Origin of the sequence: Streptomyces sp. NPDC059743 (assembly GCF_042732975.1) — a bacterium.
In the GTDB taxonomy this organism is placed as follows: domain Bacteria; phylum Actinomycetota; class Actinomycetes; order Streptomycetales; family Streptomycetaceae; genus Streptomyces.
Genome location: NZ_JBHWGS010000026.1, coordinates 1 through 56,938 on the forward strand (window position 1 = coordinate 1; position 56,938 = coordinate 56,938).

The window sequence follows — 56,938 nt, forward strand, 5'->3', positions numbered from 1 at the left end:
GGTTGATAGGCCGGATATGGAAGCCAGGTGACTGGTGGAGTTGACCGGTACTAATAGGCCGAGGGCTTGTCCTCAGTTGCTCGCGTCCACTGTGTTAGTTCTGAGACAATGAACAGCCGTGACAACACCCGGTTGAAGCACTGTTTCGTAGTGTTTCGGTGGTCATGGCATGAGGGAAACGCCCGGTTACATTCCGAACCCGGAAGCTAAGCCTCACAGCGCCGATGGTACTGCAGGGGGGACCCTGTGGGAGAGTAGGACGCCGCCGAACAATCTTTGACGGGAATGCCCTGCACCAGGATTTATTCTGGTGCAGGGCATTTCTGCGTTCCAGGACGTTTTGGGATCTGTATCCGATGTCCGGTTGTTACCCCCTTGCACTGTGCCGCCGGCGCTGAGGGTAAGGTCAGGAGGCATCGTTGGCACGTTCCACACAGGAGGCCCCCGGGTGGAGGTCCAGGAGACTCGCGTTCAGACGGACCGGGTGCTCACCATCCCCAACATCCTCAGCATGGCCCGCCTCGTCGGCGTCCCTCTCTTCCTGTGGCTGATCCTCCGCCCCGAGTTCGGAGGGCCGAACAGCGACGGCTGGGCATTGCTGGTGCTGATGCTGAGCGGTGTCAGCGACTATCTCGACGGCAAGCTCGCCCGTCGCTGGAACCAGATCAGCAGTCTGGGCAGGCTCCTGGACCCTGCCGCGGACCGGCTGTACATCCTTTCCACCCTGGTCGGTCTCACCTGGCGGGAGATCCTGCCGCTGTGGCTCACCGCGGCTCTTGTGGCCCGTGAGCTGATGCTTCTGGTGATGGTGGGAATCCTTCGCCGCCACGGCTATCCGCCCCCGCAGGTGAACTTCCTGGGGAAGGCGGCTACCTTCAACTTGATGTACGCCTTCCCGCTCCTGCTCCTCAGTGACGGAAGTGGTTGGCTTGCGTCACTCGCCGAAGTTTTCGGATGGGCGTTCGCAGGATGGGGTACGACGCTCTATTGGTGGGCAGGGATCCTGTATGTGGTCCAGGTCCGTCGGCTCGTCAAGGCGGACACCGCGGCCGATTAGCTCGTCGATGTGAGCCGTGCAGTGTCGCCGGCCCACGCCTGACGTTGGGGGCCGCTGTCCGGACGGGTGAAGTCGGCGAGACCGTCTCTTCAAGGAGGACGCTTCCGACATGAAGGCCGTCGTGATGGCTGGTGGCGAAGGAACTCGACTTCGCCCCATGACCTCGAGTATGCCCAAACCGCTCCTGCCGGTGGTGAATCGGCCCATCATGGAGCATGTACTGCGGTTGCTCAAGCGCCATGGGCTCAGCGAGACCGTCGTAACCGTGCAATTCCTTGCCTCCCTCGTCAAGAACTATTTCGGCGACGGTGAAGAGCTCGGTATGGAGCTCACCTACGCCAACGAGGAGAAGCCGCTCGGCACCGCGGGGAGCGTCAAGAACGCCGAAGAAGCGCTGAAGGACGATGCCTTCCTCGTCATTTCCGGCGACGCCCTCACCGACTTCGATCTGACCGACCTCATCGCCTTCCACAAGGAGAAGGGCGCACTGGTGACGGTGTGTCTGACCCGGGTGCCGAATCCTCTGGAATTCGGCATCACGATCGTGGACGAGGAAGGAAAGGTCGAGCGCTTCCTGGAGAAGCCCACCTGGGGCCAGGTCTTCTCGGACACCGTCAATACCGGTATCTATGTGATGGAGCCCGAGGTCTTCGACTATGTCGAGGCCGATGTCTCCGTGGACTGGTCCGGCGATGTCTTCCCTCAGCTCATGAAGGAAGGCAAAAAGGTCTACGGCTATATCGCCGAGGGCTACTGGGAGGACGTCGGCACGCACGAGAGCTATGTGAAGGCCCAGGCCGATGTGCTGGAAGGCAAGGTCGACGTCGATATCGACGGCTTCGAGATCTCGCCGGGCGTCTGGGTCGCCGAGGGCGCCGAGGTCCATCCCGACGCCGTTCTGCGAGGCCCGCTGTACATCGGTGACTACGCCAAGGTCGAGGCCGACGCGGAGATCCGCGAACACACCGTCGTCGGATCCAATGTGGTGGTGAAGACCGGTGCGTTCCTGCACAGAGCCGTCGTCCATGACAACGTCTATATCGGCCAGCACAGCAATCTGCGCGGCTGTGTGGTCGGCAGGAACACCGACATCATGCGGGCGGCCCGGGTCGAGGACGGCGCGGTCATCGGCGACGAGTGTCTGGTCGGCGAGGAATCGATCATCCAGGGCAATGTGCGGGTCTATCCGTTCAAGACCATCGAGGCCGGTGCGTTCGTCAACACCTCGGTGATCTGGGAGTCCCGGGGACAGGCGCATCTCTTCGGTGCCCGCGGTGTTTCCGGCATCCTGAACGTCGAGATCACGCCGGAGGTGGTGGTGCGGCTGGCGGGCGCGTACGCCACCACCCTCAAGAAGGGCTCCACCGTCACCACCGCACGTGACCACTCCCGTGGTGCCCGTGCGCTCAAGCGGGCCGTGATCTCCTCGCTCCAGTCCAGTGCCATCGAGGTACGGGACCTGGAGAACGTACCGCTGCCCGTCGCCCGCCAGCAGACGGCCCGTGGCAGTGCCGGCGGTATCATGATCCGTACCTCGCCAGGTGTGCCGGACTCCGTGGACATCATGTTCTTCGACGAGCGGGGCGCGGATCTCTCCCAGGCCGGCCAGCGCAAGCTGGACCGGGTGTACGCGCGCCAGGAGTACCGCCGTGCCTTCCCGGGCGAGATCGGGGATCTGCACTTCCCGGCCAGCGTCTTCGACTCGTACACCGGCTCGCTGCTGCGCAATGTCGATACGACAGGTATCTCCGAGGCGGCGCTCAAGGTCGTTGTGGACGCGTCCAACGGCAGCGCTGGGCTTGTTCTGCCCAGTCTGCTGGGCCGGCTCGGTGTCGACGCGCTGACCATCAATCCCGGCCTTGACGAGTCCAGGCCCACGGAGACGGTCGAATCCCGCCGGTCCGGACTGGTCAGACTCGGTGAGATCGTCGCCTCGGCGCGCGCCGCGTTCGGAGTACGGTTCGATCCCGTGGGCGAGCGGGTGTCGCTGGTGGACGAGCGCGGGCGGATCATCGAGGACGACCGGGCCCTGCTGGTGCTGCTCGATCTGGTCGCGGCCGAGCGGCGCAGCGGGCGGGTGGCGCTGCCGGTGACGACCACACGTATCGCTGAGCAGGTCGCCGCGTACCACGGCACTCAGGTGGCGTGGACGACGACCTCTCCGGACGATCTGACCCGGGTGGGCCGCGAGGAGTCCACGATCTTCGGCGGCGACGGCCGTGGCGCCTTCATCGTGCCGGAGTTCAGCAGCGTCCTCGACGGCACGGCGGCGTTTGTACGACTGATCGGTCTGGTGGCCCGTACACAGCTCACTCTCAGCCAGATCGACGCCCGTATCCCTCGTGCTCATGTGCTGCGTCGTGATCTGGCCACACCGTGGGCGGTCAAGGGACTGGTGATGCGCAGTGTTGTGGAGGCGGCCGGGGACCGGCAGGTGGACACGACCGACGGTGTACGGGTGGTGGAGGCCGACGGCCGCTGGGTGATGGTCCTGCCTGATCCGGCCGAGGCCATCACCCATCTGTGGGCGGAAGGCCCTGACGACGCCTCGGCCCAGGCACTGCTCGACGAATGGTCGGCCGTGGTCGACGGAGCCGGTCACTAGCTCCGGAGCTCCGGAGCTCACCAGGGATTCCGGATCTCACAGGGACGAATTGCCGGATGAGACCGGTGTGCCGGACCTCTCCCACGAGGCCGTCCGGCACACCGGTGGGGCCATTCGGCGGTAGCGGCTGCGACGTGCGACGATGTGCGGCATGCCGCAGCAGCCACCCATTCGGAGCACCACTTCTCCGCCACCTCGCCCCGATGCGTCGATGTCGCTGCTGAACAATGTGATGGACCACAGCCTCGATGAGGGATACGCGGAGGCGGCGGCCCGCAGGGATGCCGCGGAGGGCGGTCTGCCGAACACGCTCCGGGCGAAGCTCTGGCTCGCCGCGGGACTGGTGCTGGCCTCTCTGGTGGTCACGGTGGGCGCGGCCCAGGCGCGGATCTCGGCGCCGGTGGTGGCCAAGGAGCGCGAGGAGCTGATCGACCGTATCGACGCGGAGACCGCGACGGCCGACGAGCTGGAGAGTTCGGTCGAGACGCTCCGCGCCGAGGTGGTGGCGCGCCAGCGCGCCGCCCTGCGGGCGCACGGCGGCGACACCGGTGAGACGGCGGCCCTGCTGGCCGGTGCGACGCCGGTGTCGGGCCCCGGGGTGAAGCTCGTGGTCGACGACGCCCAGGAGTCGGGCTCGGACGGCGGCGGGCCACGAGGGAGCAGCGGTTTCTCCGACACGGGCCGGGTACGCGACCGGGACATGCAGAGGGTCGTCAACGGCCTGTGGGAATCGGGTGCGGAAGCGATCGCCATCAACGACCAGCGGCTCACGGCGCTGTCCGCGATCCGGGCCGCCGGTGACGCCGTACTGGTCGACAACAGGCCACTGGTGCCGCCGTACACGGTGCTCGCGGTGGGGGACGGGAAGAAGCTGAGCACCGCGTTCCAGGACAGTGCCGATGGTCAGTATCTGCATTCTTTGCAGCAGAACTTCGACATCCGCACCAGCATTTCCGAGCAGGAAGAGGTGCGTCTTCCTGCCGCGCCGAGCCTGATCGTACGTACAGCAGAGCCGGAGGCCGCCGACGCCGGGAAGGGCGACGGGCAGGGCACGGCAGACACCGGGAAGGGCACATCGTGATCGCCGTACTGGGCCTCGTCGTGGGAGTCGTGGTCGGACTGTTGGTCCGGCCCGAGGTGCCGGCGGTGGTCGAGCCCTATCTGCCGATCGCCGTCGTCGCGGCCCTGGACGCGGTCTTCGGCGGTCTGCGGGCCATGCTCGACGGGATCTTCGTGGACAAGGTGTTCGTGGTCTCCTTCCTGTCGAACGTGGTGGTGGCCGCGCTCATCGTCTTCCTCGGCGACAAGCTGGGCGTGGGCGCGCAGTTGTCCACGGGTGTGGTCGTGGTGTTCGGTATTCGGATCTTCTCCAACGCTGCCGCGATCCGCCGGCATGTCTTCCGGGCGTGAGGCCGATGAGCGGCGTGGAGACACCGAAGAACGAAGAAGGTACGGCGGCCGGTACGGCCGGTACGGGGCTCCTGCCGGCGGACGGGCCCCAACAGCTCACCGGGCGCCAGCGGTTGGCGGCGGGCCTGTGGCCGCCGCGGGTCACGAGGGCCCAACTCGTCGTCGCCCTCCTGCTGTTCGTGCTCGGACTCGGACTCGCCATTCAGGTCAGGTCGAACAACGACGACAGCGCGCTGCGCGGCGCCCGCCAGGAGGACCTGGTGCGCATCCTGGACGAGCTGGACGACCGTACCCAGCGGCTGGAGGACGAGAAGCAGCGGCTGGACGACCAGCGCACCGAGCTGGAGAACAGCTCGGACCAGGCCGAGGAGGCCCGTAAGCAGACGCTGGAGAAGGAGCAGCAGCTCGGCATCCTGGCCGGCACGGCCGCCGCCCAGGGGCCCGGGATCACGCTGACGATCAGCGATCCGAGCGGCACGGTCGAGCCGGACATGCTGCTCGACGCGATCCAGGAGCTGCGGGCGGCCGGCGCGGAGGCCATCCAGGTGGACGGTGTGCGCGTGGTCGCGGATACATACTTCTCGGGTACGGGTGGTGACGTCCAGGTGGACGGCCGGCCGGTCACGGCCCCGTACGAGTTCAAGGTCATCGGCAAGCCGCAGGATCTGGAGCCCGCCCTCAACATTCCCGGCGGCGTGGTCCAGACCCTGGAGAAGGAGCAGGCCACGGCCACGGTGACACGGGCTGAGAAGATCGTTGTGGACGCCTTGCGACCGGCGAAGCGGCCTGACTACGCTCGGTCGTCGTCGGGGTGACCCGATGGTGCATGGCGGCTGTCGGACGCGGGCATGAGCTTGCGGGGGGTCGGCGCACGATCAGCGTGGTGTGTGGTGGAAACTGTCCGGTGGATACGGACGTTGTCAAGATGTCCGGGTCGGCAGGTGTGTTCATTCAGGGTTCGTCCTGCCCCACGGGCGGGTCTGTTTCGGTCAAGGGGAATCGCCCGTGAAGTTGTTTGGGAAGTTGTTCGGCAAGAGCGCACGCGAGGACGGCGGCGGTTCGGCCCGCCATCGCGCGTCGCGCCATGGTCAGAGCGAGGAGCAGAGCGGCGAGCGCCCGCTCTTCCGCGACCAGGTGGGCGGCGAGCCCACCGGCGCGTCGTCTGTTGACCCCGCAGGTCCCGGCCGCATAGGTTTCGGGCAATCATCTGCCCCGGCGGGGCAGTCGCGGCAGGAGGGTCCCACGATGGCGGGCTTGCCGGTCTGTACGAGGTGCGGACACCAGAACGCGGAATCGAGCCGGTTCTGCTCCAATTGCGGTGCGCCGCTGCGGGGCGGAGTGCCCGCCGAGCGCGCCTCTGAAACGACGTCCACGATCTCCATCTCGGGTCTTGAGGCGTACGACTCGGAAGTCACCGGCCAGACCTCGCTCCCGTCGCTCACCCCTGAGGCGCAGGCGGCCGTCGACGCGCTGCCGCTGGGTTCGGCGCTCCTGGTGGTGCGCCGCGGTCCGAATTCGGGCAGCCGCTTCCTGCTGGACAGTGAGCTGACGACGGCCGGCCGTCATCCGCAGAGCGACATCTTCCTTGACGACGTGACCGTGTCACGCCGCCATGTGGAGTTCCGCAGAGGTGCGGACGGCCGCTTCACCGTCTCGGACGTGGGCAGCCTGAACGGTACGTACGTCAATCGTGAGCGGATCGATTCGGTCCTGCTGGCGAACGGCGACGAAGTCCAGATCGGCAAGTACCGGCTGGTCTTCTACGCGAGCCAGCGGGGCGTGTGACCCGCGTGTGACCCTCAGGGAAGGTCCATGCCGCGAACACCGACGGGCGGTGCCGGACACGGCACCGCCCCCACGGGCGACCCGCTGGTGAGTATCGGCGTGGTGCTCAGCCGGCTCCGGGAGGAATTTCCCGAGGTCTCCATCTCCAAGATCCGTTTTCTGGAGGCGGAAGGGCTGGTCGAGCCGCGCAGAACTCCCTCCGGCTACCGGAAGTTCAGTCCCGAGGACGTCGAGCGGCTGGCTCGGATCCTGCGGATGCAGCGGGACCACTATCTTCCGCTGAAGGTCATCCGGGAGCAGCTGGACGCCCGTGGCCGTGGCGAGTACGGAGGCGCTCCCGGGCCGCAGCGGCAGCCGTCGGCGGACCTTTTCGGCGAGCCGGAGCCCGAGCGGCCGACGGCGGCCAGGATCGGCCGTGAGGAGCTGCTGGCCGCCGCGGAGGTGGGCGAGAGCAGGCTTGAGGAGTGGGAGGCGTACGGCCTCATCACTCCGATGCCGGACGGCGCGTACGACGCCGAGTCGGTCACCGTCGCGAGACTTGTCTCGGATCTGGGGAGATTCGGTCTGGAGCCGAGGCATCTTCGGGCCATGAAAGCAGCCGCCGAGCGTGAGGCGGGACTGGTCGAGCAGGTGGTGCCGCTGCGCAGGCACCGTAATCCGCAGACCAGAGCCCATGCCGAGGCCACCACGAAGGAGCTGGCGGCGCTCTCGGTCCGGCTGCACGCGGCCCTGGTCCGGACGGCTCTCGGGGTCCGGCAGCACTGATCGCGAGGGAGCCCGACTACCCAAACCTGCCGGGCACGTCCTAGGGTTACTGTGTGAACGAGCTCGACGTTGTGGGTGTCCGGGTGGAAATGCCCTCCAACCAACCGATCGTGCTCCTGCGTGAAGTGGGAGGCGACCGGTACCTCCCCATTTGGATCGGACCTGGGGAGGCGACCGCCATTGCCTTCGCCCAGCAGGGCATGGCTCCGGCGAGACCGCTGACCCACGATCTCTTCAAGGATGTCCTTGAGGCGGTGGGCCAGGAGCTGACCGAGGTCCGGATCACGGACCTGCGTGAAGGCGTCTTCTACGCGGAGCTGGTCTTCGCCAGCGGTGTCGAGGTGAGCGCCAGGCCGTCCGACGCCATAGCGCTGGCGCTGCGCACGGGTACGCCTATCTACGGCAGTGACGGGGTGCTGGACGACGCCGGTATCGCCATCCCGGACGAGCAGGAGGACGAGGTGGAGAAGTTCCGCGAGTTCCTCGACCAGATCTCGCCGGAGGATTTCGGAACCAACAGTCAGTAGTGGCCGCCGGTGAGCGCCGCGCCGGGCTCCGTCAGCACATTCGGTCAGCCTTTCCCCGAAACAGGGCACGGGAAACCACTCTCAGGGTGATTATCACTCGGCGTGGCGAGTGTGGCGATCGTTGACGCACCCCGGGTGACTGCCTACCTTCGACAAGGCAGGTCTAGGACGGAGGGGTCGGCGTGAGAAGCAGCGGCGACAGTACGGCGGCGGGCGGTCCGTATCCGCTTCACGGCAGTGCGGCCGACCCCGGTGCGGAGACGGTCGGATACCGCGGCCCGACCGCGTGCGCGGCGGCCGGAATCACCTACCGCCAGTTGGACTACTGGGCCCGTACGGGGCTGGTCGAGCCCAGTGTGCGGCCGGCATACGGATCGGGCACACAGCGGCTGTACAGCTTCCGCGATGTGGTCGTCCTGAAGATCGTGAAGCGGTTCCTGGACACCGGTGTCGCCCTGCAGAACATCAGGGCGGCCGTCCAGCACCTCCGGAACCGCGGTTTCCAGGATCTGGACCGGATGACGCTCATGAGCGACGGCGCGACCGTCCATGAGTGCTCCTCGCCCGACGAGGTCGTGCGGCTGCTCCAGGGCGGCCAGGGCGTCTTCGGGATCGCCGTCGGCGTGGTGTGGCGGGATGTCCAGGCCGCGCTGTCGCAGCTCCACGGCGAGCGGATCGACACCGGCGAGACGCTGATCGGTCACAACCCGGCGGACGAGCTGGCGCGTCGGCGCCGGGACAGGGCCGTCTGACGTCGACCGGGGCCGTCCGAGGTCGAGGCCGGAAGCCGGTCCGAGGCCGGAATCTCCGGCCGATTGTCAGTGGTGTGAGGCAGCATCGGTGGTGTGAGATCCGCGCCGACGATCCTGCATCTGGACATGGATGCCTTCTTCGCCGCCGCCGAGCAGGCGGCGAAGCCGAGTCTGCGCGGAAAACCGGTGGTGGTGGGCGGTCTGGGCCCGCGCGGAGTGGTCTCGACCGCTTCGTACGAGGCACGGCGGTTCGGAGTGCATTCGGCGATGCCGATGGCCCAGGCGAGACGGCTGGCGCCGAACGCGGCGTATCTGGTGCCGCGGTTCTCGCTCTACCGCACGGTCAGCGAGCAGGTCATGGAGCTGCTGGGCCGGCTCTCGCCGCTGGTGGAGCCGCTGAGCCTGGACGAGGCCTTCGTGGATCTGGAGGCCGGCGGATCGGCTCATGACACGGCCTCGGCGCTCGCGGCCGGTGAGCGGCTGCGCGGGGACATCAGGGCGGTCACCGGGCTCACCGGCTCGGTGGGGCTCGCCGGATCCAAGATGCTGGCGAAGATCGGCTCGGAGCAGGCCAAGCCCGACGGACTGGTCCTCATCGAGCCCGGTACGGAGCGCGAGTTGCTCGGGCCGATGCCGGTGCGGACGCTGCCCGGAGTAGGGCCCGCGACCGGCGAGCATCTGCGCCGGGCCGGGATGACCACCGTCGCGGAGCTGGCCGAGGCGGGCGAGGACGAGCTCGTACGGCTGCTGGGGAAGGCGCACGGCGCCTCGCTGTACCGGATGGCGCTCGGGCACGACGACCGGCCGGTGGTGTCGGAGCGCGAGACCAAGTCCGTGTCGGTCGAGGACACCTTCGACGTCGATCTGCACGACCGGGTACGGGTGCGTGTGGAGGTGGAGCGGCTCGCGGACCGGTGTGTGCAGCGGCTGCGGGCGGCCGGGCACTCCGGGCGGACGGTCGTGCTCAAGGTCCGGCGGTACGACTTCTCGACGCTGACCCGTTCGGAGACGCTGCGCGGGCCCACGGACGATCCCGGCGTGGTGCGGGAGGCCGCGGGACGGCTGCTGGAGTCGGTGGACACGACGGGCGGAGTGCGGCTGCTGGGTGTGGGCGTGACGGGCCTCGCGGACTTCACGCAGGAGGATCTCTTCGCGCAGGCCGCGGCGGCCGAGCAGCCCGCCGCGGCTATACCCCCTGCCACGTCCGCCGCCACGTCCGCCGCGTCGGATGAGCCGGCAGAGGCCGCGCCCTCACCGCCGGTGAAGGACGGGAGCGCCTCGGCCCGGGAGCCGGAGGCGCCGGCCGAGCGGCGCTTTCCGGCCGGACATGATGTGCGCCATGCCGAGTACGGCGCGGGCTGGGTGCAGGGCAGTGGGCTGCGGCGCGTGACCGTACGGTTCGAGGAGCCGGGATCCGCGCCGGGACGGGTGAGGACGTTCTGGACCGACGATCCCGAGCTGGTGCTCTCCGAGCCACTGCCTCTGGTGCCGCTGCCCGTGGTGCCGGAGCCGCCGGATTCCGCTCAGTCGTCCTGGCCCGCCAGCCGGCCGAAGTCGCGTTCGGAGTCCCGGTCGGACAGGGAGGCGGGCCGCTCCGGTGGCTCCGGATCCGGCTCGGGCAGGGCGAGGCCGTAGTGGTGGTAGAGCTGGAGCTCCTGCTCCGGGGAGAGATGGCGGCCGACACCGAAGTCGGGCGCGTCCTTGATCAGCGCGCGCTCGAAGGGCACCTGGAGCGCGTCGTTCACCAGTGTGCTGGGCGCCAGCGGGACGAAGGCGTCACGGCTGAAGAGCCCGGTGCGGACCGCCGCCCACTCCGGTACGCCGGTGGCATCGTCCAGATACACCTCGTCCACCGTGCCGAGCCTGTGGCCATTGCGGTCGAACGCCTTGCGGCCTATCAGACTGCGCGGATCGATATCGGTCTCCACGGTCCCTCCAACTGGTCGCACCTGCTCGTAACACTACAAAAGTGCAGAAACTGGGCGTCGGCCACTCGAAAGTCGTACGGAAGGCCTCGCTGGTAGTCTGGCCGTGGCTGCTGACCCCGTGCGGGAGAGTCCTCCGGAGAACCGCCGGAGGCGCCGAAGGAGCAAATCCTCCCCGGAATCTCTCAGGCCCCCGTACCGCGCGGACGAGGTCACTCTGGAAAGCAGGGCGGGCGTCGGACGGCATCCGCTCTCACCGACGGTGAAAGCCGGTGCGCCGCAGGCGGGCCGGTGAAGCTCTCAGGTTGAGATGACAGAGGGGGAGGCCGTCCGGGCACCCGCGTCCTGGTGCCCCTCGTAGGTCGTGTCGGACCAGGAGGCCTCCCGATGACCGCCCACCGCATTCCGCTCGCGCAGCTTGAGCGAGGAACCCCCTTCGAACAGCGCCACATAGGGCCCGACGCCGGCGCGCAGGCGAAGATGCTGGCGCAGGTCGGCTACGGCTCGCTCGACGAGCTGACCGCCGCCGCGGTGCCCGACGCGATCAAGAGCGCGGAGGCCCTCGACCTTCCCGGCGCGCGCACCGAGGCCGAGGTCCTCGCCGAACTGCGCACGCTCGCCTCGCGCAACGACGTGGTGGCCCCGATGATCGGGCTCGGCTACTACGGCACGTTCACACCGCCGGTGATCCTGCGCAATGTGATGGAGAACCCGGCCTGGTACACCGCGTACACGCCGTACCAGCCGGAGATCTCCCAGGGACGTCTGGAGGCGCTGCTGAACTTCCAGACCGTCGTCGCCGATCTGACCGGTCTGCCGACCTCCGGCGCCTCCCTGCTGGACGAGGGCACGGCGGCGGCCGAGGCGATGGCGCTCGCCCGCCGTGTCGGCAAGGTCAAGGGCGGTGTCTTCCTGGTGGACGCCGACGCCCTGCCGCAGACCGTCGCCGTGATCCGGACCCGCGCCGAGCCGACCGGCGTCGAGGTCGTGGTCGCCGATCTGAGCGAGGGCATCCCGGCCGAGGTCGCCGAGCGCGGTGTCTTCGGTGTGCTGCTCCAGTACCCGGGCGCCTCCGGTGCCGTACGGGACATCAGGTCCGTGGTCGAGCAGGCGCACGGGCTCGGCGCGATCGTCACCGTGGCCGCCGATCTGCTCGCGCTCACCCTGCTCACCTCGCCCGGTGAGCTGGGCGCGGACATCGCGGTCGGTACCACCCAGCGGTTCGGTGTTCCGATGGGCTTCGGCGGACCGCACGCCGGATTCATGGCCGTACGCGAGAAGTTCGCGCGCAGCCTGCCGGGCCGGCTCGTCGGAGTCTCGGTGGACGCCGACGGGAACAAGGCGTACCGGCTGGCGCTCCAGACCCGTGAGCAGCACATCCGCCGTGAGAAGGCCACCAGCAATATCTGCACCGCCCAGGTGCTGCTCGCCGTCATGGCGGGCATGTACGCGGTCTACCACGGCCCGGAAGGGCTGCGCGGCATCGCCCGACGCACCCACCGGTACGCGACGCTCCTCGCCGAGGGCCTGCGCGCGGGCGGCGTCGAGATCGTGCACGGCGCGTACTTCGACACTCTCACCGCCCGTGTGCCCGGCCGGGCCGCCGAGGTGGTCGCCGCCGCCCGCGAGGACGGTGTCAACCTCCATCTCGTCGACGCCGACCACATCTCCCTGGCCTGCGACGAGACCACCGGCCGCACCCAACTGACCGCCGTATGGACCGCGTTCGGTGTCGAGGGCGACCTCGACGCGCTGGACGCGACGACGGACGACGCCCTGCCCGGGACGCTGCTGCGCAGCGACGACTATCTGACGCATCCCGTCTTCCACCAGTACCGCTCGGAGACGGCGATGCTGCGCTATCTGCGCAGGCTCGCCGACCGCGACTACGCGCTGGACCGCGGCATGATCCCGCTCGGCTCCTGCACCATGAAGCTGAACGCGACCACCGAGATGGAGCCGGTCACCTGGCCCGAGTTCGGCGCGCTGCATCCCTTCGCGCCCGCCGAGCAGGCCCAGGGCTATCTGACGCTGATCAGGGAGCTGGAGGAGCGGCTCGCCGAGGTCACCGGCTACGACGCGGTGTCCCTCCAGCCCAACGCCGGTTCGCAGGGCGAGCTGGCCGGGCTGCTGGCCGTACGGGCCTACCACCGGGCCAACGGCGACACACAGCGCACCGTCTGTCTGATCCCGTCCTCCGCGCACGGCACCAACGCCGCGAGCGCGGTGATGGCCGGGATGAAGGTCGTCGTCGTCAAGACCCGTGAGGACGGCGACGTCGACGTCGAGGATCTGCGTGCCAAGATCGCCCAGCACGGACCGGAACTGGCCGTTCTGATGGTCACCTACCCGTCCACGCACGGTGTGTTCGAGGAGCACATCGGCGACATCTGCGCGGCCGTGCACGACGCGGGCGGCCAGGTGTATGTGGACGGCGCGAACCTCAACGCGCTGGTGGGACTGGCCAAGCCGGGCAGGTTCGGCTCCGACGTCTCCCATCTCAATCTGCACAAGACCTTCTGCATCCCGCACGGCGGCGGCGGTCCCGGCGTCGGTCCCGTGGGCGTACGGGCGCATCTCGCGCCGTATCTGCCCAACCACCCGCTCCAGCCCGCGGCCGGGCCCGCCACGGGCGTCGGGCCGGTCTCCGCGGCTCCCTGGGGCTCGGCCGGCATTCTGCCGATCTCCTGGGCGTATGTACGGCTGATGGGCGGCGAGGGACTCAAGCGCGCGACGCAGGTCGCCGTGCTGGCCGCCAACTACATCGCCAAGCGGCTGGAGCCCCACTACCCGGTGCTCTACACCGGTCCCAACGGGCTGGTGGCCCATGAGTGCATCATCGATCTGCGTCCGCTCTCCAAGACCACCGGTGTCAGCGTCGACGACATCGCGAAGCGGCTGATCGACTACGGCTTCCACGCGCCGACGATGTCCTTCCCGGTGGCGGGCACGCTGATGATCGAGCCCACCGAGAGCGAGGACCTGACCGAGGTCGACCGCTTCTGCGAGGCGATGATCGCGATTCGCCGGGAGATCGAGAAGGTCGCGTCGGGCGAGTGGTCCGCGGACGACAATCCGCTGCGCAACGCGCCGCACACGGCGGCGGCGCTGGGCGGTGAGTGGGAGCACCCGTACAGCCGTGACGAGGCGGTCTTCCCGGCCGGTGTCTCCGCCGCGGACAAGTACTGGCCGCCGGTCCGCCGTATCGACGGCGCGTACGGCGACCGCAATCTGGTCTGCTCCTGCCCGCCGGTGGACGCGTACGACCACTGACGGTCATACGGTCGTACGCACTGACGGCCCTGCGGCCGTACGTCGGTCGGGTCATGTCATACGTCGGGGCCGGTGCGGAGGAGGTTCTCCGGGCCGGCCCCACACATCGCGGCGGCCCGAGGCCGCCCGGCGGCATCAGGCCGCCGTCACTACCTGTTCGGTCCGCAGCGGGCGGTGCGGTGCGATGATCTGCCCGTCCGGCAACAGCTCACCGGTGTCCTCGAAGAGCAGGACGCCATTGCACAGCAGACTCCAGCCCTGCTCCGGGTGGTGTGCCATCAGTCGTGCGGCGTCGCGGGCGGCGGAGTCGGCTGTCGGGCAGGCTGGTTGGTGCTGGCACATGGGCGAGTTCTTTCGCTGTGTCGTGGTGAGTGTCCTGCGGCTCGATGTGGTCATGGCCGCCCCCCGTATCTGTTTGGTCCAGTCCTAGTGTTGCCCTACAGATGGCAATCCGCAGGGATTTCGCGGCAGCTCTTCCTTCTGCTTAAGGACGTGTCACCCGGCCGGACGGTTCAGTTCAACTGGACTGTCCTTTCGGGTGGTTCAGGGTGACCTGAGATGACTACTCCGCATGGGCAAAAGAGTGCCCCGCGACCGAAGGGCCGCGGGGCACAAAGGAAGGCGTGGAGAGGAAGGCGCGGAGAACGTACGGAAAGTCCGCTGAAACGCCGAAGGCGCTTCAGGCCGGAGTGCGCAGCAATGGAGCGGGAGCGAGTCGTAGTCCGATCATCGGCAGCAACTCCGCCACCCGGTGCGGACGGTGGGCGGCGATGCCCGGCGGAGCCGGTGCGAGAGGGACCAGGATGTCGGTCGGCGCGGGCGCGCCGGTGGAGGCGTCCGCCTCCGTGTCGCCGTGCAGCCAGAGCGTGAGCATGTACAGCTCGGGGACCGACAGCAGCCTCGGTTGGTAGGCGGTCCCCAGTGTCTCCGCCTGGCGGAGCGCACGCTCCGTGGCGGTGATGTACGGGCCTTCGAAGAAGCGCGAGAAGGCCCAGCCGTCCGCGGTGAGCATGGTGTCGGCGGCGGCCACGGCGCGGTCGCCGCTGTGGATCAGGAACCGCCAGCCCGCCAGTCTGGTCTGCGGTGTGCGGCCCTCGGCGGTGCCGTTGCGGCTTGCCGGGGCGACATGACTGAGCACATGGACGGGAAGCGGCAGTTCGGGGCTCAGCGGTCCCTGGACGGACTGGAGAGCGGGAGTGCGGGCATCGCGCACGGCGGTAGGGGAACCGAGTGCCGCGAGAACGCTGCGCAGCGCGGGCGCGGGAGCCGGGGGAACATGCAGCGGCATGGTGGGTTGCCTCTCACTTCTGGAGACAGGGTGATGCGTGAGGTGGAGCGCGGGCGGGTGCGGACGTCACTGTCAGCAATCAGGTCAGAGGTCGGCACATGGTCGGGACGTGACCGGACACCGGCTCTCTGCCTGGTGAGCGAAGTTTATACGACGCGTGTTCACAGCATGTTTCTGCTAGCTCTCACGGATATTGCGGACAAGACATATTCCGGTCCATCTTCCTGCGGACTTTCTGTTGATAAACAGTGAAGGCAGGCGTCTGGCCTGGGATTATTCACCCGGCGGGGTCGGCCGAAACTCGCCACCGTTTTCCGTGGCCCATCGGACGGTGCAAACGGAACCCCACCGCCATGCCATAGGAATGTGCCGAACGACACTTGTGGGCACTCTACCGGTCGCCGGGCGCGCGTGGGGCGTTACGGATCACCCAGTCTGGGCATTATCGATCGTGACGCGAGCGGCCGACGCCGCGGGCTGCCCACTCGAGGAGGGACGCTTCGATGGGGGAGAAGGTCGACCCGGACGGCTCCGACCTGTCCGATCGGCGGAAATACCGCAGGAAGCTCCAGCAGTGCCTGGCGGTGCTGGGGCGGCTCCTGGCGGAGGAGAGGTTCGACCGGCCCAAGAATCTCATGGGCCTTGAGATCGAGCTGAATCTGGCGGGCTCCGACGGGATGCCCCGGATGATGAATGCGGAGGTGCTCTCCCGTATCGCGAGTCATGATTTCCAGACCGAACTCGGAATGTTCAATCTGGAAGTAAATGTAGCGCCGCACCGGCTCTCAGGAAGAGTTCTCGATCAGCTTGCCGAGGAACTGCGCGCCGGTCTCGGATATGCCCACCGGAAAGCGAGCGAAGTCGACGCGGGCATCGTGATGATCGGTATTCTTCCGACTCTCGGCCGGCATGATGTGGTCTCCGCGAATCTCTCGGACGTCCACCGCTACACCTTGCTCAACGATCAGATGGTGGCGGCCCGGGGCGAGGATTTCACCCTGGACATCGAGGGCGTCGAGCGGCTCACATGCACCTCGTCCTCCATCGCTCCCGAAGCCGCCTGTACCTCCGTGCAGTTGCATCTCCAGGTCACGCCCGACCGGTTCGCCGATGTGTGGAACGCGGCGCAGGCGATGGCGTCCGTGCAGGTGGCACTGGGTGCCAACGCACCGTTCCTGTTCGGCAGGGAGCTGTGGCGGGAGTCCAGACCGCCGCTGTTCGAGCAGGCCACCGACACCCGGCCGCCGGAGCTGAAGGCACAGGGAGTGCGGCCCAGGACCTGGTTCGGCGAGCGCTGGATCGAGTCCGCGTACGACCTGTTCGAGGAGAATCTGCGCTACTTCCCGCCTCTGCTGCCGATCTGCGACGACGAGGACCCGCTGCGGGTCCTCGACGAGGGCGGTGTGCCGGAGCTCCAGGAACTGGCGCTGCACAACGGCACGGTCTACCGCTGGAACCGTCCGGTGTACGAAGTCGCCGGCGGCGCACCGCATCTGCGCGTGGAGAACCGGGTGCTGCCGGCCGGTCCCACCGTCACCGATGTGATCGCCAACGCCGCCTTCTACTACGGACTGGTGCGCGCGCTCGCCGAGGACGCCCGGCCGGTGTGGAGCAGACTGCCCTTCACCGAGGCCGCCGCGAACTTCGACGCCGCCTGCCGCCATGGCATCGACGCCGAGCTGCGCTGGCCGCGCCCGGGACGGGCGGCCGGGATCACCACCGTGCCGGTGGTCAAGCTCGTACGCGACGAACTGCTGCCGCTCGCCGCGGCGGGGCTCGACGCGTGGCAGATCGAGCCCGCGGACCGGGACTTCTATCTCGGCGTCATCGAAGGGCGGTGCAACCGGCGGATGAACGGCGCCTCGTGGCAGGTGGAGACCTTCCATCAGGCGCTGGAGTCCGGGCTGGAGCGGGACGCCGCGCTCGCGGCCACCACCCGCCGCTACGCCGAGCTGATGCATCTGGGAGAGCCGGTGCACACCTGGACGGTAGGGCTGCCGGCACCGTCCGTCAGGAGACCGGGATGAGGCCGGGCGGGACGGGGACGGGACGGGCCGACGGCCGGGCGGCGCGTGGGACGGTCGCCGGGTGGGCCGGGCGGGCCGGGCTCAGGACTCGTGGAGGTGGCCGACCGCCATGATCGCCCGCAGGATCACGGCCCGGATGTCGGCGGGGTCGCTCACCTCGTACCCCGCCCCCTCCGCGGCCCTGGCGATCTCGTCGACCTCACGCCGGTCCGCGTCCGGTCCCACGGCGATCGCGATCAGCGGCACCGGGCGTCCTGGATCCACGAGTTCCTTGAGCCGCTTGATCAGTTCGCCGCGGGAGATGCCGTCGTCGTCCCGGTTCGAGCCGTCGGTGAGCAGGACCACCGCGTTGAACTTGCCCTGTACATAGCCCGCCTGGGCCTCCTTGTAGGCGGCCAGGGCCGTGTCGTACAGCCCGGTGTCACCGTCCGGGATGGGCTTGAGCGCGGTGATGGCGGCGGACAGTCGCTTACGGTGCGTGCCGCCCTTCACCGGCGCGCCGAGCCGGAGCGTCTCCGTCAGCTTGCGGTAGTCCTTGGCGCCGTCCAGCCGTGTGCTGAACTCCCACAGGCCGATCTCGTCCTCGGGCGTGAAGGTGGCGAGCGCTTCGAGCAGCGAGGCCTTGGTGACCTCCATCCTGCTCTGTCCCTTCCGTCCCGGCACGGGCGCCGTCATCGAGGCCGAGGCGTCCACGACCGTCGTCAGCCGGGCGCTCTGCACCGTCACCGTCCACAGGCCGAGGGCCTGCTGGACCGCCTCCGACGACGGCGGAGCGATGTCGCTCTCCGCGAACGGCTGCGGAGAGCGTCCGCCCGCCGTACGGACCAGCTCGGCCGGCACCGGAGAGTCCGGCGCGCCCGCCGCCCGGAAGCCGTGCTGCTCCAGCGTTCGGTACGAGGGCTTCTCGCCGAGCAGCAGCATGAACCGCATGGCGGCGCGGCTCTGGTCGGTGGTGAGCCTGGTCACGTCGACGAGGTTGTACGGATAGTCCAGCGCGGGCGCGCCGTCGGTCGGATAGAAGAGGCTCAGATTCGCCGAGCCGTCGCCCGCCGAGTTATGGGCGTAGGCGGCCTGTTCGGAGAGCAGGACCGCCTCGTTGGGGCGCGGGCTGTTCTTCCCGGTGCCCGCCCCGGTGCCCGCCGAGCTGTCGTCGGCCGCGAGCGTCCGGAGCACCTGGGCGTCGGTGTCGGAGACGCGCCGGGTGAGGAGTTTGGCCGTGGCGGCGGTCCGGGTGTCGCTCTTCGGCGCCTCCTGCCGCGAGGACTCGGAGATGCTGCTGAGCGCGAGCAGACCGGTGGCGCTGCGCGCCGGATCCGCCGCACCGAGGAGCAGCCGGTCCGTCTCGGTCGCCATCGCGGCGAGACCGGCCCAGGTGTAGGTCTTCCGGGGCCAGCCCAGCGCCGCGGCGGACGCGGGCGCCGCGGCCAGGGCCACCGGCGAGAGGGCCACATTGCCTGCCGGAGTCAGCGGGACGCCGCTGCCCGCGGTCGTGGCGCGGTCCACCCAGACATCGGAGTCGGGCACCCATATCTGGAAGTCGGGAGCGGCGGAGCCGGTGGTGCCGGCCGCGAGCATGTCCGCCACCTTGTAGTTCTCGCGGGCTTCGACCCGTACGTCGAGACAGCGGCCGTCCGAGGTCACCTGGTTCCGGCGGGCGCGGTCGGCGACGGCGCGCAGGGCCGGAGCGATGTCGGGCGAGGCCACCAGGTCCACCCGGACCGGAGCGCGCTCACAGGGACCGGTGAAGGAGAGCAGTCCGCTGCCCACCGCGATCCCGGCTCCCGCCGTCACGGCGAGGACGAGCGAGACGGCGATGGCGATGCGGCGGCGGCGCGGCGAACCGGCCCTGCCCACGCGCCTCACGGGCTTGTGGGGCAAGCTGTGACGTCCCATGGTCCCCGGCCTGTCGTACGCGATCTTCGTACCTGCATTCGAGACCCTAGCGGCACCGCGCGCGGCATGGGACGGGAATGGCATGGGACGGGACACACACTTGGAGGCGGGCGTGCAGGCGGAGGCGGGACGGGTGGCCGGTTCTTTTCCGGAGGAGGCCATCTCACGGAGGACCCTGCGGTCCGAGACGGTGCTCGTGCTGGCCCTGTCGCTGGGCGCGAGCGGTGTGTCCGCGCTCATCAGCTTCGTCGGCTCGCTGACAAAGCCGGGAGCGCTCAGCGACCAGGCGGCCTCGCTCAACTCGTCGGCGGCGCCCGGGCGGCCCTGGCTCGATCTCGCCTGGCAGCTCTTCGGGATCACCACCGCCCTGGTGCCGGTCGCGCTCGTCGCGCATCTGCTGATCAGGGAGGGCAGCGGGCTGCGCGCCATCGGCTTCGACGGCCGGCGGCCCTGGTCGGATCTGGGCCGGGGCACGCTGGTGGCGGCCGGTATCGGCAGCGCCGGGCTGGCGTTCTATCTGGTGGTGCAGGCCGTCGGCTTCAATCTGACGGTGGTGCCGGAGTCGCTGCCGGACGTGTGGTGGAAGTTCCCGGTCCTGATTCTCTCGGCGGTGCAGAACTCCGTACTGGAGGAGGTCATCGTCGTCGGATATCTGCTGCGCAGACTCGGACAGCTCGGCTGGACTCCGATGGCGGCGCTGGTGGCGAGCTCGGTGCTGCGCGGCTCGTACCACCTGTACCAGGGCATCGGCGGCTTCGTGGGCAACATGGTGATGGGCGTGGTGTTCGTACTGCTCTACCGGCGGTGGGGACGGGTCGGACCGCTGGTGGCGGCGCACGCGCTGCTCGATATCGGCGCGTTCGTCGGGTACGCGCTGCTGGCGGGGAAGGTGGACTGGCTGCCTACGGTGTAGGGAGCAGTTCGCCGTCGATGACGGTCACCGCCCGGCCCGTGAGCAGTGTCCGGTCGCCGCGTGACGACGTACGGACGAGTCCGGTACGGGCGGAGGCCTGGAGGCCGGTCAGCTCCGTACGGCCCAGCCGCGCGGACCAGAACGGCGCGAGCGCGGTGTGCGCGCTGCCGGTCACCGGATCCTCGTCGATCCCGACGCCTGGGAAGAAACCCCGGGAGACGAAGTCGTAGCCGCGGCCCGGATCCTCGGCGGCGGCCGTGACGATGATGCCGCGCCGGGAGGAACCGACGAGCGCGGCGAAGTCCGGGACGAGGGAGCGTACGGTCCGCTCGTCGGCCAGCTCGACCAGCAGATCGCCGACCTGCTCGGAGGTGTCGTGCACCGAGACCGGCCAGGCGCCGAGCGCGTCCGCGACCTCCTCCGGGATCTCCACGGGAGTCAGTGACGAGGTCGGGAAGTCGAGAGTGAAGGCGCCGTCCTCGTCCGCCGTGGCACCGAGCACGCCGGAGCGTGTCGCGAACCGTACGGCGCTCTTCGCGCGCCCGGTGGAGCGCAGCACATGGGCGGTGGCCAGCGTGGCATGGCCGCACATGTCCACCTCGGTGGCCGGTGTGAACCAGCGCAGCGCCCAGTCGGCGTCGCCGCCGGGCGGCAGCGGGTGGGCGTAGGCCGTCTCCGAGAGGTTCACCTCGGCGGCCACCCGCTGGAGCCAGCCGTCGTCGGGAAAGCCGTCGGAGTCCAGGACCACCACTCCGGCTGGATTGCCCGCGAAAGGGCGGTCGGTGAAGGCGTCGACGATTCGAATCCGCATCCTCCGAGCCTATGCGGGCGGCGGGACCGGCGTGGACACCGGCGTGAACGTGAGCGCGGACATGGTCGGGTTGGATGCTTGTCGATCGATGTGTTCCGATATATCGTTGACGCATCGCGACAGATCAACGATGAGAGGAGCGTAGCGATGCGTTCACATGGACATGAGCACGGTCATCACGGGCCGGGATCCGGTCACTGTGGGCCCGGTCACCAGGGTCACGGCGACTTCGAGGGACGGCGCGGGGCCTTCGGGCCGTTCGGGCCGCCCTTCGGCGGTCCGTTCGGCGGTGGCGGGCGTGGTCGCGGCGGTGGCCGGGGCCGGGCGCGCCGCGGCGATGTGCGCGCCTCGATCCTGGCGCTGCTGAAGGACCGGCCGATGCACGGGTACGAGATGATCCAGGAGATCGGCGAGCGCAGCGGCGGGGCCTGGCGGCCCAGTCCCGGCTCGGTGTATCCGACACTTCAGTTGCTGGAGGACGAAGGGCTGATCATCAGCCGGAGCGAGGGCGGCAAGAAGCTGTTCACGCTCACCGAGACCGGGCGCACCGAGGCCGAATCGGGGCCCGACGCCCCGTGGGAGGAGGCCGGGCGCACCTTCGACTGGGACACGGTGAACGAGATCCGTCAGGCCGGATTCGGGCTGATGGAGGCGTTCGGACAGGTCTGGAAGACCGGTACGCCCGAGCAGCGGCAGAAGGCCCTCGGGGTCATCAACGAGTCCCGTAAGAAGCTGTACCTGATCCTCGCCGACGAGGACTGACGAGGGCTGACGAGAACTGACGTACGGTCCCCGCCGGTACGACACGGGCCCCGCGGTTTCGGCCGCGGGGCCCGAGCGCGTATCCGTTCCCGGACGTCAGACCCGGTCGGCCCGGCCGAGCCGCCAGAACACCGCCGAGTCGAACCAGTCCGACGCCCGTGGATACGGTCCCTCGTCATGGCAGTGGAACGCCGCCCAGAAGATGTCTCCGCGCAGCGCGTCGGCCGGCGCGTACACGCGGTAGACGTACTGCCGCCCGTCCACGGCGAGCAGGGCGACCATCCAGTACAACGAGACTCTCCTCCCGGCCGCCGCAGGTGATGGCGCCGTCCGTACGTGTCGGACGCGAGGGCGCTCCATGGCGGTTGCGCACGGGCGGGGGACGGCAGGCGGAGGACGGCGATGCGCGGAAAGCAAGGCGGCGCGAGCCCCTGAGGGATAGGGGTGGCAATCTCCTACGTAAGGAGGAGAACCCGGCCGGACGCGCCCACCTTCGGTGGGACGCGGAAATGCTCCCCGCCGGGGATGTCAGGCGCAGACGGGACTGATGGGGTGGGAGGGTGCAAAGCCCTCCTCCGCGGGTGCCGGAACAGACCGCACCGACCCGAGCCGACAACGCGCCGGCGCGTGCCGGTGCCGAGCGGAGACGTGCCGCGGCCGAGGCCCGGCTCACGACGGAACTGGTCTCCGTGCTCTCGGGCGCGCGCCGCAGGGCGCTGCGCGACGGTGACGCGCAGATCGACACGGCCCATCTGCTGCACTCGCTGCTGGAGACGGACCCGGAGGTGCGGTCGGCGTTCGACAGCGGTGACCAGTTCGACGGCGGTGACCATGTGGGCGGTCAGGCGGGTGACCAGGTGGTCAAAGTGCTCGGCTATCTCGTCCAGCGCAGTATCGGCTACGGACTGCGCTGGCAGCGGACGGTGGAGGACTCGGGCGCCATGCCCGTGGTGCGGGAGCGTGCCATGAGCGGCTGGTCGCCGGGGGCCGTCACCGCCATGCGGCGCGCGCTGGAACGCGCCGCGCGGCACGGCGAACCGCGCGCCCGCGGGCTCGATCTGCTCGCCGCGCTCGTCTCGGACCGGGAGTGCCGGGCGGTCGATGTGCTCGTACGGGCCGGTGTGGACGCGGAGGCGCTGGCCGAGCGGCTGTCCCGGGCGCACGGGCAGGGTGCGGGGCCGGGCTGAGCGCTGAGAACTGAGTGCTGCGAACCGGGCGCTGAGAGCTGAGCGCTGAGCGCGACGGTGGTGGCTGCGCCGGCCGCTGTGTCTCGACAGGTGTCACAAGGGTGTTACTCCTGACGTCACCTGTCATGATGTCGCCATGCACGCGTCTCAGGGGAGGAGCGTCGGCCTGGGCATCGCCCTGGCGTCGGCGTTCGCGTTCGGCGGTTCAGGTGTCGCGGCCAAGCCGCTCATCGAAGCGGGGCTCGATCCGCTCCATGTGGTCTGGCTACGGGTGACCGGCGCCGCGGTGGTCATGCTGCCGCTGGCCTGGCGCCACCGCGCCCTGCTGCTGCGCAGGCCCGCGCTGCTCGCCGGCTTCGGCCTGTTCGCGGTGGCCGGCGTACAGGCCTTCTACTTCGCGTCGATCTCCCGTATCCCCGTCGGCGTCGCGCTGCTGATCGAGTACTTCGGCCCGGTGCTCGTGCTGCTCTGGGTACGTTTCGTCCAGCGGCGGCATGTCACCCGCGCCGCCGCCGTGGGCGTGGTGCTCGCGGTGGGCGGACTCGCCTGTGTGGTCGAGGTCTGGGCCGGGCTGAGTTTCGATCCGGTCGGAGTGCTGCTCGGGCTCGGCGCCGCCTGCTGCCAGGCGTTCTACTTCATCCTGGCCGACCAGGGCACCGGTGGTGAGGACGCGCCGGATCCGCTGGGTGTGATCGCGTACGGGCTGCTCGTCGGCGCGGTCGTACTGACCGTCGTCGCCCGTCCCTGGAACATGGACTGGTCCCTGCTCGGCGGGAGTGCCGACATGGGCGGCTCCGAGGTCTCCGCCGGACTGCTGCTGGGCTGGATCGTTCTGATCGCGACCGTGCTCGCCTATGTGACCGGCGTGGTCTCGGTGCGCAAGCTCTCCCCGCAGGTGGCGGGCGTGGTCGCCTGTCTGGAGGCCGTCGTCGCGACCGTACTGGCCTGGGTGCTGCTGCGGGAGCATCTCTCGGCGCCGCAGATCGTCGGTGGCGCCGTCGTGCTCGTCGGCGCCTTTATCGCGCAGTCGACGACTCCGACGGCGTCGGCTCCGCCGTCAGGGCCGGTGGCGGGCGGACCTGGTGGCGGGCGGGCGACGGAACCGTCCACGGGCGGGACGCGGTTGTCCGCCGAGCGCACCACACCGTAGGCTGCCGATCATGCATTCGACCGTACTGCCGCCTCCCGCCGCTTAGCGCGGGCGGCCATCCGCCGACGAAGACCGGGCTCGGGTTCGGCTGTCCGTTGGACAGCACTGACTCCCGTGCGGTTCGTCGCTGCCCGCGTGACGGAGCTGAGCGACCATCCACCCGTTCTTCACACGGAGACGTCACGTGTCGATGCCTTCTTCCGCTTCTTCTTCCGCGCCCGCTTCCGCTATGCCTGCCGGGTCCGGCATGCCCGTCGGGCGGGGCCTGTTCTTTCTGATCATCGCCGGGATCGCCTGGGGGACCGCGGGAGCCGCCGGCTCGCTGGTCTACCGGATCAGCGATCTCGGTCCTCTCGCGCTCTCCTTCTGGCGCTGTGTCGGCGGGCTCGTCCTGCTGCTCGGCGCGCTCGCGCTGCGGCGGCGCCGTGAGCCCGTGCCCGCCGCTGAGCCTCGGCGCCGGCGGCTGCTCCGTACCGTCGCCACCGGCATCGGTCTGACCGTCTTCCAGAGCGCCTACTTCGCCGCCGTCGAGGCGACAGGGCTCGCGGTCGGCACGGTGGTCACCCTCGGCGCGGGACCTGTCCTCATCGCGCTCGGCGCGCGCTTCACGATGGGCGAGCGGCTGGGCGGCGGCGGTCTGGTCGCGGTGACCGGCGCGCCGGCCGGTCTCGGAGTGCTCGTACTGGGCGGCGGGAGCGGCACCGTACGTCCCGTCGGAGTGGCGCTGGCGATCCTGTCGGCGGCCGGATACGCGGCGATCACTCTGCTCACCCGGAGGCTGGGACGGGACGGCGGCGGAGCCGACGCCATGGCCACCACCGCCTGGGCCTTCGCCATCGGCGCGGTCCTGCTGCTGCCGCTCGCCGTGGGCGAAGGGCTGGTGCCGCACACCGCGGAACCGGCGCGCGTGATCTGGCTGCTCGTGTACGTCGCGGCCGTGCCCACGGCGCTCGCCTACGCGCTCTACTTCGCGGGCGCGGCGGTGGTGCGTGCCGCGACCGTCTCCGTGATCATGCTGCTGGAGCCGGTGAGCGCGGCGGTCATCGCGGTCGGGCTGCTCGGCGAGCGGCTGACCGTCGCCACCGTCGTGGGCACACTCCTGCTGCTCGCGGCGGTGGCCGGGCTCGCGCTGGCGGAGGCCAGGAGTGCGGCGGTCCGGCGCAGGGCCGCGGCGGCACTGGTCTGACACCGGGCGACGGCGGAGGCGCGGATCTCATGGATCTCATGTCCGTGATCCTGTCCGTGATCCGCGCCTCCGTCGCGTGGTGAGGGCGCCTCATGCCTGCGGGAGAGCACCCCGTGCATGTGGGCGAGCGCCTCAGAGCACCGAGAGATAGTCGGGCAGCGCGACGGCCGGGTCGAGATCGTCGGCCGGTACCGGCGTTCCGTAGCCGCGCGCCAGAGGCACCACGCCGGCCCAGTGCGGCAGTCCGACATCCTCGGCGTCGTCGTTGGGCCCGCCGGTACGGACCTTGGCGGAGACCTCGTCCAGATCGAGGCGGATCACGGCGGTCGCGGCCAGTTCACGGTCGTTGGCCGGGCGTGAGTCGTACGAGCGGCCGGGCACCACATGGTCGACGATCGCGTCGAGGGCGGTGCGCCGCTCCTCGGCGTCGGTCACCTGGCGGGCGATGCCATGGACCACCACGGAGCGGTAGTTGATCGAGTGGTGGAAGGCGGAGCGGGCCAGGACCAGACCGTCGACATGGGTCACCGTCAGACAGACCGCCAGCCCGGGAGCCTCTGTACCGTCGGCGCCGTCGGCGCCGGGAGCCTCCGTACCGTCGGCGGCTGCTCCGGCCTGTTCGCTCGCTGATCGCGGCCCGCCCGCCATGCGCAGTGGGCGTGAGCCGGCCGAGCCATGGACGTACAGCCGCTCGCCCACCCGGCCGTAGAGCGTCGGAAGAACCACCGGCGCTCCATCGCGCACAAAACCGAGATGGCAGATATACGCCTCGTCCAGGATGGCGTGTACCAGCTCACGGTCGTACGCCGCCCGCTCCCTGGCGCGGGTGGGGACGGTCCGTGCGGTGGGCCGGTAGGCGGCGGTGGCGCTCGGTGGCGCGGTCTCCGGCATTGCGTCCTCCATTGCACTAGTGCATAGTGTTCTTTGTGCTAGGAGAGTATCGGATTACAGGTCGGGGCGCGGCGGAGATTTCCGCGAGCGTGGAGCGCGCGGTCGGTGCGGGTGAGCTGGCGCCTGGCCAACTGCTGCCTCCGATGCGGGAGTTGGCGACACGGCTCGGCGTCAACCCGAACACCGTCGCGGCGGCCTACCGCACTCTGCGCGAGCGCGGAGTGATCGAGACGGCCGGGCGCAGAGGCAGCCGGGTGCGACCGCGCCCGGCCAGTACGGCCCGTGGCTCGATCCGCGTCGACGCGCCTCCCGGCGTACGGGATGTGTCGGAGGGCAATCCCGATCCGGCTCTGCTGCCCGCGCTGGACGACGCTCTCGCCGCCGCCGCGCGCCACAACGCGCGAGAGCCCGGGATGTACGGACAGCCGCCCGTGGACGCGGAGTTGGCGCGCCTGGCACGTGCGGAGCTCGACGCCGACGGAGTGCCCGCCGGGCCCGTCGCCGTCACCTCCGGTTCGCTGGACGCGATCGAACGGGTGCTGGCCGCCCGGCTCCGGCCCGGTGACGCGGTCGCCGTCGAGGATCCGGGCTGGGGCAGTCTGCTGGATCTCGTACCCGCGCTCGGACTGCGGCCCGTACCGGTGGGACTCGACGACGACGGGCCGCTCCCCGCCGAGCTGGACCGGGCGCTGCGGGCCGGGGTGCGCGCGGTCGTCATCACCGGCCGTGCGCAGAATCCCACGGGCGCCGTGGTGGGCGCGGCCCGCGCGGAGGAGTTGCGCGCCCTGCTCGCCGCCCGTCCCGAGGTGCTGCTCATCGAGGACGACCACGGCCATCGCATCGTGGATGTGCCGTTGCATCCGCTCGCCGGAGCCACGGAGAGCTGGGTGCTCGTACGGTCCACCGCGAAGGCGTACGGACCCGATCTGCGGCTCGCGGTGCTGACCGGCGACGCGGAGACCGTGGACCGGGTGCTGGGCCGTCAGCAGCTCGGTCCCGGCTGGGTGAGCCGGCTCCTCCAGCGGGCCGTCGTCCAGCTCTGGACCTCGGGAGCCGTGGACGCGCGGACGGTGGCCAGGTCGTACGGGCTGCGCCGTGACGCGCTGGTCACGGCGCTGGCGGAGCGTGGCGTCGAGGCGCACGGCCGCAGCGGGATGAATGTCTGGGTGCCGGTGGCCGACGAGACCGGCGCGGTGGCGCGGCTGCTGCACGCGGGCTGGGCGGTCGCGCCCGGAGCGCGCTTCCGGATGGCCGCGCCGCCGGGCGTACGGCTGACCGTGTCGTCCCTGACGGACGAGGACATCGGTCCGGTCGCCGACGCGGTGGCGGCAGCGGCGGGACCCGCGCCCGCGCGCAGCTACGGCTGACCGGCCGCGGACTTCGGTCGGTCGACTGCGGGCGTCGACTGACCGCCTGCGGATGTCGGCTGACCGGCCGCGGGCTTCGGCCGACTGCCTGCGGGCTTCGACCGGCCGTCTGCGGACTTCGGCCGGCCATCCGCCGGCTTTCTGGCCCGGCTCTGGGTGAGTGCGGCGCCGGCGAGGATGATCAGGGCGCCGACCGGTGTGTTCCAGGTCAGCTCCTCATCGAGGAGTGTGACACCGGCCGCGGTGGCGATGACCGGGATGAAGTACGTGACCATCGTGCCGGTCGTCGGGCCGACCTCGGCGACCACTCCGTACTGGAGCAGGATCGCCAGCCCGGTGCCCAGCGCGCCGAGCACGAACACGGAGAGCAGCGGGAGCGCCGGGAACGAGGTCGGCAGTGTGGTGAACAGCGGTGTGATCAGAGCAAGTTGCAGTGTGGCGACCAGGAGCTGCGCGCCGGTCAGGGCGAGATGGGAACTGCTGCTGCCCGCCAGCGTGCGGCGTACGTAGATCCAGCCGACCGGATAGCTCAGCGAGGCGAGCAGGGCCATCGCCGTACCCGTGAAGTCCAGGCCGGAGAAGCCCTGCCAGGCGCCGAGCACGGTCAGCACACCGAGGAAACCTATGCCGAGTCCGGCGACCCGGCGGCGGGTGGGCCGGTCCTCGGAGAGGGCGACCAGGGATAGCGCCATGCCCCACAGCGGCGAGGTGGCGTTGCAGATGCCCGCGAGTGTCGAGGGAATCGTCAGCTCGGCGTAGGCGAACAGCGAGAACGGCAGGGCGTTGAGGAGGAAGGCCGCGACGGTGAGATGGGCCCAGGTGCGCCGGCCCCGGGGCAGCCGTTCGCGCTTGACGGCCATCGCGACGGCCAGCACCGCCGTACCGAAGAGCAGCCGGCCGAAGGTGACCTGGAACGGCGCGAAGCCATGGGTGCCGACCTTGATCAGCAGAAAGCTGAAGCCCCAGATGACCGCGAGCGCCGCGAACCGGACACGCCAGTCGAAGGCGAGACGGCTACGGGAAGGTGCCGGGCCCGGTGCGGTGGCCGGGGCGGAGGGAGGTCCTGGGCGAGGCGGAGTCGCGGTGCTCATACGGCCACGATGTCGTGAACCATCTCGTAGGACAAGTGAGATTATCTCGGCTGTTCTGCTTAGTATTGCTTACATGTTGAATCTGGAGCGGCTACGGACCCTGGATGCTCTCGCCCACCATGGCTCGGTGAGCGCCGCGGCCGAGGGACTGCATGTCACGACCTCGGCCGTCTCCCAGCAACTCGCCAAACTGGAGCGCGAGGTGGGCCAGCGGCTCCTGGCCAGAAACGGGCGCGGAGTGCGGCTCACCGACGCGGGACGGCTGCTCGCCGACCACGCGGCGCGCATCCTCTCGCAGGTCGAGGTGGCGCAGTCGGACATCGAGGCCCAGCGCGGCCGGGTGGTGGGCGAGGTACGGATTTCGGCCTTTCCGACGGCGGCCCGCGGGCTCCTTCCCGCGGCGATCCGCGCCCTGCACGAGAGCCATCCCGAACTGCGGGTCCGCTCGCGCGAGCTGGAGCCCGAGGCCGGGATCCGTGGAGTGGTCAGAGGCGATCTCGATCTCGGCGTGGTGCTGGACTGGAGCAACAAACGGCTGCCCGTGCCCGGCGGACTGGCCACGGCCCATCTCCTCGACGACGCCGCCGATGTGGCCATGCCCGTGGACCATCCGCTCGCGGGCCGCCCGGAAGTGGATCTGGAGGAGTTCGCGGACGACGACTGGGTGTCCTGGCCGGAGGGCGAGTTCTGCCACGACTGGCTGATGTTCACGCTCCGCTCGAAGGGCTTCGAGCCGCGGATCGCGCATCTCGCCGGGGAGTACCACACCCAGCTCGCCCTGATCGCGGCCGGACTCGGGGTCTGTGTCGCGCCGAGGCTGGGGCGCGGAACCGTCCCGGAGGGCGTCGCGGTCGTTCCCGTACGGCAGAAGATGCACCGCCATATCCATGCCGTGTGGCGGACCGACGCGGATCGCCGTCCCTCGATCAGGGCGGCCGTCGAGGCCTTGACCGAAGCGGCACGCGCGGTGGACGGCGGCTGACGGGACGGCGGCTGACGCGTTCAGTGATGGTGACGGCCGACGGGGCGCACTCCCTGCCGACGAAGAGTGAGGCCCGTCAGCCGCCGGTCCAGGTCGTGCCTGACGACGGCCCGCCGTCAGGCGAGCGTGATCGAGTCGCCGGTGACCGTGATCGACGCGGCGGGCAGCGGCTGCGTCGCGGGCCCGGACTTCACACTGCCGTCCGTCGCACTGAACTGGCTGCCGTGGCACGGGCAGTGGATGATCCCGTTGGAGACGTCCTTCACGGCACAGCCCTGGTGCGTGCACTTGGACGAGAAGGCCTTGAACTCGCCCGCCGCGGGCTGGGTGACGACCACGCCCTGGTCGGCGAAGACCATGCCGCCGCCCTCCGGGATGTCGGCGGTCTTCGCGAGGACATCACCTCCGCCGGCGCCGTCCGCGCTGTCGCCGCCCGCCGCCGGATCCCCGGCCGCAGGCGACTCCGCCGCCGAGTCCGATTCCGGCGTGCTGCCCGAATCGCCGCACGCGACGAGCGCCGGGCCCAGCCCCGCCGCTCCGGCCGCGGCGACCACGGTCCTCCGCGTCACGATCCGTGCGGACCCCTGCCATGCGGTCATATGCAGCTCCGTTTCGACGGCCGGCTCTCGGTCGGCCGGTTCACCGGAAGATACGCACGCGGATGCTGTGATGTTCAAGCACCGAGAGACCTTCTGAAAAAGTCGAGCTCACGCAGGAGCAACTCGTCCGCCACACCCTCCTTGGCGACGAGATGGCCCGTACGAGGCAGTGGCAGCACAGAGTGCGGTCGGCCTGCGGCGAGCAGGGCCGCCGAGAGACGGAGCGTATGTGCCGGGACCACATTGTCGTCAATGAGTCCATGGATGAGCAGCAGCGGACGGCTCAGTTGTTCGGCGTGCGGGCGTTTGGCGTACGGGAGCAGCGAGGAGCGCTCGTACGCGTCGGGCTGGACATCCGGATGGCCGAGATAGCGCTCTTCCCAGTACGTGTCGTACAGCCGCCGGTCGGTCGGCGGCGCGCCCGCGACGGCGGCGTGGAACACATCGGGACGGTGCAGCACGGCGCCCGCCGCCAGGTAGCCGCTGAACGACCAGCCACGGATACCGACGTGCGCCAGATCCAGGGCGTCGTACCGCTCGGCCGCCGCGTGCAGGGCGTCGATCTGGTCCGTCAGGACGGGCATCAGCCGGTCACCGACGATGGCGCGCTGCCACTCCACGCCGCGCCCGGGCGTGCCGCGCCCGTCCGTGGCCAGCACCGCGAAGCCCTGCTCGGCGAACCACTGGCACACGGCCGTGTACCAGGCACGCGCCTGCGTCACCACCTGTAGACCGGGTCCGGCGTACGGACTGAGCAGCACCGGCAGCCTGCGGCCCGAGCCCGGCTCGTACCAGGACGGCAGATGGAGCCGGGAGCGCAACTCCCTCTCGCCCAGAACCAGATGGACCGGCCGTGGTGTGACCAGCGGCTCTTCGGCGAGGACCGCGATCCGGCCGACGGGCCTGCCGTCGCGCAGTACGGTCACCCGCCGGCCGTCCGGAGTTGCGCTGTCGAGGACGAGTGTGTCGCCTCCGGCGGCGGCCGAGTGCACACCGGGCTCGTCGGTGACTCGCGTGAAGCCGCGCTCCGGTCCGTACGACCAGACATGGACCTCGGTCGGCTCCTCGCTCGCGGTGAAGTAGACCTGTTCGCCGACCGCGCCCAGCACCTCGCGGACCTGGAGTCCGGCCGGTGCGGGTACCTCGCCAATCCGGATCGAGCGGGCGTCGCCCTGTATATACGGGAGCACCGGCACGCCGGACGCGGTGTGCAGCGGCGCTCCTTCCGGGAACTCCACCCAGTGTGTGTCGGTGTGACGGGACAGCGGCTCGACGGCTCCGGTCGCCGGATCCGCGCGCAGAATCCACACCGTGCGCTGGTCCCGCGTCTGGACGCTGATCACGGGACCGACGCCTTCCCACTCCGCGCTCACCACATACTCGAAGGCGAGGTCCTGCCAGAGACCTTTCGGAGCGTCCTCCTCGGGCGCGCGCTCAGGGAGCAGGACGGGTGTGTGCCCGCCGTCCACCGTGACCACACGCAGCGAGGTCTCCGCGTTGGCCGTGCCGGCCGCCGGATAGCGGACCGAACGCGGCGGTTGAGCTGGATCGGACGGATCACTGATGTACCAGCGCGCCACCATCGAGGTGTCGACGCGGGCCACCAGCAGGGCATCGCTCGCGGGCGACCACCAGTAGCCGCGCGATCTGCCGATGGACTCCGCCGCGACATGGTCGGGCAGACCGTAGGTCACCTCGGGAGCCTCGGGAGCCTTGGGCTCGGCGAGCGGCCGGTCCTCGCCGCCGTCGGTCCGTACGACACGGAGGGCGCCACCGGTCACATAGGCGATCAGGGATCCGTCCGGCGACGGGCGCGGATCGGTCACCGGACCTGCGGTGTGGATACGCCAGGGCGTGCCACCGTCCGTCCGCACCACCCAGAGCGCGCCTCCCAGCGCGAACGCCACCACGCGCGCCTCCCGGTCGGTCGCGTATGCCACCACTCCGGCCGAGGTCACCCGGGCCCGCTCACGCCGTGTCCGTTCCTCGTCGGACAGCCGCTCGGGCCCGGGCCCGGCGAGCGTCGCCGGGTCGGCGAGGATCCGCTCCTCGCCGTTCTCGTACAGCCACAGCGGTGTACGCGGATCGGCGCCGGAGACGGACCGTACGAACAGCACGCGCTCGCCGTCGGCGGAGACGGTGAACTGGCCTGGGACACCGAGCGAGAAGCGGCGGGTACGGGCGAACTGGCGTGGGAACGCGGTGATCTCCGTGGGCTGCGTGGGCCGCGTGTTCGATGTGGGCTGCATGGCTGGCGTGGGCTCCAGGTTTCTGTAGGAGTGGGCAGGGCAGGGCGCTGTCAGTGGCCCATGGTGACCATGATCTTGCCGAACTGGGTGTTGGATTCGGACGCAGGCCCATGCTCCGAGCGGGGTTGACATTATCTTGGTGCATATACAACACTACAGATGTGAGTACTTCCTCCGTGGACGAGATCGTTGGTGACTGTCTGGCGGTGCGCGTCCGGCTGATCGGCCGGGCTCTCACGAGCCTTTACGACGGTGCTCTCAGCGGTCATGGCGTGACCATTGCCCAGGTCAACCTCTTGGCCGCTCTGGGCAAGATCGGCCTGTGCACGCCGTCAAAGCTCGGTGATGTGCTGCAACTGGAGAGGTCTACGGTCAGTCGGAATGTGAATCTGCTGTTGAACCACGGCTGGATAGAGGTCCTGTCGTCCGATGCGAAAGGAATACGGGAGATTGCGCTTACCCGCGCCGGCCAGGCCAAGATCGAGTCTGTGATGCCCGAGTGGCGGGAGGCTCAGCGGCAGGCCGCGCAGCTTCTCGGGGTGACGGGCGTGAACGCGGTCCAGGGTATTGCGAGCAGTATGGGGTATGCGCCAGGCGCCTAGACGGACAGGGTTGGCTCAAGCGCGTCTCAATGGGCATATGTTGCATATACATCTTGAAAGGGAAGAGTGTGAAAGCCTCCTTCGCGAACAAGGTGGTACTGGTCACGGGCGCTTCGCGAGGAATTGGCAGAGCTGTCGCACTCGCGTTTGCCCGAGAAGGAGCACAGCTGGTTCTTGCGGCCCGCTCGGTCGAAGCGCTTGCCCAGGTGGAGAAAGAAGTTCGCGATCTGGGTTCAGAAGTGCTGTCGGTGCCGACCGACGTGACCTCTCATGGCGCTGTGACGGCCCTGGTGGACGCCGCGATGGACCGATTCGGAAGAATCGATGTACTGGTGAACAACGCTGGGATCGGGAAGGTGGGTGGTATTGAATCGGCTGCGTTTGAAGACGATGTCCATCAAACACTGCGGGCGAGTCTTTTCGGGATGATCAACGTAACGCAACGTGTACTCCCGATACTTCGGCAACAGAGGTCGGGCACGATCGTCAACATGTCGTCCGTGATGGGGCGCAAAGCGTTTTCTCGATTCGGCTCATACGCGATCGTGATGCACGCGGTCTCTGCGTTCTCGGACAGTCTTCGCCAGGAGGTGGCCGACAGCGATATCCGGGTCTCGGTGATCCACCCGGCGCTCACCGCCACCGACCTGTTGAGGGAGGCAGAGGAAGCCGAAATGCCTCCCCCGTTCCGGCATATGACTCCGCTCTCATCAGAAGATGTCGCGCGAGCTGTGACGAAAGCCGTCCGGCGCGGGAAGCGACGTGTCGTGTTGCCGCGAACGGCAAATATGCTGCTGCTCGGCGAGGCTTTGTCACCTCGCATCGGTGACCTGATCGCCACCGCTCTCACGCAACGGCCCATCGCCAGATTGCTCGGGATGAGCAGCGGGAAGACTTATCACGAAACGATCTTGAGTAACCCAAGCCGATAAAGCAACCTTGGCGAAATCCATGGACGTGGTGAGCGACCGAAAGGTCTCAGTTCGATGATCTACGGAGAAACTGAGAGGTATGGAGATGGCCCAGGATGACAGGCTGTTCCTGATCACGGGCGCGACCGGCAAGACTGGGAGCGGTGCGATCCAACTGCTGCTGGAGCGCGGTCACCGCGTCCGGGCGATGGTGCACCGGGAGGACGAACGCTCCCACGCGCTGGCCGAGGCCGGCGCCGAGGTCGTCGTGGCCGACTTCCATGACCTGGACGGCGTGACCGCAGCCGTACAGGGCGTTGCCGGCGCCTATTTCTGCTATCCGATCCTGCCGGGCCTGGTGGAGTCGACCGTCGTCTTCGCCCAGGCGGCGACGGAGGCGGGTGTCCGGTCCGTGGTCAACATGTCGCAGATCTCCGCCCGCCGCGAGGCCGGCAGCAATGCCGCCCGGCAGCACTGGCTGTGTGAGCGCCTGCTGGACCGGACCGAGCTGGTGACCACCCATCTGCGGCCGACGTTCTTCGCCGAGTGGCTGAAGACATGGTGGGAGATGCGGGGCGGCGAAGGATTCCTCCGGCTCCCGTTCGGTGAAGGCCGGCATGCCCCGATCGCCTCGGCCGACCAGTCCCGCGTGATCGCCGCGGTGCTGGCTGCTCCCGAACCGCACGACCGCGCGGTCTACACCCTGCACGGTCCGGTCGAGCAGAACCACTACGACATCGCCAGTGCCATGGCCGGCTCGCTCGGCCACCCGGTGCACTACGAGCCGATCGGCATCGAGGAGTTCGCCTCGGCCATGCGCGGGCGCGGACTGCCCGAACACCTCGTCCAGCACCTCAGCAACGTCGCCGTCGACTACCGGAACGGCGTCTTCGCCGGCACGAACGACATCGTCAAGAAGGTCGGCGGGCGCGACCCGCTCTCGGTCGAGGAGTTCGTTGCCCACGACCGGTCGTACTTCGACACCAGCGGCCCCTACTTCGTCCCCGCCCCCTGAAGCGGCCGTCTGCCCACGCGGCCACCACAAGATCGCGGCATCGCGGACGTGTCGGACGGCGCTGCTCGCAGGTCCCGTACCGCAGCAGGGACGGGTGGCTGCCGGTGACGGTCACGATTCGTGCAGCGGCGGAGTTGATCGATAGGGTGCCAGGTCACGACCGCACTCCGTTCGATCCACGGGCCGGTCAGGGCTCTGCCGCAGTCGGTGGCACCTCCACGGCTGCCGTGCTGATCTCTGTCTGCCCGGGCCCTGGGATACGGGGGCGATCCTCACGGCGGGGCAGTCGGGCCCCGGCCGACGGGTCAGGAGGAACGAGTGGCACAGATCATCGCCGAAGTCTCACGGACGTTCAACGAGTTTCTGCTCCTGCCGAACCGGACGCGGACCGACTGCTCGGCTGCGACGGTCGACTTGCGCACGCCCCTGGTGCGGCACATCGCGGGCGAGGCGTCGGCGATCGAGCTGCAGTCCCCGTTCACGTCCGCGATCATGCAGGCCGTCAGCACACCCGATCTCGCGATCGCGCTCGCGCGAAACGGTGGTTTCAGCTTCCTGCACCACAATCAGCCGATCCAGGACCAGGCCGCGGCGGTCCGCCAGGTGAAGAACTTCAAGGCCGGATTCGTCACCAGCGATACCAACATCCGCCCCGACGACAGCCTGAGCCTCCTGGTCGATGTCATGCGCCGCACCGGTCACAGCACCGCCGCGGTCACCCACGACGGGACCGCCACCGGCCGCCTGCTCGGCCTGGTGACCTCCCGGGACTTCCATCCCCGGCGTCATGATCTGGACGGACCGGTCAGCGGCCGGATGACCGCTGTCGCCGGCCTGGCCCATGCCGGGCCCGGCATCACGCTTTCCGAAGCCAACGCGCGGCTGTGGGACGAGCGGCTGGACTGCCTCCCGGTGCTGGATGCTGAGGGTCACTTGCAGCATCTGGTGTTCCGTTCCGACTACGCGGACAACAAGCGCTTCCCGAACCAGGTCGTGGACGCCGCCAAGCGTCTGCGTGTGGGCGCGGGTATCAACACCCACGACTATCAGGATCGCGTGCCGGCCCTGCTGGAGGCAGGCGTGGACGCGTTGTGCTTCGACTCGTCCGACGGCTACAGCGACTGGCAGGCGCAGGCTCTGTCCTGGGTGAAGAAGCACTATCCGCAGATCCCGGTCGGCGGCGGCAATGTGGTCGACGGCGAGGCGTTCACCTTTCTCGCCGAGGCGGGAGCGGACTTCGTCAAGGTCGGGGTGGGCGGCGGCTCCATCTGCATCACCCGGGACCAGAAGGGCGTCGGCCGCGGCCAGGCCAGCGCTGTGCTGGACGTCGCGGCGGCCCGGGACGCCTTCCGCGAACGCACCGGCGAGTACGTGCCGGTCTGCTCCGACGGTGGGCTGGTGCACGACTACCACGTGGCCCTGGCCCTGGCGATGGGAGCCGACTTTGTCATGATGGGGCGTTACTTCGCACGCTTCGACCAGGCCGCCGGCGCGAAGCTGCCCACCCGTGACGGCTTCGTGAAGGAGTACTGGGGTGAGGGCTCGAACCGGGCCCGTAACTGGCAGCGCTACGGTCAGGGAGGCCAAGGGCTGGTCTTCGAGGAAGGCGTGGACGGTTACGTCCCCTACGCGGGCGACCTCAACGAAGGGCTCGCCCTGACCATGGCCAAGCTCAAGACCACGATGGTCTCCTGCGGCTCCACCACCCTGCCGGAGTTCCGGTCCACGGCCCGGCTGACCCTCGTCTCGGACCAGAGCTTCCAGGAAAGCCACGCCGACATCACCCTGCGGGACACCCCGGCGACGGTCTCCTGACAAGCCGCCGAGTCCCGACGAGAGGACTGCCGGTCGGAGGAGAACAGCAATGGCGGTTGCGGATTGCATGGCTCAAGAGATGGATGGCCTGGGAAGTGTTGGAAGAGGTCGCTGCGACCCGCTATGTCACGCCTTTGCGTGAGGGCGGGTCGCTTCCGGGGATCGTCGAGGCCGACGATCTCGGTACGTACGTCATGAAGTTCACCGGCGCGGGACAGGGCAGGAAGACCTTGGTCGCCGAGGTGATCTGCGGCGAACTCGGCCGCAGGCTCGGTCTGCGCGTCCCCGCGCTCGTGCGGATGCAGCTCGATCCGGTCATCGGACTCTCGGAGCCGGACCAGGAGGTGCAGGAGCTGCTGAAGGCGAGCGGTGGGCTCAACCTCGGTATGGACTATCTGCCGGGATCGCTCGGCTTCGACCCACTGGCCTATCAGGTGAGTTCCGAGGAGGCCGGGCGCGTCATCTGGTTCGACGCGGTCATCAACAATGTCGACCGCTCCTGGCGCAATCCCAACATGCTCGTCTGGCATGGTGACTTGTGGCTGATCGACCATGGCGCCACCATGATCTGGCATCACAACTGGCCCGGCGCCGAGGCCTCGGCGGCCAAGCCGTACAACGCCTCCGACCACGCGCTCGCGCCCTTCGGACCCGATCTCGCCTCCGCCGCGGCCGAGTTGGCGCCGCTGGTCACCGAGGAGCTGCTCACCGCGATCGCCGCCGACGTACCCGACGAGTGGCTGGTCGACGAGCCGGGCTTCGACTCGACCGACGCGCTGCGCCGCGCCTATGTGGAGCCGCTGCTGGCGCGCGCCGCCACCGTCCATGAACGGATCGTCCTCGACGCGCCCACCAAGAGCGGGCCCTCCCGGGCACCCGGCTGGCTGGCCGGCCGACTGGATCCCACGGCGCGCACCACGCGGCAGCCGGACAACGAGCCGGACAACGTGAAGGACAGCGGCCAGTGAGCGGCAAGTCAGTGAGTGACAAGGACGTCTACGAGTACGCGCTGCTGCGCGTGGTGCCGCGCGTGGAGCGCGGCGAGTGTTTCAACGCGGGAGTGCTCGTCTACTGCCGTGCCCAGTCCTATGTCGCGGCCAGAACCCATCTGGACGAGGCCAAGCTGACGGCCCTCGATCCGCAGGCCGATGTGGTGGGTGTACGGGCGGCCCTGCACGCGGTCGAGAGCGTCTGCCGCGGCGGTGATGTGGCGGGACAGGCCGCGGGCGACGATGCGGGCCGGCGGTTCCGCTGGCTGATCGCGCCGCGCTCGACGGTCGTACAGCCCGGTCCCGTACACACCGGGCTGACGGCGGATCCGAGGGCCGAGGCGGAGCGGCTGCTGGAACTGCTGGTCCGCTGAGCGGCCGACGCCGCCGGGCCCTGCCGCGCATACACCACGCGAGCGCCGCGGCCCGGCTGTCCGGTGTGACTTCCGTTCCTCGTCGCTCGGTCGGTCCTGTGAGCCGTTGACACCGGGTGCCATGCCTTCTAGCGTCTCGAATGCTGAAGCGACTAAGCGGTTGCTCAGTGCTTGAGAGTCGCGGATCCCTAGGGCAAGGAGAACAGAGGATGTCCACCACCGAGCAGCGCGTAGCCATCGTGACCGGGGCGGCACGTGGCATCGGCGCCGCCACCGCGCTGCGGCTGGCGGCCGAGGGCCGCGCCGTCGCCGTACTCGACCTGGACGAGGCGGCCTGCAAGGACACCGTCGAGAAGATCACCACGGCGGGTGGCACGGCGCTCGCCGTCGGCTGCGACGTCTCCGACAGCGCGCAGGTGGAGGCCGCCGTCGCGCGGGTCGCCGCCGAACTGGGCCCGCCGACGATCCTTGTCAACAACGCCGGTGTGCTCAGGGACAATCTGCTCTTCAAGATGAGCGAGTCCGACTGGGACACCGTGGTGGGCGTGCATCTCAAGGGCGCGTTCCTGATGGCCCGCGCCTGTCAGAAGTACATGGTCGACGCCGGATTCGGCCGTATCGTCAGCCTCTCCTCCAGCTCCGCGCTGGGCAACCGCGGACAGGCCAACTACGCCGCCGTCAAGGCCGGTCTCCAGGGCTTCACCAAGACTCTGGCCAAGGAGCTGGGCAAGTTCGGTGTCACCGCCAACGCCGTGGCTCCCGGCTTCATCGTCACCGAGATGACGGCCCAGACCGCCGCCCGTGTCGGGATGGGCTTCGAGGACTTCCAGGCCGCCGCCGCGAGCCAGATCCCCGTCCAGCGCGTGGGCAGGCCGGAGGATGTCGCGAACGCCATCGCCTTCTTCGCGGGCGAGGACGCGGGCTTTGTCTCGGGCCAGGTCATGTATGTGGCCGGAGGGCCGCTCAACTGAGGCCGGGAGACAGGGACATGGGGGCAAGGGCGTGGAGGCAAGGGTATGGAGCCAGGGGCATGGAGGTAGGGACATGACCGATACGACGGAGCCGGGCCGGCAGGTGGCCGACAGCGGCAAGGTCGCGCTGATCACGGGCGCGAGCCGCGGCATCGGATACGGCGTCGCCGAGGCGTTCGTCGCGCGCGGCGACCGGGTGTGCATCACCGGCCGGGGCGAGGAGGCGCTCAAGGAGGCGGTGGAGCGGCTCGGTTCGGACCGGGTGATCGGCGTCGCGGGCAAGGCGCATGACGAGGCGCACCAGGCGGTCGCGGTGGAGCGCACCATGGAGGCGTTCGGCCGCGTCGACTTCCTGGTCAACAACGCCGGTACGAATCCGGTCTTCGGCCCGATGGCCGAGCTGGATCTCAATGTGGCCCGCAAGGTGTTCGAGACGAATGTCGTCTCGGCGCTCGGCTTCGCCCAGCTCACCTGGCGCGCCTGGCAGCGCGAGAACGGCGGCGCGATCGTCAACATCGCGTCGGTCGCCGGGATCTCGGCATCGCCGTTCATCGGCGCGTACGGCATGAGCAAGGCCGCGATGGTCAATCTGACGCTCCAGCTCGCGCACGAGTTCGCACCGCTCGTCCGCGTCAACGCGATCGCGCCCGCCGTGGTCAAGACCCGGTTCGCGCAGGCGCTTTACGAGGGCAGGGAGGCCGAGGTGGCGGCGGCCTATCCGCTCGGCAGACTCGGCGTGCCCGAGGACATCGGAGGCGCCGCGGCGTTCCTCACCTCCGACCAGTCGGACTGGATCACCGGCCAGACGCTGGTGGTCGACGGCGGGATCTTCCTCAACGCGGGCGTGGGGTGAACACCGGGCGTACAAGCGCTTGATCCAGGTGAACGAGGGAGCCTACGACCTCTCCAAAAGCCCCACCGGATCACCGTACAAATCCGGCCAACGCTGCGGTATGGTCTGCCGATCCATGGCTGAACAAGGAGCGTGAAGTGTTCAACCGGACCAGTCGGCAGGCCGCTGCGGCCCTTGCGTCCATGTCCCTGCTCACGGGATGTGGCTTGTTCTCGGACGACGAAGCGGAAGCGGCACAGAAGATAACCGTCGGTACGACGAGTGAGCCGCCCACGCTCGATCCCGCGGCGTCCTGGGACAACGGCTGGGAGATGTTCCGCAATGTCTTCCAGACACTGGTCGCCTTTCCCACCGGCAGCTCGTATCCACAGCCCGACGCCGCACGGCACTGCGAGTTCGCCGACACGTCGAACCAGGTATTCCGCTGCACGCTGCGCGAGGGACTGACGTTCTCGAACGGCGACAAGCTCGACGCGGCGGCCGTCAAGCACTCCTTCGACCGGATTCTGAAGATCAATGTACAGGGCGGTCCGGCCGGTCTGCTGGAGTCCCTGGAGCGGGTCGAGACACGCGGCGACGACACCGTCGTCTTCCGGCTGAAGAAGCCGGACGCGACCTTCCCTTTCATCCTGGCCACACCCGCGATGTCCATCGTGAATCCGGCCGAGTACCCGATGGGCAAGCTGCGGCAGGACGGCAAGGTCAACGGTTCCGGACCGTACGAACTCGCCTCGTACACCGCGGGCGACCGTGCGGAGCTGACGAGGAACGAGCGGTACACGGGATTCGCCGACCGCAGGAACAACGGCGTCACGATCAAGTACTTCAAGGACTCCGGCACGCTCTTCGACGCGCTGAAGAAGCAGGACATCGACGCCATCTACCGCGGTCTCACCTCGGAGCAGGTGGTCGAACTGGAGGAGAAGAAGCCGGAGAACGAGGCTCTCCAACTGGTCGAGACGGTCGGCGCCGACATCCGCTATCTGGTGTTCAACCCCGCGGACCCGGCCGCCGGACAGCTCGCCGTACGGCAGGCGGTCGCCCAGGTCGTGGACCGCGACGCGCTGGTCGCCAAGGTCTACCAGGGCACGGCGGAGCCGCTCTACTCGATGGTCCCCAAGGGCATCGCCGGCCACGCCACCAGCTTCTTCGACCTGTACGGCGATCCCGATGTGGACAAGGCCCGGGCCGTCCTTGAGGAGCAGGGCATCGAGACTCCCGTACCGCTGACGTTCTGGTACACGACGGACCGGTACGGATCCGGCACGGCGGCGGAGTTCGGTGAGCTGAAGCTCCAGCTCGAAGCGTCGGGACTGTTCGAGATCACACTGCGCAGCAGGCCGTGGAAGCAGTTCCAGGCGGGCTATCAGAAGGGCCAGTATCCCGTCTTCGGCCGAGGCTGGTTCCCCGACTTCCCGGATCCTGACAACTTCATCGCTCCCTTTGTCGGCAAGCACAACGCGCTGAGCACGCCGTACGAGAGCCCCGAGATCACTCAGACCCTGCTGCCGCAGTCGCGCAGGATGAGCGACCGAGCGGCGGTCAACAAGCAGTTCCAGCGCGCCCAGGAGATCTTCGTGGCGGACGTACGGCTTCTGCCGCTGTGGCAGGGCAAGCTGTATGTCGCCTCCACCGACGACATCGCGGGCGGCGAGCGCGCGCTCGATCCGCAGACGGTGATGCAGATGTGGGAGCTGCACCGCAAGGCGAGCTGGTAGCGGGCAGTCGGCTGGGGCGCGGTCGGCCGGTCTTCGGGGGCAGGGGCAGGGGCCGTTGTCAGTGGCCACCGGTAGGTTCAGTGGTGCACAAGTGATCGCTTACCGGAGGTTGTTGACGTGACCGACACCGACATGCTGCCCGAGTCCTGGCGTGGTGTCCTCGGCGAAGAGCTGGACAAGCCCTATGTCAAGGAGCTGGCCGACTTCGTCGAGGAGGAGCGGGCGAAGGGGCCGGTCTATCCGCCGCGCGAGGAGGTCTTCGCCGCCCTCGACGCCACGCCGTACGACAAGGTGAAGGTCCTGATCCTGGGCCAGGATCCGTACCACGGCGCGGGCCAGGGACACGGGCTGTGCTTCTCCGTCCGGCCGGGTGTCAAGACGCCTCCCTCCCTGCGGAACATCTACAAGGAGATGAAGGAGGAGCTGGGCCACCCGATCCCGGACAACGGCTATCTGATGCCGTGGGCCCAGCAGGGCGTGCTGCTGCTCAACGCGGTGCTGACGGTCCGCGAGGGCGAGGCCAACTCCCACAAGGGCAAGGGCTGGGAGAAGGTGACGGACGCGGTGATCCGCGCGGTCGCCGAGCGGCCCGACCCGGCGGTGTTCGTCCTCTGGGGCGCCTATGCGCAGAAGAAGCTGCCGCTGATCGACCAGGAGCGCCATGTGGTGGTGAAGGGCGCGCATCCCTCGCCGCTGTCGGCGAAGAAGTTCTTCGGGTCGCGCCCGTTCACGCAGATCAACGAGGCGGTGGCCGCGCAGGGCCACGAGCCCATCGACTGGCGCATCCCCGACCTCGGCTGATCACGGCTGACCTCGGCCGACCGTGGCGTGGGCCGACAGGCTCGGGTGCGCCGCCCGAGCCTGAAGGGGATTGTCCGCCACGGGAGCTAGCGTCATGTTTGTCGGATTTATCGGACAGGCATGCGGAGGCGGTAGTGAGGGAGCGGCAGGAGGCGTCGGAGGACGCGGTCATGACCAGGATCGGGCAGGCGGCCATGCTCCTCCACGGCGGCGACCGCGAGGAGGCACGGAACCGGTTCGGTGCGCTCTGGACGGAGATCGGGGAGGCGGGAGATCCGCTCCATCGCTGCACGCTCGCGCACTACATGGCGGACACCCAGGACGATCCGGGCGATGAACTGGCCTGGGACCTCAGGGCGCTTACCGCCGCGGACGGGATGGAGGGACTGTACGGGGACGGGGGCGAGGACGGGGACGGGGGCAAGTCGGGAAGAGCGGACGGGGAACAGCCGACGCCGACCGGGAGCGGGCCGGCCGGGAGCGCGCCGGCCGTGCGGGCCTTCTATCCCGCGCTCCATCTCAATCTCGCCGTCGACTATATGAAGCTCCAGCGGCCGGACGCGGCCCGGCTCCATCTGGACCGGGCACGCGACGCGGCGGACGCGCTGGGGGAGGACGGATACGGCCATGCGGTACGGGCGGGGATCGACCGCCTGGAGCGGCGGCTCCGGGAGCGATGAGCTCCGTACCGACGGGTCCCGTACCGACGGTCAATTCCGGTAGGTCCGGGCGCAGATACGGGCCTGAGGGCTGTCCGCCGGCCAGCGGCCGTAGCTCTCGCCGAGGGCGCAGAGATCGGCGACGGTGGCCGGTGCCTCGACGGGCTCGGGGGAGCGCGGTCGCTCGGGCCGCTCGCGTCGGCGTTCCTTCCGTACCGGTGTGGGCGCCGGCCCGCTCCGGGGCCGCTCGGGGCCGGACGCCCGCTCGGGAGCGCCGGTCCGCTCGGAGTCGGAGGCGGACCGGCGGGGTTCGGGGGAGGACAGCGGGGCCGGTTCCGGGCTCCGGGCGGGGATGATCGCCTCCAGCGCCTCCTTGGCCGGAGCCTGGACGATCTGCGGTTGCGCGCCGCCCGCCCCGGGAGCCCCGCTGCTCGCTCCCGGCCGCGGTACGGATACGGGCGCCGGGCGCCCTTCCACGGACACACATCCGGAGACGGCCGTGACCGCCAGTCCCATCAGGACCATCGCTGCGCTTCTCGTTCGGTGCACGCGCGCAACTCTGCTGGTCGGGAGGGCCGTTGGGGAGTGTAAAGGGCGCGGATTGGCCCGGACGGGTGACACGCGGTCGATCTTGGCCTGATGGTGTGTGTCAGTCGCCCGTCGCGCCGTCGATCCGCTCCCGGATGAGGTCCGCGTGGCCGTTGTGCCGGGCGTACTCCTCGATCATGTGGGTGTAGATCCAGCGGAGGTTGTACGGCTCACCCGTGGTCCGGTGGCGTCGGCCGGCGCCCGGATGGTCGAGGGAGTGCGGAGCGGCCAGCTCGCGGGCGCGGGCGATCTCGGCCTGCCAGGTGGTGTAGGCCTCGTGCCAGGTATCGTCCTCGCCGGGATGGAAGTCGCCGTCCGGATCGGCGTCGCTGTAGTAGATCGGCCCGGCCTGCTCGTCGGACAGCGTTCTGCGGAACCACGCCCGCTCCACCTCGGCCATATGCCGTACGAGACCCAGCAGGCTCAGTTCCGAGGGCGCCACGGAGGCCTCCCGGAGCTGTTCCTCGGTCAGGCCCGCGCATTTCACCGCCAGTGTCTCGCGGTGATAGTCCAGCCAGCCCTCCAGCATCTCGCGTTCGCCCGCGACGGTGGAGGGCTCGGTGCGTTCAGTACGTTCGGTTGTCGTCATGGCGGTCATCCTCACGTACGGACCGGTGTCGTCGCGAAGCCTTATTCGCGCGGTCTCCTCATTCGCCCAGCATCCCGCGCAGCAGCTCCTCGAAGCCGCGCCGCAGCTCGTCCAGTGACGGTACGGCGTTGTGGTACGAGCCCACCGCGCAGGAGAACATCAGTCCCTCGCACCAGGCCACCAGCGAGAGCGCGTGCCGCTCGGGCTCGGGCGATCCGGCCGCCGTCATCATGGCGATCAGCGGCTCACGGAACTGCCGGCCGGCCGCGTCGTAATAGGCGCGCAGCTCCGGCCGCCGGGTGGCCTCCAGCGCCAGTTCGTAACGGCAGACGAGCAGTTCGGGATGGCGGGTCAGATAGCGGTGCAGGGCGAGCGCCATGAACCAGCCCCGCGCCGTCGTCATCGGCGGTGGAATCGGCGGACTGACCGCGGCCGTGGCCCTGCACCGGCGAGGCTGGGCGGTCACCGTGCTGGAGCGTGCCTCCGCGCTCACACCCGTCGGCGCGGGCATGGGCCTCACGCCCAACGCGCAGCGCACCCTGGATGTCCTCGGGCTCGGCGACGAGGTCCGCGCGCTCTCCGCCTGGCAGGGCGACGGCGGACTGCGCGCTCCCGGTGGCCGCTGGCTCTCCCGTACGAGCGGCGAGGCCGTGGCCGACCGCTTCGGCGGTCCCGTCGTCCTGGTCCACCGCGCCACCCTTGTCTCGGTGCTCGCCTCCGCGCTTCCCGAGGGCGTGGTGCGTACGGGCACGGCCGCCGCTCTCGCCGACCCGGGCGGCGACGGCCACCGGGCGCGTGTAAGCACTTCGGACGGTATGTGGGAGGCCGATCTCGTCGTCGGGGCCGATGGCGTCAACTCCGGCGTACGTCAGGTGCTCTTCCCGGGCCATCCGGGACCGCGGTATGCCGGATTCACCACCTGGCGGATGATCGTCCCGGCTCCCGGGCGGCCGTTCGCGCCGCACGAGACCTGGGGACGAGGGAGGCTGTGGGGCACCCAGCCGCTCAAGGACGGCCGTGTCTACGCGTACGCCATGGCCATGGCGCCGCCCGGCGGACACGCCTCCGACGACGAGAAGGCGGAGCTGCTGCGGCTCTTCGGGGAGTGGCATGATCCCGTACCGCGGATCATCCGGGCCGCCGAGTCGGACGCGGTCCTGCGCCATGACGTCCATGAGATGTATGAGCCGCTGCCCGCGTACCACCGTGGACGGGCCGCCCTGCTCGGTGACGCCGCCCACGCGATGCAGCCCACCGTCGGCCAGGGCGGCAACCAGGCCATCGAGGACGCCGTCGTCCTCGCCCACCACGCGCGATCGGGACATGACACGCCTGACCTCGCCGCGTACTCCGCCGACCGGCTGCCGCGTACCACCGCCATCGTCAAGCAGGCCACGCAGACCGGGCGGATGATCGCCGTCACCTCACCTGCCGCCGTCGCCGTGCGCGACACGGCGATCGCTACCCTCTCGCGGCTGGTGCCCGGCCTGCTGCTGTGGAGCTTCGCGGGCATCGCCGACTGGCGCCCTCCGGAGCGCACGTATGCTTCCGGAACAGCCCATCCGTCATAACAGCACGTCAGGCAGAGGGAGGCCCTCGTGAAGGTCGGCATCATCGGGCTCGGCGACATCGCGCAGAAGGCGTATCTGCCGGTGCTCACCACGCTGCCCGGCATCGAGCCGCATCTCCACACCCGCACTCCGGCCACCCTGGCGAGGACCGCCGAGACCTATCGCGTCCCGGCCGCGCACTGCCATCCCGATCTCGACTCGCTCCTCGCGCAGGGCCTCGGCGCCGCGTTCGTCCACGCGCCGACCGCCGTGCACGCCGAGATCGTCACCCGGCTGCTGGAGGCGGGCGTACCGACCTATGTCGACAAGCCGATCGCGTACGAACTCGCCGACACCGAGCGCGTGGTGGCCCTCGCCGAGGAGCGCCGTGTCAGCCTCGCCGTCGGCTTCAACCGCCGCTTCGCGCCCGGCTACGCCCAGTGCCTTGAGCATCCGCGCGAGCTGATCCTGTTGCAGAAGAACCGTGTCGGTCTGCCCGAGGACCCGCGCACCTTCGTCCTGGACGACTTCATCCATGTCGCCGACACCCTGCGCTTCCTGCTCCCGGGACCCGTCGAGCACACCGACGTACGGGCCCGGATACGGAACGGGCTGCTCCACCATGTCGTACTGCAACTCTCCGGCGACGGCTTCACCGCCATCGGTGTGATGAACCGGCTCAGCGGCTCCACCGAGGAGATCCTCGAAGTGTCCGGACAGGACACCAAACGGGCCGTGCACGATCTTGCGACGGTCGTGGACCACAAGGGACAGCCGAGCGTACGGCGGCGCGGCGACTGGGTCCCGGTGGCCCGCCAGCGCGGGATCGAGCAGTGCGTACTGGCCTTCCTCGACGCCGTACGGGCCGGATCGCTCCTCAGCGCACAGGATGCGCTGCGGACTCATGAGCTGTGCGAGCGGGTGGTACGAGCAGCACTGGACCAGGCCGCCTCCTGAACGAGCGCGCGCCGTCCGTGGCGCAGAGCGCGGCCAGCACGGCGAGGGCGGCATAGACCGCCCAGTCGCCGAACTCGACGTACGGAGTCGTGCCCCGGGCCAGCGGAACGTCGAACACTCCGGTGGTGCTCCGGGCCGTACCGATCCCGGCGCCCACCTGCTCGCCGTCCGGCCCGAACACCGCGCTCATGCCGGTCAGCGTGGCATGCGCCATCGGCCGGCCGGTCTCCGCGGCCCGCAGCGCCGCCAGCGACGCATGCTGCTCCGGCGCCCAGCTGCCCTGGAACGTGGAGGTCGAGGACTGCGCGACAAGGAGCTGCGCGCCGTCCCGGACCAGCCGTCTGCTCATGTCGGGGAACGCCGACTCGAAGCAGACCAGCGGCCCGAACCGCAATCCGCCTCTGCCCTCGCCCGGCAGGACCATCACCACCTGGCGGGTGCCGCGCTCGCGGTCCTCGCCCGCCGCCCTGCCCACCGAGGTGGCCCAGCCCAGCGCGGCGCGGGCCGGTATGTACTCGCCGAAGGGCACCAGCCGCATCTTGTCGTACGTATCGCCGGTCGGGCCGTTCGGACCGACCAGGACGGCGCGCTTGAATATCCCGGCCGTCCCGGCCGTGTCCGTGCTGCGCGCGTCGACATTGACGAGTATCTCGGCGCCGACCGCGCGGGAGAGCACGGCGAGCCGCGCCGCCAGATCGGGTCTGGTCGCCAGATCGGCGGAGACGCTGCTCTCTCCCCAGACCACCAGATCGAGATCCCGGCCGGCCAGGGTGCGTGTCAAGGTCTCGCCCTGCGCGAACCGGCGCTCACGGGCATCGGCCCCCTCGACCACGCCCGGCTGGACGACCGCGATCCGCGCCGTGCCGGACCGCTCGGGCTCCGGCGCCCAGGTCCACACCGAGATCACGGTGAGGGCGCACAGCACGAGGGATACGGCTCCGGTGAGGCGCGGTCGTATCTGCGGGACCGCGACCAGCACGGTGAGCGCGGTGTTCACGGCGACCACCAGCAGGCTCACCAGCCAGACACCGCCCACCGAGGCGAGCCGCAGGGCCGGCGCGACCTCCCACTGGCTGGCGCCGAGGAGGCCCCAGGGCCCGCCGAGTCCCTGCCAGGACCTGACCAGTTCGATCACCAGCCAGCCCGACGGCACCACCGCGACGGCCGCCGCGGCGCGGCCCAGGGACGGCGTCCCGCCGAGCACGGACCGCACCAGCCATCCCCAGGGCGCCCACAGCAGCCCGAGCAGCGCGGCGAGCACCACCAGGAACACATGCAGGCTCGGCGCCAGCCAGTGGTGTACGGCGATCATGAAGCCGATGCCGCCCAGCCAGCCCTCCAGGGCCGCGCGACGGCCCGTGGGAGCGGATCGTACGAGCAGCATCCACGGCACCAGTGCGATATACGCGAACCACCACAGGGACGGCTCGGGGAACGCGAGAGCGGGCAGCGAGCCCGCCACCACCGCGGCGGCGCCGCGCCACCACGGCGACGCCAGGCTCCGGCCGACCGGGCTTCGCATCCCAAGTGCCTCCTTGCCCCGCCCTTTCAGGTTGTCTTCCCCTGAGGAACAGCACCGAAGCGGGAGGAGAGCGGGAGAAAGGAGTGGAAGAACGGGAGAAGGAGGCGGGAGGAAAAGGCGGGGCCCTTGGGCGGGCCGATGTCAGCCGATGTCAGCCGATGTCAGCCGACACCGCCCGACCTCAGCCGACGTCGGCGGAGGGCGAGACGCGCCGCCACTTCTCGTGGACGGCCACCGTCCGCAGCAGCCAGCCCGTGTCGTCCCTCAGCAGCCCGAACGAGCACCGTCCGCCGCTCATCAGCTCCTCGCCCGACTCGTGCCGCCGAGGGCTGAGATAGTCCGCCCGCAGCTCGGCGAGGTCGCCCAGATACCCGTCGGAACCCTGTATACGCAGCCGTCGGTTGACGATCAGCAACTGATGCATGCTGTACGGGCGCAGCGTGCCGGCCAGCCAGTCGGCGACCTCCGCGGCCGAACCTTCGATACCGCCCGCCGCCGTGTAGTCGGCGCGGCCGTCCGGTGTGAACAGGGCCCGGTAGCTGGGCCAGTCGGCGTCGTCCACGGCCACCGCGTAATTGGTGATCACTTCATCGATGGCGAGCCGGCCCATCACGGTCGCGAGATCCACGCGCTGTGTCATCGGCTCAGTCTCCGGCAGGAAGAGCCCGGGGCCAAGTGCCGCGCACACCGGTCACCCGTCGGGCGGCTCCCTTGCTCCGGGCGGCGAAGTCTCATCGGCGGCCGAAGAAGTCGATCTCGGCGACGGCGGGACGGCGGTCCTGCCTGTCCCCGTGGACACCGTCGATCGCCAGCCGTATCCGGACGACATCGCTGCTCCGGACGTCGAACGTCTGCTGGCCCGGCTGGTCCCTGAGCGTGATACGCCGCTCGGTGAGTGTGCCGTCCGCGGCGTGCAGGGTGAGGGCCAGCGCCGCGGGCCGGGACTGGGAGAGGAACGCGTCCTCCTGGGCCGAGCGGCCGGAGAAGACGACCAGTTTCAGTATCCGGACCGGCTGCTCGAAGTCGGCTTCCAGATACTCGCCCTGCCCGGCGCCCGCCTCGGCGGGCGCCCAGAACTTGTTCGAGTACGTGTCGAACGCGGCCTGCGCCGGATGGCCCCGCTGCGCGCTGGACGCGCGGACCTGGCTGGGATGCAGCTCCTCCGGGGTGCCGGTGCGGTCCCGCGCGAAGTCGAACGCGTCGGGGACGTACGGGCGCGCGAACCAGACCGCCGCGGCCAGGATCACCAGGGTGAGCGGGACGGCGAGGCTCGGACGGCGCCACAGATGGCGCTTGGGGCGCGTCCCGGCGGTCGGCAGGGCGCGCCGTCTGCGGGCGAGGATCCGGCGCCACCACGGAGGCGGTACGTCGGGCGGCGGACCGGGATCGAGGAGCAGACCGCAGCGCAGACAGAGGACACGCTCCGGCGCGTTCTCCGTACGGCAGTTGGGACAGCGGACGGAGGCGCCACGGGAGGCGGGCGGAGGCCGGTGCGCGGGCTCGGCGGGTTCCTCTCCGGGACCGGGTACGGGCGTGTCCAGCCGGTCGCCGGGCCTGCGCGGACCGGTGGCGGGCGGCGGCGGTGAGGGCGTGGCCGGCAGGGATGACGCGCTCTGCGGGGGCTCGGCGGGCGCCGGTTCCTGTGCGGGTGATTCCGTGTCCGTCGCCCTGGGAGCGGCGGTCGGTGCCGGTGGTGTGGGCGTTGGCTGTGCGGCTGTGGGCGGCGTTGGCGTGGGCACGGGCGCCGGGCGCTCGGGACTGCTCGTACCACCGGAGCCGGACCCGGATCCGGCGCCCGCCCCGGACGTAGCTCCTGCCCCGCTCCCCGACGGTTCCCGATCGCCCCACTCCAGAAACGTTTCGCAGGACGCGCAGAACGCCGTGCCCGGCGCGTTGACGTGTCCGCACTCAGGGCATCTCATGGCCGCTCCCCGGACGGTCGCTCCCCGGACAGGCCCGGCGCTCCGGCGAGCGGCAGGATCTCCAGCTCATAGCCGATATGCGCCGGTATCTCGCCCTCGATCAGCTCCTCCAGCCCGACGCGGTCCACCGCCTCCGGCTCCGCCACCCGCAGCCGTACCGTCACCCAGGGCCGCTCCTCGCCCGGCAGCGCGGTGTTCGGCGTGGCCGACCAGCCCGAGCCGCCGCTCTCCGCGATCTCCGGCTCCACACCGGTCTGCCGGCGTACCGCCTCCGCCAGCCCGCCACGCGTACCACGCCGGCTGTGCCGTGCCACCGCGCCCGTCACCGCCGCCCGCCGCCGCTCGACCGGCTCGTCCCGGTGCGGCTCCGCCGCCACCCACTGGGCGACCCAGTCGAGCAGATCCTCCGGCGCGCTGCGCGGATCGAGATGCGCGGGCAGATTGTCGAGCGTCAGCAGGATCGGGGCGAGGACATCGTCCAGCGCGGAGAGGAAGCGCCGCAGAAAGTCCTGTTCCAGATAGAGCGCGGGCAGCAGCTCGATCAGCGGATGCGGTGAGGGCAGTCCCGCCACGGTTCCGCGCATCGCTCAGACCTCCCGTATCCGTAGCTGGTGTTCGTACGAGAAGGCCAGCGCGTGCCGGTCGAGTGCGATCCTGGCCGTCTCCTCGCCGCGCCGCCCGGTCACCGGGTCCGCGGGAAACAGCCGTACCTCCTCCACCAGATCCACCTCCGGCACCCGCTGGAGCACCGCGAACGCCTCGCCCGACTGGATCGGCCGCCCGAAGGGCCAGCCCTGGCCGTCGGGGCCGCCGGTCAGCGGATTGAAATAGCCGTACAGCGCGGCCAGCGCCGCCTCGCGCAGCCGCTCGACCACCGCTCCACGGCGGGCCTGCACCGAGGCGACGACCGTCACGCCCTGGTAGAACGGCGGCTCCACCATCAGCCGCGCGCCGATCGGCCGCCGCTCGTCGAGATGGCTTCTGATCTGTTCCATGGTGTCCGGCGGCGGGATCAGCTCGTTGAAGCCGATCCGGCCCTGCGCGTCGCTGCGACCGGACGGGACGACCAGCAGCCGTACTCCGCCCGCCTCCGCGTCCCGGCCCTCCCGTACGCAGTGCACCCGCGCCGCGTCCGGAGCCACCTCGCGGGCGAGCAGTTCGTAGTCGTGCGGTACGACCGCCCGGTGCAGGGTGCGCAGTGTCATCGGCCCGCGCACCCGGGCGCTCTCCACCGTCTCGCCGTCGACACCGCCGAGCGCGGGACGCCGGTTCTCCACCCGGGCCACATACGGCAGTGAGGCGCGCAGCACACGCAGCGCGCCGCGGGCCACATTGCCGCGCCGGCCGCCGCCCATACGGTAGCCGCGCACCCGCACCGCGCTGCCCTTGCGCGGCACCGCTCCGTAGTGGTGCAGGCTGCCGTCCTGCTCCCGTACGGCGGGACCGAAGTCCACCCGGCCCGAGTTGGGGTCCAGGGTGATATGCCGGTCGTCCGGGCCCGAGTGCGCGAAGTCGTCCACACGGGTCCAGTCGGCCCAGCCGGAACCTTCGTCCGGATCCGCCACCTCGACCACGAAGTCACCGGGCACCACCGGCGGCCTGGCCAGCAGAAAGCTCTGTCCGGGAACGCCCTCGGCGGGACCGAGGACCTCGTCGCGCACCGTCTCGGCGTGCGCGGCCTCGACCGTACCGCCGATCGTGAAGGCCGTGATCCGGCGGACGGTCGGCGGAGCCACATAGGTGGGCTGACCGGGCTCGGGCTCCAGCAGCCGGCAGCGCAGCCAGCCGCCGGTGCGCCCTACGACGGCCGACGCGGTGTGCGCACGCGGAAGATGGAGGATCAGCTCGCCCGACCGGTTGAAGCCGCCCGAGTCGTCCTTCTCGATCTCGCAGGCCCGCCACTCCGTGCCGTCCCGGGCCTCCCAGAGCAGCGGCGGGCGCCGCGGATCGACGCCCACGCCCTCCACCCGGCAGTCGAGACGGAGGACCACGACTCCGCTCGGCACCGCGTCGGAGAGTCCCACATAGAGCGTGTCGCCGGGCGTGGGCGTACTGCCGAAACAGGGCACGTCGCGGCCGAGCGCCAGCTCCTCGGTCCGGTCGACGGCCGGGCCGTCCGCGGCACCGGTCGCGAGATGCTCGAACCGGCAGGGCACGATGGACAGTTCGCGGCTCGTGGTGAAGACCACCGCCTCCTCGGTCTCCGTACGGACCGTGGCGACCTCGGTGCCCTCCCTGACCCGTACCGGCTCCGGCCGTGGTGCGGAGAGCCGGAAGGTGACCTCCGTACGGGCCGCCGTCGGCGGATACAGCCGTACGCCGATCAGATCGAGAAAGGTCAGATAGTTCTTCTCCGGCACGCGGTTGAGCCGGTAGACGAGCTGGTCGACCATGGTGGCGAAGGCCTCGATCAGCGTCACGCCCGGGTCGGAGACATTGTGGTCCGTCCACTCCGGACAGCGCTGCTGCACCAGGCGCTTGGCCTCGTCCACCAGGCTCTGGAAGCGGCGGTCGTCCAGATCGGGGCTGGGCAGCGTCACGGTCCGTCCTCCTCGTGCTGCGGGATCACATAGAACGGGAACACCAGATTCCGGGGATCGTTGGAGCCGCGCACCGTGTATCCGATGTCGATGTACAGCACGCCTTTGTCCGCCTCGTCGAAGCGGACGGTCACCTCGGCCACCTCGATACGGGGCTCCCACCGCTCCAGCGCGAGCCGTACCTCGTAGGCGAGTTGGCCGGCCGTACCCGCGTCCGCCGGTGCGAACACGTAGTCGTTGACGGCGCAGCCGAACTCGGGACGCATCGGGCGCTCGCCGGGCGAGGTCGCCAGGATCAGCCGGATCGACTCCTCCAGCGCGCGCTCGCCGCCCACCAGGGCGATGCTGCCGGTGGCGTCCGTACGGGGCGGGAAGGCCCAGCCGGCGCCGATGAACTGCTCTCCCACGGCGGCGGTCAGCCTCCTATGTCGACGCTGGGACAGCCGGACACCACGGGTGAGCCGCAGGCGGCCCGGTCGCCGACGCGGGCGGCCGGGCTGCCACCGATCAGTACGGTCGAACTGCCCGGACCGGCGATCGCGGACGGCGGATGGACGGCCGGCGGCGGTACGGAGCACTGGTGCGGCGTGCCGACCGTGGCGGCGGGTCTGCCGCCGATCAGCACCGACGGCACTCCCGGTGGGCCGACCGTGCCCGGGTGGCCGGTGGGATCGCCGACGCGTGCGGCTGCCGACATGTCCGGGTGCTCCTCTCGTGTGTCCTACGTACGGTGCGTGCCCTATGTGTCCCAGGTGTCCAACGTGTCCTGCTTCAGTTGATCTTGACGAGTGGTGCGCTGATGGAGCAGGTGCTGCCGCCCTTGATCTCCGTGCGTGAGGTGCCGTTGACCGCGACCTGGCTGCCCTGGACATCGAGCGCGCCACCGGTCGCCAGCCGGAGCCGGCCCGTCCCGCCGTCCACCTGGACTCCCGTACGGGCCGTCAGTTTCACGGAGTCGCCGCTGAGTTCGAGTACGCCCTGTCCCGCGTCCATCGCCACTCCGCTGCCGGCCTTGATCGACACCTGCTGCCGGGCCTCGATCTCCACGCTGCCGTCGCTGTTGACGACGATGGTGGTGCCACGGCGGTCCAGGTCGATCTTCAACTTGCCGTCACCCGTGAGGAGTCGTACGCCCTGCGGGCCGTTTGCCGTGTCCAGCAGCTCCAGTTGATTGCCGCTCTTGGAGGCGAAGGCACGGCGGTTGACGGCACCGGTCGTCGGATCGACAAGCTCGGCGCCTCCGCCTGAGCTGCCTGTGCCGCTTGAGCCGCCTGCGCCGTCTGTTGCGCTGGGGCCGGCTGGACCGCCTGAGCCGGTCGCGCCGCCTGTGCCGCTTGAGCCGCCGCCCTGGGCCGGTCTGTCCTGGCCGTTGTAGAGACCTGCCAGCACATACGGCCGGTCGAGATGTCCCTGCTCGAAACCGACCAGCACCTCGTCGCCGACCTCGGGAATGAACGCCTCGCCACCGCTCGTACCGCCGGACTGCGCCGTACGCGCCCAGTCGCTCGCGTACTCGTCCGACAGCCAGGGGAACCGGACCTTCACCCGCCCGAGTCCCTCCGGATCCTGGGTGTCCGTCACCGTTCCATTGACCAGGCCCGCGTACCGTCCGCCCGCCGCCGGGCCGCCGCCACCGCCGCCCGCCGAGCCCGCGCCGCCGCCCGTCAGACCGAAGAGGGAACGCTCCTGCTGTCCCGAGACGGTGATCCAGGTCTCGTAACCGCGTACGGCGTCGAAGACATGCCGCGAGGACGTGACCGTATAACGGCCCTCGAAGGGCGCTCCCACGGCGTTGAGCGCCACCGCGCTGCCCGCCCGTACCTCGGGATTGCCCCGGATCACCGCCTCCAGCTCGGCGAAGGATCCCGCGATCCGCTCCGCCAGCGCCTTCGCCGCCTGGTCCACCTGCGCCTGTGTCCCGTACGACGTGTCCGTGACCACAAAGCTCGCCTCGCCGAAGGGCGCGGACACCTCGGCCGCCGTCACGCCCAGGTCGAGCGTCGATGTCCTGCCCGCCGGAGCCCGGCCCACCAGCGGCTGCTTGGCGGCCACGTCCCAGCCGCGTACCTCCACCTCGGAGACCTGCTCGGCCGACGACACGCCGGCCCGGCAGCGGATCAGATTGCTGCCCATCTCCAGGACCAGCGGATTCTGCTCGGCGCGCGCGGAACCGTCGGGCGCGCCGCTCGCCTCGGCGGGCCTGGTGATGTGCAGCCTGCCGTCCAGGACGTAGGCCTGCGCGCCCGCCTCCTCGGCCAGCCCTCGGATGAACTCCCAGTCGCTGTTGTTGGGTTGAGCGACATGTTCGAGTACGGGCCCCGCCACATCCACCGTTCCAGGGCGCAGCCCTGCCCGCTGCGCCACCTGCGCGCAGATGTCGGCGAGCGTCATGTTCTGGTAGCCGACGACACGGCGGCCACGGAACAGCCGGTGCGACTCGTCAAGGCCGCGCACCACCGTGAAAGTGCCGGTGTCGTCTATCTCCAGCTCCAGCGCGGTCACCACACCCGTCAGCAGCGGGACGGCGGACGGGCCGCCGCCCGCGTGGGCCAGCAGCCGGACCTCGCCGCCGATCTTGAGCCCGGTCTGTTCCAGCAGCGTCCGGCCGGGATCGCGGAAGCGCAGGACGAAGAGATCCGGCAGCGTACGGCTGTCGTCCACATATCCTTCGACAAGGGTGCCGGCGAGCGCGGGCGGCAGCGGACTGCCGCCGAACTCGACCACCAGCGTCTTGGCGACGCTCTGCTGGGCCATCCGCCCTCACCACCTCTTGTCCTGGTCTGATTCGGCTACCTCGGCTTACTGCGGGTTACCTCGGCTCACCTCTGTCGTTCGCGTCCGGAATCGCGGTCCTGGAGCCGTCCCAGCTCGTCCAGGGCGGGCAGCAGCAGCTCCTGCCCATTGGTCAGCCGCATCGGATCGTCGATCCCGTTCGCCTCCGCGATGACCCGCCAGGCGGCCGGATCCCCGTACTCGCGATGGGCGAGTCCCGGAAGCGAGTCGCCGGCGCCCACGCGGTGCACGCGCCGTGCCGCCAGCGCTCCCGAGGTCGGGTTCTGGCCGGGCGTCTCACCGCTGATCTCCTCCATCGTCACCTGGCACAGCGCCCGGATCGGCACACCGGAGGTGGTGAACAGGGTGTATTTCGCCTGCACTTGGCTGACATAGCCGGGAAAACCGGTGAGCCCGCCCCAGTGGAAGACCACCCAGGGCGGCGAGGACCGCTGCTGCTGCCGGGTCTCGCTGGTCGGCACACAGCAGGCGAAGAGCTTCTCGACCGAGGTCACGACACTGCTGTCCTGGGTGTCGCTCGCGTCGAAGAACATCTCCACGGTGAGTTTGCTGGGCTGCGGGCCCTGGTACTCCGGCGGCCCGGAACTCTTCGCGCCCTTGGCGGGTGTCCGTTTCCAGGCCGCCGCCTTGGTCAGGCTCAGTTCCTTCGGATTGAACTGGAAGTCGATACGGCCGCAGGGCCCGCCGGGGATGAGACCGCCGCCGGCCGGTGGAGTACGCAGCTCCAGATACGCGTGCTCCAGCTTGGGCCGGGCCGAGCCCGGCGCACGGGAGGAGGACGACGTACCTGAGGAGGACGATGTACCGGAGGTGCTCGCGGCACTGAACGCGATGGGCCCGCTCACCGCGTTCAGCCCTCCATCACATAGCCGTGGTGGGCGATCTCGATCGTCTCGATGGCCACCTTGGGCGACTCGGGAGTGAACGACGGACCGGTCCAGCGCACCGGTACGACCTCCAGCAGCCCCCACTGCGCGACCTTGCGGCCGTCGCCCGTACGGGCCTCGATGTGCGCGGTCTTACGGCTGAAACCGGTGGTCATGCTCGCGAACCACTTGGCGACCTTCTCGGTCTCGCGGGTCAGCGGACGGGAGAGCTTGACGTTCGAGTACTTGAGACGGGTCGGGAGCTGCCAGACATGGCCGTTGTTGCCGCCCTCTTCGCGCGCTTCGAGCACCACTTCGCAGCCGAGACCGTCACAGGTGTTGAACGAGCCGAGTTCGATGTCGTCGATCGTGACGACGAAACAGACGCTGACGGCCGGGTCGTTGTTG

At 69.8% G+C, this 56,938-nt stretch carries 54 protein-coding genes, 1 rRNA gene, 1 pseudogene and 1 riboswitch (1 of these 57 cut by a window edge); of the genes and pseudogenes, 33 read left to right on the top strand and 23 right to left on the bottom strand.

The features are described from left to right. Positions 1-154: 154 nt before the first annotated feature. The 11 genes from rrf (at position 155) to ACFV6H_RS34615 (ending at position 10,536) form a co-directional block, all read left to right on the top strand. Positions 155-271, top strand: a 5S ribosomal RNA gene (rrf, locus tag ACFV6H_RS34565). Positions 272-448: 177 nt separating this feature from the next. Continuing rightward, positions 449-1,057, top strand: a complete 609-nt coding sequence (locus ACFV6H_RS34570; RefSeq protein WP_066949929.1) for a CDP-alcohol phosphatidyltransferase family protein — start codon at positions 449-451, stop codon at positions 1,055-1,057. Between the two features lie 109 nt (positions 1,058-1,166). Further along, positions 1,167-3,662: a sugar phosphate nucleotidyltransferase gene (locus tag ACFV6H_RS34575; RefSeq protein WP_385550427.1), complete on the top strand. Its 2,496-nt coding sequence runs from the start codon at positions 1,167-1,169 to the stop codon at positions 3,660-3,662. 151 nt (positions 3,663-3,813) lie between these two features. Beyond that, on the top strand, positions 3,814-4,743 hold the full coding sequence (locus tag ACFV6H_RS34580) for a DUF881 domain-containing protein (RefSeq protein ID WP_385550429.1): 930 nt from the start codon (positions 3,814-3,816) through the stop codon (positions 4,741-4,743). Continuing rightward, on the top strand, positions 4,740-5,072 hold the full coding sequence (locus tag ACFV6H_RS34585) for a small basic family protein (protein WP_023543062.1): 333 nt from the start codon (positions 4,740-4,742) through the stop codon (positions 5,070-5,072). The genes ACFV6H_RS34580 and ACFV6H_RS34585 overlap by 4 nt, the downstream gene beginning before the upstream one ends. Positions 5,073-5,143: 71 nt before the next feature. After that, entirely contained in the window at positions 5,144-5,887 is a 744-nt protein-coding gene (locus ACFV6H_RS34590) for a DUF881 domain-containing protein (RefSeq protein ID WP_385550601.1), read from the top strand. A gap of 148 nt (positions 5,888-6,035) precedes the next feature. Next, positions 6,036-6,857, top strand: coding sequence for an FHA domain-containing protein (locus ACFV6H_RS34595; RefSeq protein ID WP_237539645.1), 822 nt, complete (start codon positions 6,036-6,038; stop codon positions 6,855-6,857). 27 nt (positions 6,858-6,884) lie between these two features. Next, on the top strand, positions 6,885-7,622 hold the full coding sequence (locus tag ACFV6H_RS34600) for a MerR family transcriptional regulator (protein WP_385550432.1): 738 nt from the start codon (positions 6,885-6,887) through the stop codon (positions 7,620-7,622). Positions 7,623-7,675: 53 nt separating this feature from the next. Continuing rightward, positions 7,676-8,149: a bifunctional nuclease family protein gene (locus ACFV6H_RS34605; protein WP_006123076.1), complete on the top strand. Its 474-nt coding sequence runs from the start codon at positions 7,676-7,678 to the stop codon at positions 8,147-8,149. 182 nt (positions 8,150-8,331) lie between these two features. Continuing rightward, positions 8,332-8,901: a MerR family transcriptional regulator gene (locus ACFV6H_RS34610; protein WP_385550434.1), complete on the top strand. Its 570-nt coding sequence runs from the start codon at positions 8,332-8,334 to the stop codon at positions 8,899-8,901. A gap of 93 nt (positions 8,902-8,994) precedes the next feature. Next, positions 8,995-10,536 (top strand): DNA polymerase IV, encoded by a 1,542-nt coding sequence (locus tag ACFV6H_RS34615; protein ID WP_385550436.1) that lies wholly within the window; start codon positions 8,995-8,997, stop codon positions 10,534-10,536. On the opposite strand, the gene ACFV6H_RS34620 is transcribed toward ACFV6H_RS34615, so the two are convergent. Beyond that, positions 10,425-10,829: a PRC-barrel domain-containing protein gene (locus ACFV6H_RS34620; protein WP_384986525.1), complete on the bottom strand. Its 405-nt coding sequence runs from the start codon at positions 10,827-10,829 to the stop codon at positions 10,425-10,427. The genes ACFV6H_RS34615 and ACFV6H_RS34620 overlap by 112 nt on opposite strands. Before the next feature lie 111 nt (positions 10,830-10,940). Next, a riboswitch (glycine riboswitch) is annotated at positions 10,941-11,037 on the top strand. A gap of 176 nt (positions 11,038-11,213) precedes the next feature. Between ACFV6H_RS34620 and gcvP the strand changes: the two genes are divergently transcribed. After that, positions 11,214-14,099, top strand: a complete 2,886-nt coding sequence (gene gcvP, locus ACFV6H_RS34625; protein ID WP_385550438.1) for an aminomethyl-transferring glycine dehydrogenase — start codon at positions 11,214-11,216, stop codon at positions 14,097-14,099. 135 nt (positions 14,100-14,234) lie between these two features. Here gcvP and ACFV6H_RS34630 read toward each other — a convergent pair whose 3' ends face one another. Both ACFV6H_RS34630 and ACFV6H_RS34635 read right to left on the bottom strand, forming a co-directional pair. Beyond that, positions 14,235-14,441, bottom strand: a complete 207-nt coding sequence (locus ACFV6H_RS34630) for a DUF5999 family protein (protein ID WP_066949957.1) — start codon at positions 14,439-14,441, stop codon at positions 14,235-14,237. 337 nt (positions 14,442-14,778) lie between these two features. Further along, positions 14,779-15,387 (bottom strand): hypothetical protein, encoded by a 609-nt coding sequence (locus ACFV6H_RS34635; RefSeq protein WP_093588974.1) that lies wholly within the window; start codon positions 15,385-15,387, stop codon positions 14,779-14,781. Between the two features lie 503 nt (positions 15,388-15,890). Between ACFV6H_RS34635 and ACFV6H_RS34640 the strand changes: the two genes are divergently transcribed. Beyond that, positions 15,891-17,414, top strand: a complete 1,524-nt coding sequence (locus ACFV6H_RS34640) for a glutamate--cysteine ligase (RefSeq protein ID WP_385550440.1) — start codon at positions 15,891-15,893, stop codon at positions 17,412-17,414. A gap of 81 nt (positions 17,415-17,495) precedes the next feature. Here ACFV6H_RS34640 and ACFV6H_RS34645 read toward each other — a convergent pair whose 3' ends face one another. Beyond that, complete coding sequence (locus ACFV6H_RS34645; protein ID WP_385550442.1) at positions 17,496-19,307, bottom strand: hypothetical protein; 1,812 nt, start codon at positions 19,305-19,307, stop codon at positions 17,496-17,498. 112 nt (positions 19,308-19,419) lie between these two features. On the opposite strand from ACFV6H_RS34645, the gene ACFV6H_RS34650 reads away from it, so the two are divergent. Continuing rightward, positions 19,420-20,220, top strand: a complete 801-nt coding sequence (locus ACFV6H_RS34650) for a CPBP family intramembrane glutamic endopeptidase (protein ID WP_384986613.1) — start codon at positions 19,420-19,422, stop codon at positions 20,218-20,220. On the opposite strand, the gene ACFV6H_RS34655 is transcribed toward ACFV6H_RS34650, so the two are convergent. After that, positions 20,210-21,031: a PhzF family phenazine biosynthesis protein gene (locus ACFV6H_RS34655; protein ID WP_385550444.1), complete on the bottom strand. Its 822-nt coding sequence runs from the start codon at positions 21,029-21,031 to the stop codon at positions 20,210-20,212. The genes ACFV6H_RS34650 and ACFV6H_RS34655 overlap by 11 nt on opposite strands. A 147-nt stretch (positions 21,032-21,178) precedes the next feature. On the opposite strand from ACFV6H_RS34655, the gene ACFV6H_RS34660 reads away from it, so the two are divergent. Next, positions 21,179-21,793 (top strand): PadR family transcriptional regulator, encoded by a 615-nt coding sequence (locus ACFV6H_RS34660; RefSeq protein WP_384793104.1) that lies wholly within the window; start codon positions 21,179-21,181, stop codon positions 21,791-21,793. A 96-nt stretch (positions 21,794-21,889) separates the two neighbouring features. Here the strand turns inward: ACFV6H_RS34660 and ACFV6H_RS34665 are convergent, their stop codons facing one another. Continuing rightward, entirely contained in the window at positions 21,890-22,084 is a 195-nt protein-coding gene (locus ACFV6H_RS34665) for a hypothetical protein (RefSeq protein ID WP_385550446.1), read from the bottom strand. 269 nt (positions 22,085-22,353) lie between these two features. Between ACFV6H_RS34665 and ACFV6H_RS34670 the strand changes: the two genes are divergently transcribed. The 3 genes from ACFV6H_RS34670 (at position 22,354) to ACFV6H_RS34680 (ending at position 25,316) form a co-directional block, all read left to right on the top strand. Beyond that, on the top strand, positions 22,354-22,980 hold the full coding sequence (locus ACFV6H_RS34670) for a Clp protease N-terminal domain-containing protein (RefSeq protein WP_385550448.1): 627 nt from the start codon (positions 22,354-22,356) through the stop codon (positions 22,978-22,980). 136 nt (positions 22,981-23,116) lie between these two features. Beyond that, positions 23,117-24,130, top strand: coding sequence for a DMT family transporter (locus tag ACFV6H_RS34675; protein ID WP_385550450.1), 1,014 nt, complete (start codon positions 23,117-23,119; stop codon positions 24,128-24,130). Between the two features lie 229 nt (positions 24,131-24,359). Next, the gene (locus tag ACFV6H_RS34680; protein WP_385550452.1) at positions 24,360-25,316 is read left to right on the top strand and encodes a DMT family transporter; all 957 of its coding nucleotides are present in this window, start codon (positions 24,360-24,362) and stop codon (positions 25,314-25,316) included. A 132-nt stretch (positions 25,317-25,448) separates the two neighbouring features. Here ACFV6H_RS34680 and ACFV6H_RS34685 read toward each other — a convergent pair whose 3' ends face one another. Further along, positions 25,449-26,207, bottom strand: coding sequence for a pyridoxamine 5'-phosphate oxidase family protein (locus tag ACFV6H_RS34685; RefSeq protein WP_385550454.1), 759 nt, complete (start codon positions 26,205-26,207; stop codon positions 25,449-25,451). Positions 26,208-26,242: 35 nt separating this feature from the next. On the opposite strand from ACFV6H_RS34685, the gene ACFV6H_RS34690 reads away from it, so the two are divergent. Then, positions 26,243-27,574: an aminotransferase class I/II-fold pyridoxal phosphate-dependent enzyme gene (locus tag ACFV6H_RS34690; protein WP_385550456.1), complete on the top strand. Its 1,332-nt coding sequence runs from the start codon at positions 26,243-26,245 to the stop codon at positions 27,572-27,574. Here ACFV6H_RS34690 and ACFV6H_RS34695 read toward each other — a convergent pair. Beyond that, a complete protein-coding gene (locus ACFV6H_RS34695; protein WP_385550458.1) occupies positions 27,565-28,665 on the bottom strand; it encodes a DMT family transporter in 1,101 nt (366 codons plus the stop codon). The genes ACFV6H_RS34690 and ACFV6H_RS34695 overlap by 10 nt on opposite strands. 73 nt (positions 28,666-28,738) lie before the next feature. Between ACFV6H_RS34695 and ACFV6H_RS34700 the strand changes: the two genes are divergently transcribed. Beyond that, positions 28,739-29,647, top strand: coding sequence for a LysR family transcriptional regulator (locus ACFV6H_RS34700; RefSeq protein ID WP_385550460.1), 909 nt, complete (start codon positions 28,739-28,741; stop codon positions 29,645-29,647). A gap of 116 nt (positions 29,648-29,763) precedes the next feature. Here the strand turns inward: ACFV6H_RS34700 and ACFV6H_RS34705 are convergent, their stop codons facing one another. Both ACFV6H_RS34705 and ACFV6H_RS34710 read right to left on the bottom strand, forming a co-directional pair. Further along, a complete protein-coding gene (locus tag ACFV6H_RS34705) occupies positions 29,764-30,246 on the bottom strand; it encodes a Rieske (2Fe-2S) protein (protein WP_385550462.1) in 483 nt (160 codons plus the stop codon). 74 nt (positions 30,247-30,320) lie between these two features. Further along, positions 30,321-32,495, bottom strand: a complete 2,175-nt coding sequence (locus tag ACFV6H_RS34710; RefSeq protein ID WP_385550464.1) for a prolyl oligopeptidase family serine peptidase — start codon at positions 32,493-32,495, stop codon at positions 30,321-30,323. Between the two features lie 176 nt (positions 32,496-32,671). Between ACFV6H_RS34710 and ACFV6H_RS34715 the strand changes: the two genes are divergently transcribed. From ACFV6H_RS34715 to ACFV6H_RS34765, 11 genes are all read left to right on the top strand, one after another. Continuing rightward, positions 32,672-33,097, top strand: coding sequence for a MarR family winged helix-turn-helix transcriptional regulator (locus ACFV6H_RS34715; protein ID WP_385550466.1), 426 nt, complete (start codon positions 32,672-32,674; stop codon positions 33,095-33,097). 68 nt (positions 33,098-33,165) lie between these two features. Next, positions 33,166-34,029: an SDR family NAD(P)-dependent oxidoreductase gene (locus ACFV6H_RS34720; protein WP_385550468.1), complete on the top strand. Its 864-nt coding sequence runs from the start codon at positions 33,166-33,168 to the stop codon at positions 34,027-34,029. Positions 34,030-34,108: 79 nt separating this feature from the next. After that, a complete protein-coding gene (locus ACFV6H_RS34725; RefSeq protein WP_385550470.1) occupies positions 34,109-35,023 on the top strand; it encodes an NmrA family NAD(P)-binding protein in 915 nt (304 codons plus the stop codon). A gap of 318 nt (positions 35,024-35,341) precedes the next feature. After that, positions 35,342-36,838, top strand: a complete 1,497-nt coding sequence (locus ACFV6H_RS34730) for an IMP dehydrogenase (RefSeq protein WP_385550472.1) — start codon at positions 35,342-35,344, stop codon at positions 36,836-36,838. A gap of 95 nt (positions 36,839-36,933) precedes the next feature. Beyond that, positions 36,934-37,806: a HipA family kinase gene (locus ACFV6H_RS34735; RefSeq protein ID WP_385550604.1), complete on the top strand. Its 873-nt coding sequence runs from the start codon at positions 36,934-36,936 to the stop codon at positions 37,804-37,806. Positions 37,807-37,817: 11 nt separating this feature from the next. Next, positions 37,818-38,201 (top strand): DUF3037 domain-containing protein, encoded by a 384-nt coding sequence (locus ACFV6H_RS34740; RefSeq protein WP_384986615.1) that lies wholly within the window; start codon positions 37,818-37,820, stop codon positions 38,199-38,201. Between the two features lie 209 nt (positions 38,202-38,410). Further along, complete coding sequence (gene fabG, locus ACFV6H_RS34745; RefSeq protein WP_385550474.1) at positions 38,411-39,172, top strand: 3-oxoacyl-ACP reductase FabG; 762 nt, start codon at positions 38,411-38,413, stop codon at positions 39,170-39,172. A 73-nt stretch (positions 39,173-39,245) separates the two neighbouring features. Beyond that, positions 39,246-40,025 (top strand): SDR family oxidoreductase, encoded by a 780-nt coding sequence (locus ACFV6H_RS34750; RefSeq protein ID WP_385550476.1) that lies wholly within the window; start codon positions 39,246-39,248, stop codon positions 40,023-40,025. A 137-nt stretch (positions 40,026-40,162) separates the two neighbouring features. Beyond that, on the top strand, positions 40,163-41,743 hold the full coding sequence (locus ACFV6H_RS34755; protein WP_385550478.1) for an ABC transporter substrate-binding protein: 1,581 nt from the start codon (positions 40,163-40,165) through the stop codon (positions 41,741-41,743). Positions 41,744-41,860: 117 nt separating this feature from the next. Next, positions 41,861-42,544, top strand: coding sequence for a uracil-DNA glycosylase (locus tag ACFV6H_RS34760; protein ID WP_384778629.1), 684 nt, complete (start codon positions 41,861-41,863; stop codon positions 42,542-42,544). A 170-nt stretch (positions 42,545-42,714) separates the two neighbouring features. Beyond that, a complete protein-coding gene (locus ACFV6H_RS34765; protein ID WP_385550480.1) occupies positions 42,715-43,224 on the top strand; it encodes a hypothetical protein in 510 nt (169 codons plus the stop codon). 30 nt (positions 43,225-43,254) lie between these two features. Here the strand turns inward: ACFV6H_RS34765 and ACFV6H_RS34770 are convergent, their stop codons facing one another. From ACFV6H_RS34770 to ACFV6H_RS34780, 3 genes and pseudogenes are all read right to left on the bottom strand, one after another. Next, positions 43,255-43,752 carry a hypothetical protein gene (locus tag ACFV6H_RS34770; RefSeq protein ID WP_385550482.1) on the bottom strand — a complete coding sequence of 166 codons (498 nt, stop codon included), beginning with the start codon at positions 43,750-43,752 and terminating at the stop codon, positions 43,255-43,257. Positions 43,753-43,852: 100 nt separating this feature from the next. Continuing rightward, on the bottom strand, positions 43,853-44,380 hold the full coding sequence (locus ACFV6H_RS34775; protein ID WP_385550484.1) for a DinB family protein: 528 nt from the start codon (positions 44,378-44,380) through the stop codon (positions 43,853-43,855). Positions 44,381-44,438: 58 nt separating this feature from the next. Next, positions 44,439-44,759, bottom strand: a pseudogene (locus ACFV6H_RS34780) (TetR/AcrR family transcriptional regulator); the annotation flags it as partial. Here ACFV6H_RS34780 and ACFV6H_RS34785 point away from each other — a divergent pair. Next, positions 44,758-45,951 (top strand): FAD-dependent monooxygenase, encoded by a 1,194-nt coding sequence (locus ACFV6H_RS34785; protein WP_385550486.1) that lies wholly within the window; start codon positions 44,758-44,760, stop codon positions 45,949-45,951. The pseudogene ACFV6H_RS34780 and the gene ACFV6H_RS34785 sit on opposite strands and share 2 nt — an antisense overlap. Positions 45,952-45,978: 27 nt before the next feature. After that, entirely contained in the window at positions 45,979-46,887 is a 909-nt protein-coding gene (locus tag ACFV6H_RS34790) for a Gfo/Idh/MocA family protein (RefSeq protein WP_385550488.1), read from the top strand. Here ACFV6H_RS34790 and lnt read toward each other — a convergent pair. The 10 genes from lnt to ACFV6H_RS34840 all read right to left on the bottom strand — a co-directional run. Continuing rightward, a complete protein-coding gene (lnt, locus tag ACFV6H_RS34795; protein WP_385550490.1) occupies positions 46,808-48,409 on the bottom strand; it encodes an apolipoprotein N-acyltransferase in 1,602 nt (533 codons plus the stop codon). The two genes, ACFV6H_RS34790 and lnt, sit on opposite strands and share 80 nt — an antisense overlap. Positions 48,410-48,590: 181 nt before the next feature. Then, the gene (locus tag ACFV6H_RS34800) at positions 48,591-49,049 is read right to left on the bottom strand and encodes a nuclear transport factor 2 family protein (protein ID WP_385550492.1); all 459 of its coding nucleotides are present in this window, start codon (positions 49,047-49,049) and stop codon (positions 48,591-48,593) included. Positions 49,050-49,140: 91 nt separating this feature from the next. Further along, complete coding sequence (locus ACFV6H_RS34805; RefSeq protein ID WP_385550494.1) at positions 49,141-50,148, bottom strand: discoidin domain-containing protein; 1,008 nt, start codon at positions 50,146-50,148, stop codon at positions 49,141-49,143. A 179-nt stretch (positions 50,149-50,327) separates the two neighbouring features. Next, a complete protein-coding gene (locus ACFV6H_RS34810) occupies positions 50,328-50,915 on the bottom strand; it encodes a phage tail protein (RefSeq protein WP_385550496.1) in 588 nt (195 codons plus the stop codon). A 3-nt stretch (positions 50,916-50,918) separates the two neighbouring features. Beyond that, the gene (locus ACFV6H_RS34815) at positions 50,919-52,871 is read right to left on the bottom strand and encodes a putative baseplate assembly protein (RefSeq protein ID WP_385550498.1); all 1,953 of its coding nucleotides are present in this window, start codon (positions 52,869-52,871) and stop codon (positions 50,919-50,921) included. Further along, the gene (locus tag ACFV6H_RS34820) at positions 52,868-53,278 is read right to left on the bottom strand and encodes a GPW/gp25 family protein (protein ID WP_093595875.1); all 411 of its coding nucleotides are present in this window, start codon (positions 53,276-53,278) and stop codon (positions 52,868-52,870) included. The genes ACFV6H_RS34815 and ACFV6H_RS34820 overlap by 4 nt, the downstream gene beginning before the upstream one ends. Positions 53,279-53,286: 8 nt before the next feature. Beyond that, positions 53,287-53,568 (bottom strand): PAAR domain-containing protein, encoded by a 282-nt coding sequence (locus ACFV6H_RS34825; RefSeq protein ID WP_093595878.1) that lies wholly within the window; start codon positions 53,566-53,568, stop codon positions 53,287-53,289. A 74-nt stretch (positions 53,569-53,642) separates the two neighbouring features. Then, positions 53,643-55,625 carry a VgrG-related protein gene (locus ACFV6H_RS34830; RefSeq protein WP_385550501.1) on the bottom strand — a complete coding sequence of 661 codons (1,983 nt, stop codon included), beginning with the start codon at positions 55,623-55,625 and terminating at the stop codon, positions 53,643-53,645. A 65-nt stretch (positions 55,626-55,690) separates the two neighbouring features. Further along, complete coding sequence (locus tag ACFV6H_RS34835) at positions 55,691-56,509, bottom strand: peptidase M23 (RefSeq protein ID WP_385550503.1); 819 nt, start codon at positions 56,507-56,509, stop codon at positions 55,691-55,693. A 5-nt stretch (positions 56,510-56,514) separates the two neighbouring features. Then, positions 56,515-56,938: the 3' portion of a phage tail protein gene (locus tag ACFV6H_RS34840; protein WP_093595887.1), read on the bottom strand. Its footprint extends 14 nt past the window's final position; 424 of the gene's 438 nt are visible here — the last part of the coding sequence; its start codon lies beyond the right edge, outside the window — the gene reads right to left on this strand; the stop codon is at positions 56,515-56,517.

Excerpts from the sequence above, each read along its gene's own strand:
- ACFV6H_RS34600 (WP_385550432.1), top strand. The coding sequence starts at position 6,885 with ATGCCGCGAACACCGACGGGCGGTGCCGGACACGGCACCGCCCCCACG.
- ACFV6H_RS34710 (WP_385550464.1), bottom strand. The coding sequence starts at position 32,495 with ATGCAGCCCACATCGAACACGCGGCCCACGCAGCCCACGGAGATCACC.
- ACFV6H_RS34765 (WP_385550480.1), top strand. The coding sequence starts at position 42,715 with ATGACCAGGATCGGGCAGGCGGCCATGCTCCTCCACGGCGGCGACCGC.
- ACFV6H_RS34695 (WP_385550458.1), bottom strand. The coding sequence starts at position 28,665 with ATGAGCACCGCGACTCCGCCTCGCCCAGGACCTCCCTCCGCCCCGGCC.
- lnt (WP_385550490.1), bottom strand. The coding sequence starts at position 48,409 with ATGCGAAGCCCGGTCGGCCGGAGCCTGGCGTCGCCGTGGTGGCGCGGC.
- gcvP (WP_385550438.1), top strand. The coding sequence starts at position 11,214 with ATGACCGCCCACCGCATTCCGCTCGCGCAGCTTGAGCGAGGAACCCCC.
- ACFV6H_RS34680 (WP_385550452.1), top strand. The coding sequence starts at position 24,360 with ATGCCTGCCGGGTCCGGCATGCCCGTCGGGCGGGGCCTGTTCTTTCTG.
- ACFV6H_RS34660 (WP_384793104.1), top strand. The coding sequence starts at position 21,179 with ATGCGTTCACATGGACATGAGCACGGTCATCACGGGCCGGGATCCGGT.
- fabG (WP_385550474.1), top strand. The coding sequence starts at position 38,411 with ATGTCCACCACCGAGCAGCGCGTAGCCATCGTGACCGGGGCGGCACGT.
- ACFV6H_RS34785 (WP_385550486.1), top strand. The coding sequence starts at position 44,758 with ATGAACCAGCCCCGCGCCGTCGTCATCGGCGGTGGAATCGGCGGACTG.
- ACFV6H_RS34685 (WP_385550454.1), bottom strand. The coding sequence starts at position 26,207 with ATGCCGGAGACCGCGCCACCGAGCGCCACCGCCGCCTACCGGCCCACC.
- ACFV6H_RS34640 (WP_385550440.1), top strand. The coding sequence starts at position 15,891 with ATGGGGGAGAAGGTCGACCCGGACGGCTCCGACCTGTCCGATCGGCGG.
- ACFV6H_RS34775 (WP_385550484.1), bottom strand. The coding sequence starts at position 44,380 with ATGACGACAACCGAACGTACTGAACGCACCGAGCCCTCCACCGTCGCG.
- ACFV6H_RS34655 (WP_385550444.1), bottom strand. The coding sequence starts at position 21,031 with ATGCGGATTCGAATCGTCGACGCCTTCACCGACCGCCCTTTCGCGGGC.
- ACFV6H_RS34800 (WP_385550492.1), bottom strand. The coding sequence starts at position 49,049 with ATGACACAGCGCGTGGATCTCGCGACCGTGATGGGCCGGCTCGCCATC.
- ACFV6H_RS34700 (WP_385550460.1), top strand. The coding sequence starts at position 28,739 with ATGTTGAATCTGGAGCGGCTACGGACCCTGGATGCTCTCGCCCACCAT.
- ACFV6H_RS34705 (WP_385550462.1), bottom strand. The coding sequence starts at position 30,246 with ATGACCGCATGGCAGGGGTCCGCACGGATCGTGACGCGGAGGACCGTG.
- ACFV6H_RS34580 (WP_385550429.1), top strand. The coding sequence starts at position 3,814 with ATGCCGCAGCAGCCACCCATTCGGAGCACCACTTCTCCGCCACCTCGC.
- ACFV6H_RS34750 (WP_385550476.1), top strand. The coding sequence starts at position 39,246 with ATGACCGATACGACGGAGCCGGGCCGGCAGGTGGCCGACAGCGGCAAG.
- ACFV6H_RS34825 (WP_093595878.1), bottom strand. The coding sequence starts at position 53,568 with ATGTCGGCAGCCGCACGCGTCGGCGATCCCACCGGCCACCCGGGCACG.
- ACFV6H_RS34645 (WP_385550442.1), bottom strand. The coding sequence starts at position 19,307 with ATGGGACGTCACAGCTTGCCCCACAAGCCCGTGAGGCGCGTGGGCAGG.
- ACFV6H_RS34635 (WP_093588974.1), bottom strand. The coding sequence starts at position 15,387 with ATGCCGCTGCATGTTCCCCCGGCTCCCGCGCCCGCGCTGCGCAGCGTT.
- ACFV6H_RS34830 (WP_385550501.1), bottom strand. The coding sequence starts at position 55,625 with ATGGCCCAGCAGAGCGTCGCCAAGACGCTGGTGGTCGAGTTCGGCGGC.
- ACFV6H_RS34810 (WP_385550496.1), bottom strand. The coding sequence starts at position 50,915 with ATGCGCGGAACCGTGGCGGGACTGCCCTCACCGCATCCGCTGATCGAG.
- ACFV6H_RS34630 (WP_066949957.1), bottom strand. The coding sequence starts at position 14,441 with ATGTGCCAGCACCAACCAGCCTGCCCGACAGCCGACTCCGCCGCCCGC.
- ACFV6H_RS34725 (WP_385550470.1), top strand. The coding sequence starts at position 34,109 with ATGGAGATGGCCCAGGATGACAGGCTGTTCCTGATCACGGGCGCGACC.
- ACFV6H_RS34575 (WP_385550427.1), top strand. The coding sequence starts at position 1,167 with ATGAAGGCCGTCGTGATGGCTGGTGGCGAAGGAACTCGACTTCGCCCC.
- ACFV6H_RS34675 (WP_385550450.1), top strand. The coding sequence starts at position 23,117 with ATGCACGCGTCTCAGGGGAGGAGCGTCGGCCTGGGCATCGCCCTGGCG.